The 55052-nt window shown below is 68.9% G+C and carries 60 protein-coding genes, 1 tRNA gene and 1 pseudogene (2 of these 62 running past the window's edge); 27 read left to right on the top strand and 35 right to left on the bottom strand.

The window, feature by feature from the left end; all coding sequences use genetic code 11:
* Window positions 1-490, bottom strand: the start of a protein-coding gene (locus M8231_RS02795; protein ID WP_249751271.1) for a beta-ketoacyl-ACP synthase III. Its footprint begins 662 nt before the window's first position; only the first 490 of its 1152 coding nucleotides appear in the window; it begins with the start codon at window positions 488-490; its stop codon lies off the left edge, out of view.
* 109 nt (window positions 491-599) lie between these two features.
* The gene (locus tag M8231_RS02790; protein ID WP_250202204.1) at window positions 600-2654 is read right to left on the bottom strand and encodes a capsule polysaccharide biogenesis protein; all 2055 of its coding nucleotides are present in this window, start codon (window positions 2652-2654) and stop codon (window positions 600-602) included.
* Between the two features lie 270 nt (window positions 2655-2924).
* Here M8231_RS02790 and tgt point away from each other — a divergent pair, with 270 nt between their 5' ends.
* Window positions 2925-4040 (top strand): tRNA guanosine(34) transglycosylase Tgt, encoded by a 1116-nt coding sequence (gene tgt, locus M8231_RS02785; RefSeq protein WP_250202203.1) that lies wholly within the window; start codon window positions 2925-2927, stop codon window positions 4038-4040.
* A 689-nt stretch (window positions 4041-4729) separates the two neighbouring features.
* Here tgt and M8231_RS02780 read toward each other — a convergent pair.
* The 10 genes from M8231_RS02780 to M8231_RS02735 form a co-directional block, all read right to left on the bottom strand.
* A complete protein-coding gene (locus M8231_RS02780) occupies window positions 4730-5275 on the bottom strand; it encodes a hypothetical protein (RefSeq protein ID WP_249751274.1) in 546 nt (181 codons plus the stop codon).
* A 31-nt stretch (window positions 5276-5306) separates the two neighbouring features.
* The gene (locus tag M8231_RS02775; RefSeq protein WP_249751275.1) at window positions 5307-6176 is read right to left on the bottom strand and encodes an ROK family protein; all 870 of its coding nucleotides are present in this window, start codon (window positions 6174-6176) and stop codon (window positions 5307-5309) included.
* A gap of 23 nt (window positions 6177-6199) precedes the next feature.
* Window positions 6200-6276 (bottom strand) — tRNA-Lys (locus M8231_RS02770).
* 19 nt (window positions 6277-6295) lie between these two features.
* Window positions 6296-7339, bottom strand: coding sequence for a tyrosine-type recombinase/integrase (locus M8231_RS02765; protein ID WP_250202202.1), 1044 nt, complete (start codon window positions 7337-7339; stop codon window positions 6296-6298).
* A 19-nt stretch (window positions 7340-7358) separates the two neighbouring features.
* The gene (locus tag M8231_RS02760) at window positions 7359-7556 is read right to left on the bottom strand and encodes a hypothetical protein (RefSeq protein ID WP_250202201.1); all 198 of its coding nucleotides are present in this window, start codon (window positions 7554-7556) and stop codon (window positions 7359-7361) included.
* Window positions 7553-7795: a hypothetical protein gene (locus tag M8231_RS02755; RefSeq protein WP_250202200.1), complete on the bottom strand. Its 243-nt coding sequence runs from the start codon at window positions 7793-7795 to the stop codon at window positions 7553-7555. The genes M8231_RS02760 and M8231_RS02755 overlap by 4 nt, the downstream gene beginning before the upstream one ends.
* Complete coding sequence (locus M8231_RS02750) at window positions 7792-8085, bottom strand: hypothetical protein (protein ID WP_250202199.1); 294 nt, start codon at window positions 8083-8085, stop codon at window positions 7792-7794. The genes M8231_RS02755 and M8231_RS02750 overlap by 4 nt, the downstream gene beginning before the upstream one ends.
* Complete coding sequence (locus tag M8231_RS02745; RefSeq protein WP_250202198.1) at window positions 8078-8347, bottom strand: hypothetical protein; 270 nt, start codon at window positions 8345-8347, stop codon at window positions 8078-8080. Before M8231_RS02745 ends, M8231_RS02750 begins: the two co-directional genes overlap by 8 nt.
* Entirely contained in the window at window positions 8347-8667 is a 321-nt protein-coding gene (locus M8231_RS02740) for a hypothetical protein (RefSeq protein ID WP_250202197.1), read from the bottom strand. Before M8231_RS02740 ends, M8231_RS02745 begins: the two co-directional genes overlap by 1 nt.
* 61 nt (window positions 8668-8728) lie before the next feature.
* Entirely contained in the window at window positions 8729-9016 is a 288-nt protein-coding gene (locus M8231_RS02735) for a hypothetical protein (protein ID WP_250202196.1), read from the bottom strand.
* 81 nt (window positions 9017-9097) lie between these two features.
* On the opposite strand from M8231_RS02735, the gene M8231_RS02730 reads away from it, so the two are divergent.
* From M8231_RS02730 to M8231_RS02675, 12 genes are all read left to right on the top strand, one after another.
* The gene (locus M8231_RS02730) at window positions 9098-10429 is read left to right on the top strand and encodes a hypothetical protein (protein WP_250202195.1); all 1332 of its coding nucleotides are present in this window, start codon (window positions 9098-9100) and stop codon (window positions 10427-10429) included.
* Window positions 10429-11325 (top strand): hypothetical protein, encoded by an 897-nt coding sequence (locus M8231_RS02725; protein ID WP_250202194.1) that lies wholly within the window; start codon window positions 10429-10431, stop codon window positions 11323-11325. Before M8231_RS02730 ends, M8231_RS02725 begins: the two co-directional genes overlap by 1 nt.
* The gene (locus M8231_RS02720; protein ID WP_250202193.1) at window positions 11325-12140 is read left to right on the top strand and encodes a hypothetical protein; all 816 of its coding nucleotides are present in this window, start codon (window positions 11325-11327) and stop codon (window positions 12138-12140) included. The genes M8231_RS02725 and M8231_RS02720 overlap by 1 nt, the downstream gene beginning before the upstream one ends.
* A gap of 880 nt (window positions 12141-13020) precedes the next feature.
* Complete coding sequence (locus M8231_RS02715; RefSeq protein ID WP_250202192.1) at window positions 13021-13437, top strand: hypothetical protein; 417 nt, start codon at window positions 13021-13023, stop codon at window positions 13435-13437.
* A 51-nt stretch (window positions 13438-13488) separates the two neighbouring features.
* Window positions 13489-13809, top strand: a complete 321-nt coding sequence (locus M8231_RS02710) for a hypothetical protein (RefSeq protein WP_250202191.1) — start codon at window positions 13489-13491, stop codon at window positions 13807-13809.
* 51 nt (window positions 13810-13860) lie between these two features.
* Window positions 13861-14658, top strand: coding sequence for a lysozyme (locus tag M8231_RS02705; RefSeq protein ID WP_250202190.1), 798 nt, complete (start codon window positions 13861-13863; stop codon window positions 14656-14658).
* A 103-nt stretch (window positions 14659-14761) separates the two neighbouring features.
* Entirely contained in the window at window positions 14762-15109 is a 348-nt protein-coding gene (locus M8231_RS02700; protein WP_250202189.1) for a hypothetical protein, read from the top strand.
* Window positions 15106-16578, top strand: a complete 1473-nt coding sequence (locus tag M8231_RS16860) for a phage head spike fiber domain-containing protein (RefSeq protein WP_284150806.1) — start codon at window positions 15106-15108, stop codon at window positions 16576-16578. Before M8231_RS02700 ends, M8231_RS16860 begins: the two co-directional genes overlap by 4 nt.
* On the top strand, window positions 16575-16844 hold the full coding sequence (locus tag M8231_RS02690; protein WP_250202188.1) for a hypothetical protein: 270 nt from the start codon (window positions 16575-16577) through the stop codon (window positions 16842-16844). The genes M8231_RS16860 and M8231_RS02690 overlap by 4 nt, the downstream gene beginning before the upstream one ends.
* Window positions 16837-17250, top strand: a complete 414-nt coding sequence (locus M8231_RS02685; protein WP_250202187.1) for a hypothetical protein — start codon at window positions 16837-16839, stop codon at window positions 17248-17250. Before M8231_RS02690 ends, M8231_RS02685 begins: the two co-directional genes overlap by 8 nt.
* A complete protein-coding gene (locus M8231_RS02680) occupies window positions 17250-17708 on the top strand; it encodes a hypothetical protein (protein ID WP_250202186.1) in 459 nt (152 codons plus the stop codon). Before M8231_RS02685 ends, M8231_RS02680 begins: the two co-directional genes overlap by 1 nt.
* 201 nt (window positions 17709-17909) lie before the next feature.
* Window positions 17910-18203 (top strand): hypothetical protein, encoded by a 294-nt coding sequence (locus tag M8231_RS02675; protein ID WP_250202185.1) that lies wholly within the window; start codon window positions 17910-17912, stop codon window positions 18201-18203.
* Window positions 18204-18295: 92 nt separating this feature from the next.
* Here the strand turns inward: M8231_RS02675 and M8231_RS02670 are convergent, their stop codons facing one another.
* The 4 genes from M8231_RS02670 to M8231_RS02660 form a co-directional block, all read right to left on the bottom strand.
* On the bottom strand, window positions 18296-18499 hold the full coding sequence (locus M8231_RS02670; protein ID WP_250202184.1) for a helix-turn-helix domain-containing protein: 204 nt from the start codon (window positions 18497-18499) through the stop codon (window positions 18296-18298).
* A 212-nt stretch (window positions 18500-18711) separates the two neighbouring features.
* Window positions 18712-18840 (bottom strand): hypothetical protein, encoded by a 129-nt coding sequence (locus M8231_RS16855; RefSeq protein WP_284150805.1) that lies wholly within the window; start codon window positions 18838-18840, stop codon window positions 18712-18714.
* 155 nt (window positions 18841-18995) lie between these two features.
* A complete protein-coding gene (locus M8231_RS02665; protein ID WP_250202183.1) occupies window positions 18996-19211 on the bottom strand; it encodes a hypothetical protein in 216 nt (71 codons plus the stop codon).
* 12 nt (window positions 19212-19223) lie between these two features.
* Window positions 19224-19634 carry a hypothetical protein gene (locus M8231_RS02660; RefSeq protein WP_250202182.1) on the bottom strand — a complete coding sequence of 137 codons (411 nt, stop codon included), beginning with the start codon at window positions 19632-19634 and terminating at the stop codon, window positions 19224-19226.
* 260 nt (window positions 19635-19894) lie between these two features.
* On the opposite strand from M8231_RS02660, the gene M8231_RS02655 reads away from it, so the two are divergent.
* The 4 genes from M8231_RS02655 to M8231_RS02640 all read left to right on the top strand — a co-directional run bounded on the left by M8231_RS02655 (window position 19895) and on the right by M8231_RS02640 (window position 27444).
* Window positions 19895-20977 (top strand): CaiB/BaiF CoA transferase family protein, encoded by a 1083-nt coding sequence (locus M8231_RS02655; RefSeq protein ID WP_250202181.1) that lies wholly within the window; start codon window positions 19895-19897, stop codon window positions 20975-20977.
* A gap of 74 nt (window positions 20978-21051) precedes the next feature.
* Window positions 21052-21318, top strand: a complete 267-nt coding sequence (locus M8231_RS02650) for a hypothetical protein (protein WP_249751276.1) — start codon at window positions 21052-21054, stop codon at window positions 21316-21318.
* 79 nt (window positions 21319-21397) lie between these two features.
* Window positions 21398-23224: an autotransporter assembly complex protein TamA gene (locus M8231_RS02645; RefSeq protein WP_249751277.1), complete on the top strand. Its 1827-nt coding sequence runs from the start codon at window positions 21398-21400 to the stop codon at window positions 23222-23224.
* The gene (locus tag M8231_RS02640; RefSeq protein WP_250202180.1) at window positions 23221-27444 is read left to right on the top strand and encodes a translocation/assembly module TamB domain-containing protein; all 4224 of its coding nucleotides are present in this window, start codon (window positions 23221-23223) and stop codon (window positions 27442-27444) included. Before M8231_RS02645 ends, M8231_RS02640 begins: the two co-directional genes overlap by 4 nt.
* On the opposite strand, the gene arsC is transcribed toward M8231_RS02640, so the two are convergent.
* Entirely contained in the window at window positions 27441-27782 is a 342-nt protein-coding gene (arsC, locus tag M8231_RS02635; protein ID WP_249751278.1) for an arsenate reductase (glutaredoxin), read from the bottom strand. The two genes, M8231_RS02640 and arsC, sit on opposite strands and share 4 nt — an antisense overlap.
* A 162-nt stretch (window positions 27783-27944) precedes the next feature.
* Between arsC and M8231_RS02630 the strand changes: the two genes are divergently transcribed.
* From M8231_RS02630 to katG, 5 genes are all read left to right on the top strand, one after another.
* Window positions 27945-29198 (top strand): hydrolase, encoded by a 1254-nt coding sequence (locus M8231_RS02630; RefSeq protein WP_249751279.1) that lies wholly within the window; start codon window positions 27945-27947, stop codon window positions 29196-29198.
* A 176-nt stretch (window positions 29199-29374) separates the two neighbouring features.
* Window positions 29375-30382 carry an arginine N-succinyltransferase gene (locus M8231_RS02625; RefSeq protein ID WP_250202179.1) on the top strand — a complete coding sequence of 336 codons (1008 nt, stop codon included), beginning with the start codon at window positions 29375-29377 and terminating at the stop codon, window positions 30380-30382.
* A gap of 208 nt (window positions 30383-30590) precedes the next feature.
* Window positions 30591-32009, top strand: a complete 1419-nt coding sequence (astD, locus tag M8231_RS02620; protein ID WP_249751280.1) for a succinylglutamate-semialdehyde dehydrogenase — start codon at window positions 30591-30593, stop codon at window positions 32007-32009.
* Window positions 32010-32190: 181 nt separating this feature from the next.
* A complete protein-coding gene (gene astB / locus M8231_RS02615) occupies window positions 32191-33525 on the top strand; it encodes an N-succinylarginine dihydrolase (protein ID WP_250202178.1) in 1335 nt (444 codons plus the stop codon).
* 126 nt (window positions 33526-33651) lie between these two features.
* On the top strand, window positions 33652-35880 hold the full coding sequence (gene katG / locus M8231_RS02610) for a catalase/peroxidase HPI (protein ID WP_250202177.1): 2229 nt from the start codon (window positions 33652-33654) through the stop codon (window positions 35878-35880).
* A gap of 102 nt (window positions 35881-35982) precedes the next feature.
* Here katG and phhA read toward each other — a convergent pair whose 3' ends face one another.
* Window positions 35983-36858, bottom strand: coding sequence for a phenylalanine 4-monooxygenase (phhA, locus tag M8231_RS02605; protein ID WP_250202176.1), 876 nt, complete (start codon window positions 36856-36858; stop codon window positions 35983-35985).
* Between the two features lie 57 nt (window positions 36859-36915).
* Window positions 36916-37224, bottom strand: a complete 309-nt coding sequence (gene hspQ / locus M8231_RS02600) for a heat shock protein HspQ (RefSeq protein WP_249751282.1) — start codon at window positions 37222-37224, stop codon at window positions 36916-36918.
* Between the two features lie 146 nt (window positions 37225-37370).
* On the opposite strand from hspQ, the gene M8231_RS02595 reads away from it, so the two are divergent.
* Window positions 37371-38480 carry a Ppx/GppA phosphatase family protein gene (locus M8231_RS02595; protein ID WP_249751283.1) on the top strand — a complete coding sequence of 370 codons (1110 nt, stop codon included), beginning with the start codon at window positions 37371-37373 and terminating at the stop codon, window positions 38478-38480.
* On the opposite strand, the gene M8231_RS02590 is transcribed toward M8231_RS02595, so the two are convergent.
* The 4 genes from M8231_RS02590 to M8231_RS02575 all read right to left on the bottom strand — a co-directional run bounded on the left by M8231_RS02590 (window position 38449) and on the right by M8231_RS02575 (window position 41586).
* Window positions 38449-39345 (bottom strand): peptidylprolyl isomerase, encoded by an 897-nt coding sequence (locus tag M8231_RS02590; RefSeq protein WP_249751284.1) that lies wholly within the window; start codon window positions 39343-39345, stop codon window positions 38449-38451. The two genes, M8231_RS02595 and M8231_RS02590, sit on opposite strands and share 32 nt — an antisense overlap.
* A gap of 19 nt (window positions 39346-39364) precedes the next feature.
* Window positions 39365-40198 (bottom strand): peptidylprolyl isomerase, encoded by an 834-nt coding sequence (locus M8231_RS02585; RefSeq protein WP_284150804.1) that lies wholly within the window; start codon window positions 40196-40198, stop codon window positions 39365-39367.
* An 8-nt stretch (window positions 40199-40206) separates the two neighbouring features.
* On the bottom strand, window positions 40207-40695 hold the full coding sequence (coaD, locus tag M8231_RS02580) for a pantetheine-phosphate adenylyltransferase (RefSeq protein ID WP_249751285.1): 489 nt from the start codon (window positions 40693-40695) through the stop codon (window positions 40207-40209).
* A gap of 81 nt (window positions 40696-40776) precedes the next feature.
* Window positions 40777-41586, bottom strand: coding sequence for an aminotransferase class IV (locus M8231_RS02575; RefSeq protein WP_250202175.1), 810 nt, complete (start codon window positions 41584-41586; stop codon window positions 40777-40779).
* Between the two features lie 47 nt (window positions 41587-41633).
* Here M8231_RS02575 and M8231_RS02570 point away from each other — a divergent pair, with 47 nt between their 5' ends.
* Together M8231_RS02570 and M8231_RS02565 are read left to right on the top strand one after the other, a co-directional pair.
* A complete protein-coding gene (locus M8231_RS02570; RefSeq protein WP_249751288.1) occupies window positions 41634-42137 on the top strand; it encodes a DUF7662 domain-containing protein in 504 nt (167 codons plus the stop codon).
* Window positions 42127-42546 carry a type II toxin-antitoxin system VapC family toxin gene (locus M8231_RS02565; protein ID WP_249751289.1) on the top strand — a complete coding sequence of 140 codons (420 nt, stop codon included), beginning with the start codon at window positions 42127-42129 and terminating at the stop codon, window positions 42544-42546. Before M8231_RS02570 ends, M8231_RS02565 begins: the two co-directional genes overlap by 11 nt.
* Before the next feature lies 1 nt (window position 42547).
* On the opposite strand, the gene gyrA is transcribed toward M8231_RS02565, so the two are convergent.
* On the bottom strand, window positions 42548-45316 hold the full coding sequence (gyrA, locus tag M8231_RS02560) for a DNA gyrase subunit A (RefSeq protein ID WP_249751290.1): 2769 nt from the start codon (window positions 45314-45316) through the stop codon (window positions 42548-42550).
* A gap of 122 nt (window positions 45317-45438) precedes the next feature.
* Here gyrA and M8231_RS02555 point away from each other — a divergent pair, with 122 nt between their 5' ends.
* Window positions 45439-46014, top strand: a complete 576-nt coding sequence (locus M8231_RS02555; protein WP_249751291.1) for a superoxide dismutase family protein — start codon at window positions 45439-45441, stop codon at window positions 46012-46014.
* A 40-nt stretch (window positions 46015-46054) separates the two neighbouring features.
* Here M8231_RS02555 and M8231_RS02550 read toward each other — a convergent pair whose 3' ends face one another.
* The 3 genes and pseudogenes from M8231_RS02550 to M8231_RS16980 all read right to left on the bottom strand — a co-directional run.
* Window positions 46055-46606, bottom strand: a complete 552-nt coding sequence (locus tag M8231_RS02550; RefSeq protein ID WP_249751292.1) for a DUF1003 domain-containing protein — start codon at window positions 46604-46606, stop codon at window positions 46055-46057.
* Between the two features lie 29 nt (window positions 46607-46635).
* Entirely contained in the window at window positions 46636-47193 is a 558-nt protein-coding gene (locus M8231_RS02545) for a DMT family transporter (protein ID WP_348521883.1), read from the bottom strand.
* A gap of 124 nt (window positions 47194-47317) precedes the next feature.
* Window positions 47318-47425, bottom strand: a pseudogene (locus M8231_RS16980) (DMT family transporter); the annotation flags it as partial.
* On the opposite strand from M8231_RS16980, the gene M8231_RS02540 reads away from it, so the two are divergent.
* Entirely contained in the window at window positions 47373-47594 is a 222-nt protein-coding gene (locus M8231_RS02540; RefSeq protein ID WP_249752010.1) for a hypothetical protein, read from the top strand. The pseudogene M8231_RS16980 and the gene M8231_RS02540 overlap by 53 nt on opposite strands.
* Before the next feature lie 29 nt (window positions 47595-47623).
* Here M8231_RS02540 and ssb read toward each other — a convergent pair whose 3' ends face one another.
* From ssb to M8231_RS02500, 8 genes are all read right to left on the bottom strand, one after another.
* Complete coding sequence (gene ssb / locus M8231_RS02535) at window positions 47624-48115, bottom strand: single-stranded DNA-binding protein (protein WP_250202174.1); 492 nt, start codon at window positions 48113-48115, stop codon at window positions 47624-47626.
* 163 nt (window positions 48116-48278) lie between these two features.
* Window positions 48279-48704 carry a hypothetical protein gene (locus M8231_RS02530; protein WP_249751293.1) on the bottom strand — a complete coding sequence of 142 codons (426 nt, stop codon included), beginning with the start codon at window positions 48702-48704 and terminating at the stop codon, window positions 48279-48281.
* Window positions 48704-49375, bottom strand: a complete 672-nt coding sequence (locus M8231_RS02525) for a hypothetical protein (RefSeq protein ID WP_250202173.1) — start codon at window positions 49373-49375, stop codon at window positions 48704-48706. The genes M8231_RS02530 and M8231_RS02525 overlap by 1 nt, the downstream gene beginning before the upstream one ends.
* A 71-nt stretch (window positions 49376-49446) precedes the next feature.
* On the bottom strand, window positions 49447-52143 hold the full coding sequence (locus tag M8231_RS02520) for a transcriptional regulator (RefSeq protein ID WP_250202172.1): 2697 nt from the start codon (window positions 52141-52143) through the stop codon (window positions 49447-49449).
* A 57-nt stretch (window positions 52144-52200) separates the two neighbouring features.
* Window positions 52201-53025: a flagellin gene (locus M8231_RS02515; protein ID WP_249751296.1), complete on the bottom strand. Its 825-nt coding sequence runs from the start codon at window positions 53023-53025 to the stop codon at window positions 52201-52203.
* 133 nt (window positions 53026-53158) lie between these two features.
* Window positions 53159-53446 (bottom strand): flagellar protein FlaG, encoded by a 288-nt coding sequence (locus tag M8231_RS02510; protein WP_249751297.1) that lies wholly within the window; start codon window positions 53444-53446, stop codon window positions 53159-53161.
* 83 nt (window positions 53447-53529) lie between these two features.
* Window positions 53530-54297, bottom strand: a complete 768-nt coding sequence (locus M8231_RS02505) for a flagellin (protein WP_249751298.1) — start codon at window positions 54295-54297, stop codon at window positions 53530-53532.
* Between the two features lie 314 nt (window positions 54298-54611).
* On the bottom strand, window positions 54612-55052 hold the 3' portion of the coding sequence (locus M8231_RS02500) for a flagellin (RefSeq protein ID WP_250202171.1). Its footprint extends 339 nt past the window's final position; only the last 441 of its 780 coding nucleotides appear in the window; its start codon lies off the right edge, out of view; the stop codon is at window positions 54612-54614.

Raw genomic sequence — 55052 nt, 5'->3', positions numbered from 1 at the left:
TGACGCCGAAGGTCGCCGACGAACAGGCCACGTTCATGTCGAAGGCGAAGCCCTCGATGCCCAGCGCCTGCTGCACCTCGATGGCCATGGCCGGATAGGGGCGCTGCATGTTGGACGCCGCGCACAGCACCGCCCCGATCTCGCTGACCGGCTTGCCCCAGGCCTCGATCGCCTGGCGCGCGGCCTTGACCGCCATCTCGGCCAGGATCGACAGTTCGTCGTTCGACCGCTCGGCCAGGTTCGGCGCCATGCGCGCGGGGTCGATGATCCCGGACTTGTCCAGCACATAGCGGCTCTTGATGCCCGAGGCCTTCTCGATGAACTCGACCGAGGAATGGGTCTTGGGCTCCAGCTCGCCGGCGGCGACGGCCTCGGCGTGCTCGGCGTTCCAGCCGTCGGCCCAGGCGTTGTAGGCCGTGACCAGTTCGGCGTTGGACACCGACTGTTCGGGGGTGAAGAGGCCGGTGGCGGCGATGACGGCGTGAGACACTGTTCTTTTCCTATCGCTCGGCGCGCGGCGCCTCGCTGCTTGAGGAAACGGCTTCCTATCGCGCGGCGCGCGGCGCCCGCTTCAGAAGTGCGTTTCCTATCCGAACGCGTCAATAGGACGGCGGCGGCGTCCGGTCGAGACTGGCCATCACGCCGGTCGCCCATCGACGCACCCGCCCGCGCGGCGCCGCCGGGGCCGGCTGGTCGCGCGCGGCGATCAGGGCGGCGACCAGATCCTCGGCCTCGCACGGCCAGCCCTGGGGCGTGACATAGACCGGATAGGCGATCAGCGCCGCATGGATCAGATCCTCGACCGACGCCCGGCGCGTGCGCCGCTCGAACCCCAGCCGGTCCTCCGTCAGCCCCCAGCCGGCATAGAACGGCCGCCCGTAAACCGACACGGCCTTGCCCCGCATCAACGCCTCGAACCCCGTCAGCGAGGTCAGCGTCGCCACCCGCGTGCAGGCCGCCAGGCAGTCGATGATGTCCAGCCCGTCCGCCGTCGCGTCCACCGCCGCCAGCGCCCCCGCCTCCAGCCTTCCGGGCCGGTTGCCCGCCAGCACGTCGGGATGGTTGCGATAGACCAGGAAGGCGTCCGGATGATCCGCCCGCGCCGCCGCCACCAGGGCCGAGTTGGTGTTCAGGTCCGGCGCGCAGCCCTTCAGGATCGACTTGTCGTTCTCGACCTGGCCGACGACCAGCACCACCTCGCGGTCGCTGGGCCAGCCCTCCGGCGCCCGGCCCGTCAGATTGTATTTCGACAGTCCCGCCTCGACCACGCTGCGCCCCAGCGCCGCCGCCCGCGCCCGCTGCGCCGGGCTCAACTGCGTCGTCTCGATCAGCGTCTCCAGCCGCGACGGCCGGCTCGGGTCGTAATAGACCCCCTGGTCGTCCAGGGCGACCGACAGCGCGCCGACGAAATCCGACCCCAGCCCGCGCGAGCGGATGAAGCCGTCCTCCATCCGCACCGTCGGCCCGTCGAAGTTCTCGGCCGCCCGCCGGATCGCCTCGCTCTCCTTGCCGGCCCACCAGATCAGCCGGCCGCCCGTGCGCCGGGCGTGCGCCGCCGCCGCCTTCGCCCGCCAGAAATAGCGCATCCGCGCCTTGGGCGCGTTCAGCAGCCGCCGCACCGGCGGCCGCTTGGCCGGGGCGAAGCCGACCGCCGCCCAGTCCCCCGCCAGCCGATCCGCCCGGTCCCTCAAGGCGACCAGCCGCTCCAGCGCCTCTTCCGCCTCGCAGCGCCGCCCCGTCGTCGGATCGACATAGCGGCTGTAGGCGATCAGGGCCGCGGCCGTGACCGTCTCCAGGTCCCGCGCCGCGCCGCGCCGTCCGGTGTCGACCGCATCCGTCGTCAGCCCCCATCCCGAATAGAAGGGCGCGCCGAAGCACCTGACCGGCAGCCCGCGCATCAGCGCCTCGAACCCCAGGGCCGAGGTCACGCAATAGACGGCGTCCACCGCCGCCAGCATCTCCGCCGGCCGCACGTCGGCGTCGATCAGCGTGACGCCTTCCAGATCCATGATGCAGCCCTGTTTGCGCCCCGCCGCCACGGCCGGATGCCGCTTGACGATCAGCTGCGCGTCCGGCTCGTCCCGCCGCGCCGCCCGCATCATCTCGGCGAAGCTTTCGGTCGAGGCCAGCCCATAGCCGATCGAGGCGTCGCCCAGCGTCTGGTCCACGATCAGCACCCGCCGTCCAGGCTTCAGCAGCGCCGCATCCAGCGGTCCGCCCATGTTGGTCTTGGACAGCCCGGTCTCGACGATCCGGTCGATCAGCCGTCGCGCCCGCGCCCGCACGCCTGCGTCGCACCAGGCGTCGGCCTCGACGATCAGCCGCTCCAGCCGGCTGGGCCGCGTCGCATCGTAATAGACCCCCAGGTCGTCGACGATCAGGCTCAGGCTCGTCGCCCCCGCCTCGCCGATGCCGACCGAGCGCAGAAAGCCGTCCTCCAGCGCCACATAGGGCCGGCCGGTCTTGGCCGCCCAGCGCCGCCCCGCCGCCGCCGTCGGCTTCATGCCCCAGCCCAGCACGGCCTTCACGTCTCCGCCGGGCGTCCGGCGCAGGTCGTATTCGGGCAGGAAGGCCTTCAGGAAAGGAACCCTCAGCACCCCCGGCGCGCACACCCAGGCGGGCGTCAGATACGGATTGGCGGCGTCCTGCGGCAAGGCGTGTCCCGATCGGCGAAGCGGCGATCCTTAGGACGGTTGCAAGTCCTCCGCCAGCATCCCTTCCTTATCGTCATTCCGGGGCGTCCGAAGGACGAACCCGGAACCCAGGAGGATATTTGCGGCGCCGGAAGCTCCAACATCGCGAATGCGGCCCTGGGTTCCGGGTTCCTCGCTTCGCTCAGCCCCGGAATGACGGGTATTGGTCGGGGCGTGACACGGCCGCCGTAATCGGTCATGTCCCCCGCTCGCTTTTCCGAGACCCTTCCGATGCCCTTCCCGTTCGAGATCGCCGCCGTCGAGGGCCGCGCCCGCACCGGCGTGCTGCAGACCCCGCGCGGCGACATCCGCACCCCCGCCTTCATGCCGGTCGGCACCGCCGCCACGGTCAAGGCCCTGACCGTCGATCAGGTCAAGGCGACCGGCGCCGACATCCTGTTGGGCAACACCTATCACCTGATGCTGCGCCCCGGTCCGGAGCGGATGGAGCGGCTGGGCGGCCTTCACACCTTCATGGGCTGGGACAAGCCGATCCTGACCGACTCGGGCGGCTTCCAGGTCATGTCCCTGGCCGGCATCTCCAAGCTGACCGAGAACGCCGTCACCTTCTCCAGCCACATCGACGGCTCCAAGCACGAGCTGACGCCCGAACGCTCCATCGAGATCCAGGCCGACCGCATCGGCGCCGACATCTCCATGCAGCTGGACCAGTGCGTCGCCTATCCCGCCGAGAAGGACGCGGCGAAGAAGGCGATGGAGCTGTCGATCCGCTGGGGCGCGCGCTCCAAGGCCCGCTTCGGCCAGCGCGCGACCCAGGCCCTGTTCGGCATCCAGCAGGGCTCCACCTTCGAGGACCTGCGCCGCCAGTCCTCAGAACAGCTTCAGGAGATCGGCTTCGACGGCTACGCCATCGGCGGCCTGGCCGTGGGCGAGGGCCACCAGGCCATGTGCGAGGTGCTGGACTACGCCCCCGAATTCCTGCCCGCCGACCGGCCCCGCTATCTGATGGGCGTCGGCAAGCCGGTCGACCTGGTCGAGGCGGTATATCGCGGCGTCGACATGTTCGACTGCGTCCTGCCCACCCGCGCCGGCCGCCACGGCCAGGCCTGGACCTGGGACGGCCCGCTGAACCTGAAGAACGCCCGCTTCGCCGAGGACCAGGACCCGCTGGACCCGACCCTGCCCTGCCCGGCTTCGTCCGGCTATTCCAAGGCCTATCTGCACCACCTGATCCGCGCCGACGAGATCCTCGGCAAGGTGCTGCTCAGCTGGCACAACATCGCCTTCTACCAGGCCCTCACCGCCGCCATGCGCGCCGCCATCGCCGAGAGCCGGTTCGAAGCCTTCCGCCGCGACTTCCACGCCCGGCACGCCTCGAACGGGTGACGTCGCGTCTGTCTCCCCGTCGCGCAACGACGAGAGGAGACGGCGAACCGCCCCTTTCGTCATCCTCGCCCTCGTGGCGAGGATCCAGACTCCCGGTGTCCAACGATTGGGCGCGCTGCGGCGAAACCGGGAGTCTGGATCCCAGGGACAAGCCCTGGGATGACGGGTTTGGAGGACGGCGGGAATGCGAGATTGAATCCGCTAAGTATCCTATTGCCGCTGCCTCGACCGCAACGATTCCAACGGCTTGCCGGATTCTCGCCCCCTCCAGCCCGCCTGAGCTGCAAACCGTGCCATGCTTTTCTCGTCCCGTCGCACCGGAGGGCTCGTAAGGCCTGCGACCTTGCGGCGGCGGGAGCGGAGGAAGCGGGGGCGGGTCTGCAACGACCCGCGCCGCCTCGCCGGCCGGCGCACCGGACGCGCGAGGCGGAGGGTCGAGGGGGATACTCGGCCGCACCCGGACGGGGTTTCGCAGACCCCGCCGGCCCGCCGCAGGCTTATGGGGTTAGGCGATAAGACCGCCACCACTCGGCGCCCCGAGCTTGCAGGCCAATCCTTCGCGCGGAGCGTCCAGCCTTCGTCGAAACGGTACTCACATCTCAGAACTCCGGGCGAAGGCCCGGCGCTCCGCCCAGCCCTCCTTCTCAACGCCCCGGCTCCGTCGCGGCGCGCGTCGTCGCGCCCGGGCGTCAGTGCGGCCTCGGCCGGAACCAGCTGGGCGCGGCCGGCGGGGCGCAGTTGCGCTGCATCCCGACGCCTTTCAGAAAGGCCCGGCGCATCCGGCCCGCCTGGATGGCGGCCTGGACCTGGCGGCTGTGCTGCTCGGCGCCGCTCAGGCGTCGGATCCAGCTTCGGCCCGGAATGAAGTCGGTCGTGGTGTCGCGAATGGCGTCCAGCGTCGCCTTGGCGGCCGCATCGGCGGCGCGCTCGCTGAGGTAGGAGCCGTCCTGGCGGGGCGGCTCGTCCGTGTCCGGCCCCAGCGCCTCGTCCAGGCGCGCCACCTCGGCGCCGACGGTCGTGCACTGGTTCAGATTGCGCAGGTCGTAGGGGTTCGCCTGAGCCTGCAGCAGCACGATCGGGATCGGCTGCTGGCGCAGGTTCAGGTCCTCTAACGGGGCCGAGACCGCCGCGCCGAACCCCGCGCCGACCTGCTCGACCCCGCCAATGGCGGACCGGCCGGCGTTGCAACCCGCCAGCGCCAGCGGCGCGGCCAACAGACACAGAAGGCGCTTCATGCCGGGACTTGGACCATGCCTTGGAGGCCGTTCAAAGGCGCTTGACGTCGCGCGCCATCAGCAGGGCGCCCTCCAGCCCGGCGTGCTCCAGCGCCGCCGGGACCAGATAGCCCGCCGCCCCCATCACCACGGCCGAGCCGTAGCCGGCCACGGCCCGTCGCGCGGCGGTCTCGACCTCGGCCAGCAGGCCCGGCGTCGACATGACCCCGCCGCCGAACACGATCCGGTCCGGCGCCCAGGCGAAGACCAGCGCCGCCACCAGCTGGCCCAGATAGTCGGCCACGAAACCCCGCACCCCGGGCGCCGCTTCCAGCCGCCGTCCGGCCAGCCGCGCCTGGACCGCCGGTCCCGCGGCCAGGCCTTCGACGCAATCGTCGTGAAAGGGGCAGGCGCTGGCCTGGGCGTCGCCGGGCGCCCGGCGCACGGACAGATGGCCGATCTCGGGGTGCAGCGCCCCCTTCAGCGTACGGCCGTCCACGACCAGCCCGCCGCCGACGCCGGTTCCGACCGTCACATAGGCGACCGCCCGCGCGCCTCGGCCTGCGCCCAGCGCCGCCTCGGCCCGCGCCGCCGCATTGACGTCGGTGTCGACCGCATAGGGCGCGTCCAGCCGTTCGGACAGGGCGCGCGCCAGGTTGAAGCCGGCCCATCCCGGCTTGGGCGTCGGCAGCATCCGGCCGTAATCGTCCGACGCCGGGTCCGCGATCACCGGCCCGAAACTGGCCACGCCCAGCGCCGCGACCTCGCGATCGGCCACGGCGGCGACCAGCTGCTCCGCCGCGTCCTCGGGCCGGCCGGTGGGAAAGCGTCCCTCGTCCAGCGCGACGCCCGACGCATCGGCGATGCGCCAGACGATCTTGGTCCCGCCCGTCTCGACCGCGAGGAAGACAGGCTGGCTCATGGGCGCTCCGATGACGGGAGGAATGGTACGTCCCCTGGGACTCGAACCCAGGACCCCCTGATTAAAAGTCAGGTGCTCTAACCAGCTGAGCTAGGGACGCGCCGTCTGAAATCAACGGGTTAGCTGGACCCGCTGGAAACCGGTTTGTCGTCGGTTTGTGCGGCGGGTTTCTGGTTCATTCTGGATAGCAGGTCAAGGGCCACGGCGTCACCCGAAACATACTTCGTCAGCAGGGCGTCAACGGCGGCCTCGGCCCAGCCCATGATCTTCGCGATGTCGCGCTTCGGAGAGCCCGCGATGAACAGCCGTGTCGCCGCCGTTCCCCGGAGGTCGTGGAAGTGCAAACCGGTCAGCCCAGCTTCTGCCTTCGCCTTACCGAACATCGTCTTGAAGCCGTCTCGGGTCCACGGCTTGCCGCGCGAGTTGGTCAGCACGACCAGGGCCTTCTTCGGCATGGTGGAAAGGATCGCCTTGGCTTCCGGGGTGAGAGGAACGACGACCTGACGCCCGCGCTTCGACGTGCGCCAGACGATTCCATGATCACCAACGGCGCCCCACGGCAGATTGATTAGATCGCCCATGCGAAGGCCGGTCTCAGCCGCCAGTCTCACGGCGATCCCTATTTCTCGGCTGGCAACGGCGAGCAGCTTTTCCAGATCCGATGCGGTCCAGATCACGTCCGACCGATCCGCATTGTAGAGGCGTTCAACATCCTCGGTCGGGCGAGCCTGGGTCATGCCCCGACCCCGCGCCCATTTGAACAGGCGCCCGACGCTCTGCATGGCGTAGTCGGCTGCGCGCGGCTTGGCGGCCCATTGATCGCGCCATTCGAGAAGCGCCACCTTGGCCTCTGGATGATCGAAGGCCGCGACCGTCATTTCCCCGAACTCGCCTTCGAAGCTGGTCAGGTATCGGGTATATTCGGCCTGACTGGACGGAGCGATTTTCGCCCACTCCGGCGAGGCCTTGAAAGCGTAAATCAGCCCGCGAACGAACCGCTTGTCGTCGGTTCGGCGGATCGGCCGGCGCGATTCCTCGATCTTGGTCGAGACGCCGGGTTCCCCCAGGGCTTCCTCCATCGCCCGGTTCGCCGCGACAAGGCTCCCGCCTTCAGCCCTCGCCACCAGAGGCCCGCCACGGAACGCATAGGCATAGATCGCCACACGCCCGCCGCTGAGCCTCTTAGTGGCCTTGTGTAGTCCGCTGAGCCTTGCGCGCACGATATTGGTTCCAAGCCGTCCCGGCGGCATCTGCGCCTTCATTGTCGTTCGAGGTCAAGAGCCGGATCGAGCCGTCAGGCGCCACGGCGATCTCCGTGACCTTCAGCCCCAGCTTCTGGACCGTGCGGATCATCTTGCTGATCGACGGGCGCGCGCTCACGTTCCTGTCTCCTTCTGGACGCGCGAGATCAGTGCCAGAACGGCTTGCTCGGGGGTGTCGCCCTCGCCCCCATATTCACCGCTCGCCTCGCCAAGCATGACGAATTGAGCGCAAGGGTTTTTCATCTCTGCGGACCATTTCGGCCCCGCCCCGTCCACATAGAACAGTGCAAAGTCGCTGTTCTCGCCCGCAGGGACCAGAGCGATGGCCGTTTCGATCAGCGTCTTAAGGTCGCTCACGTTCCTGTCTCCGAAGGGGGTTGTTCGGCCTCCCATCCCTGATGCATGGCGATCATGGCCATCAGCAGCGGGCGCATACGCCAGTTGATGTCGTTCCTCACGGTGTTGACCAGGCTCGTCTCCCAAATCTTGGAGGTGCGAGCCTTGTCTGACAGCATGTGTGGATACATCGTCTTCAGGTGGTTGACCGCCTCTCGACCGATGTTGCGCGCCATCTCATCGAACAGCCGACGCGCCTTCTGCTCTTGGGTTTCCCCGATGACGACGGGGATTGTGGTCAGTTCACCCACGGCCTTCCTCCTTAGGAGCGGGAGGGGCGTCTTGATTCCAGATGCGCTGCATCGCCTCGTGGGCTTTGCGACGGCTCTCCAGATACTTGGCTTCTCGCTCCTCAGAGACTTCGCCCTCGCCGTGGCAGACTGGGCAGTCGCGTTCGCCGTAGTTGTCGCAGACGCAGAGATCACCACCACAGTGGCAATCAACCGTTCCGTCGCCCAAACAGCGAGGGCAGATCACGCCGTCGCGGTCGTCGTCGTACTCGTCCACGTCCATCACGCCCTCCCCAGCTTGGCCAGGAAGGCGTCAGCATCCTCTTCGCCCTCCTCGTAAGGCAGTTCGCCTCCGGTCTCGTATTCGATCCAGTCACAGAGGCGCTTGATGTGCCCCACGGCCTCTTCAAGCAGGGGGTCGGGGGATGCGGGGGCGGCTGCGATCATGGCGCGGTAGATCTTGTGGAGACCGGGCCAGTTCTTTGGCAGCGCGTTTCTAGAAAGAAGCACAGCGGCAGCATTCAGCATCTCCTCAGTCGGCTCTCGCGGCACCACGACAGTCTCCTGCGAGTTGTGCGGCATCGTTCCATCCCACTGGCTCATTCCCCCTCTCCTTCCGACGCGGGGCCGGGCTGCGAGAGGGCGGCAACCCGCTCGGCGAGCGTCAACCAGCGCCCTTTATCGCCGTCAGCGCGGCATGGAGCGCCTGCGCGGTCGAGAGCATCTTCCACGTCTTGGAAGGTGGAGTCGTCCATCGTTCCGCCCGGCAAGGCGCGGAGAAAGTCGGGCTTAAGCTCGACCTCTCCACCCCCTGCAACAACAGGTCTGGGCTGCGCTCGACGCCGCGAAGGCCGCCGAGGAACTGGCGGCGGCTCAGGAAGCCGAAGCCGAGGCCGCGCGCCAACTCGCCGAGCAACGGCGTGATCTGGAAATCCGGCTTATGGAAGCGCAAGGCATGGCGACCGAGGCCCTGGCGGCGAGGCGTGAACTGGAGATCGCCGCCCTCGACGAGAGCCTTCGTCCCCTGATGCGGATGATCTACGCGGCCGAAGACCTGGCGGAGGCGAACGCCGCCGCCGCTCAGGCTGCGGAGGAAGCCGCCGAAGCCGCCCGCCAGTTGGCTGACACCCGCCGGTCGATGGAAATCGACCTGATGGAGGCCCTGGGTCAGTCCAGCGAAGCGCTCGCGGCCCGTCGTCAGATGGAGCTTGAGGCGCTGGACCCGGCCCTTCGCGCTCTGCAACAGCAGATTTGGGCTGCACAGGACGCGGCCGCCGCGAATGAGGCGCTGGCCCAAGCACAGCAGGAAGCAGCCGACCGAGCCGCCGAAATCGCTCGCCAACGCCGTGACCTCGAAATCCAACTCATGGAGGCAACTGGCGATGCGGCCGGCGCGCTTGCCGCCCGTCGTGCGGACGAACTCGCCGCCATGGACGAGACCCTACGCGGTCTCCAGCAATCGGTCTGGGCCGCTCAGGATGCGGCCGCTGCCGCCGAAGCCGCCCGCCAGGCCCGGGAGGAACGCCAGCAACGGGCCATGGACGCGGTGAACGCCGCCCGCGACGCCCTGACCGCCTCCTATGAGCGGGAAGCCGGGGCCCTTCAGGAGACCATCGACAAGTTCGGCGGTTTCGGTGACAGCCTGCGCGCCTTCCGCAAGGATCTGGAGGGGCTGAGCGGAACCGGGTCGTCCTACGCCGGCGCACGGGCTGAGTTCGAACGGGTCGCGGCTCTGGCCCGCACGGGCAACGCCGATGCGCTGGGCTCGCTCCAGGGCGTGTCTCAGACCTATCTGGACGCCGCGCTTCAGAATGCCGGGTCGGCTCTCGAATATCAGCGCATCCTGGCCAGCGTCATGGGCGCCGTCGACGGGGCCATCGGTGCGGCGGATGGGCAGAAGTCCCTCGCCGAACAGCAACTCGCCGCCTTAGATGCCCAGGTCTCGGGTCTGATCACGGTCAACGAGAGCGTCCTGTCGGTCGTGGACGCCATCGAAGCCCTGAACGAGGCCCTGACCGGGGCCCGCCGTGCCGGCGTCCGTCAGTTCGCCACAGGCGGTGTCTTCGGCTCCCCGACCTACTTCGACATGGGACAAATGGCCGAAGACGGGCCGGAAGCGATCCTGCCGCTGGCGCGCACGTCTGCCGGCCTCGGGGTCTATGCCGTCAACGACAACGGTTCGATGGACGAGGTTGTCGCTGAACTGCGAGCCGTCAGGGCGGAACTGGCGGACATCAAGGCCGCGACGACCCAGACCGGCGTCAACACCGGGCAGATGAAGCGGAAGATGGACCGCCAGGAAGTCGATGGCGTCTATGTCCGCGGCCCCGCCCCCGGCGATCCTGTTGAGACGGTAGCTGCCTGATGAAGATCATTCGTCCGATCGCCATCACGGCGGCGAGCCTAGTCAGCAGCGACGTCCCCGAGGATGAAGCCGTCTATTCGGCCGGCACGACCTATGCCCAGGGCGATCTGGTCCGGGGCAACACCTCCGACACCGAACACACCGTCTATGAGAGCCAGGCGGACGCCAACACGGGCAACGCCCTCACGGACACCTCCAAATGGCTGCTGGCGGGCGCGACCAACCGATTCCGCATGTTCGACGCCATCGTCCAGGCGCAGACCACGAACCCCGACGAGATCGAAGTCACCTTCTCAACGACGAGCCGGGTCGACAGCATTGCCCTGCTGAACCTGTCGGCGGGCTCGGTCCAGGTCGTGGTCGATGATCCCTCGGATGGGGTCGTCTACGACGAGACCTACGAACTGGTCAGCACCGACGGCATCGTCGACTGGTACAGCTACTTCTTCGAGCCTATCGAGCGGCGTTCCGATCTGGTCCTGACCGATCTGCCGCCCTACGCCGGGACCGAAATCACCGTTACCCTGTCGTCGCCTGGAAACACGGTCGCCATCGGCGAACTGGTCGCTGGCCTGTCCCGTGAACTCGGGGACGCCAGTTATGGCGCCAGCGTCGGTATCCTCGACTTCAGCCTGAAGGAGCGGGACACCTTCGGCAATGTCCGAGTGGTGGAGCGGGCCTACAGCAAGCGGGCGAACTTCACCCTCTACATGGATGCCGGGATGACGGACGACGTGGTTCGCATCCTGTCCCGCTACCGCGCCACCCCGGCCGTCTATGTGGCGGCGGGGAACTACGACAGCACCACTATCTACGGCTACTTCCGCGACTTCTCCGTCGAGATCGCAGGGCCGAACCATTCCGTCTGCTCACTGGAGCTGGAGGGCCTTACCTGATGCCTGCACCCACGATTTCCGACCTTCCGACACCGCCTTCGCGGGGCGACGCGCCCGACGTCTTCGCCAGCCGTGCGGACGCCTTTCTTGGCGCCCTGCCGAACTTTGCCGACGAGACGAATGCCGTCGGTGCCTACGTGGACGACAAGGCCGACGAGATCGAAAACATCGTGGCCAACGCCGGCTACGTCGGAACGTCAACCTCGACGGTGACCCTTGGGACCGGCTCCAAGTCGTTCACGACCCAAGCAGACCTGGCCTATATCCCCGGCGTCTACGTCGCGGTCGTGGACAGCACGGCGCCGACTGTGAACTCCATGATCGGCGTGGTGACGGCTTACAACGGCGACACCGGCGCCCTGACCATCAACTCGCTGCTGTCCAAGGGAACGGGTGACGTCTCGACCTGGGCCATCAGTTTGTCGGGGCCGCCGGGATCGGACGCCACTGTCACCAAGTCCGCGGTCGAGGCCGCTGTAGGTGGTCCGGTCGCCCTTCGCACCGACACGACCGTCACCATCTCTGGCACGACGCATACGCTGGACGAAGCCGACAACGGCAAGGTCCATCGGTTCACCTCCTCGACGGCCGTGACGATCACGATGCCGAATAGCCTCTCTGAGGGATGGAACGCGATCTGGCGTCAAGTTGGGGCGGGGCAACTGACCTTTTCGACGGGCTCTGGCGCCACGCGGCGCAATCGCTTGGGTCATACCAAGTCGGCAGGCCAATATGCCGAAGGAGCGCTCGCAGTGGATAGCAATTCCGGTGGCGCCTCGGCTGTGTATTACTTTAGCGGGGATACCGCGCCATGAGCCGGCTAACCCGACGTGGCGTCATTGGCGCGGCCTTTCTCGCCGCCCCCGGCCAAGTCGATTTGGCGGCCGGCACCACCTCTTGGGTCGTGCCGGAAGGCGTCTACTCCATCAGCATCGTCGCTGTTGGCGGCGGAGGCGCGGGCGCTCGCGTCTCAAATCCGGCTGTCACCCCGTCCGGCGGCGGCGGTGGTGGAGAGTTGCGATACCGAAACGCGGTGACCGTCACACCGGGTGAAACCCTGTCCGTCAGGGTGCCGTACGACATCGGGACCCTCAATTCCGAGACTGTCGGCAGCACGAACGTTTCGACTTACTTGAAGCGGGGCGCCACCACTCTCATCGAGGCGATGCCTGGACAGGGCGGCCGCTTGGATGGAGTTCGGGCGAACGGCGGCACGGGCGGCTCTGGCGGTTCGGGCTTCGACGGAGGCAAGGGCGGGTTCGGTTACACCTCCGGGTCATATCGCGGTGGCGGTGGCGGGGCGGGTGGCTATGCTGGCGCTGGAGGCGATGGCGGCGCGACAGATGGCGGCTCTAGCGCGGCTGGAACCAACGGCAGCGGTGGGGGCGGTGGCGGTGGGGGCGCAAGCGCCGGCAATGGCGGTGGCGGCGGGGGCGTAGGCGTTCTGGGTCAAGGCTCGTCGGGCTCCGGGGGTAGTCTTTCAGCCGGCGGCGGCGGCGGCTCTGGCGGTACGCCAGGGCAAGGCGGTGGCGGATCGGTCGGCTTCGGCGGACCATATGGTGGTGGCGGGGGCGGAACGACCGTCGGGACAGGCGCCGGGGCAGGTGCTGGCGCCGCTGGTCGCTTGCGCATCATCTGGGGTGAAGTCGGCGGCGTTCCGCGCGCCTTCCCCAGTACTAACGCAAGTAACGTCTGATGACCGTCCATCTCCGCTTTCAGGACACCCTGCACCTGCGGGTTCCCGAATGGATCGCGGCGGCCATGATGGCGGATTGGGGCCGGAAGCTTTTGGCCCACGACGACATCTTCGCCCGTCAGTCCAGCTTCGCGGGGATGGCGGCCATCATGCCTCAATGGGCGTGGGGCGTCTGGGCTCTGATCCTCGGGGGGCTTGGGCTGATCGCCCTGGCCATCAACGGCTTCTGGGTCGCGACACCCTTCCTCCGCATGGCGGCTTCGTTCGGCCGCCTCTTCCTCTGGCTTCAAATCCAGTTCGGCCTTCTGGCGGCAGGCCTGCCTACGACTGGAACCAGCATCTACATCGGGATCGCCGCCCTGGAACTATGGAACCTGTATCGGGCGGGTGGTGACGCTCGCCGCGCCGTATCGTGACCGGAGGCTCGAATAGTGCCCACTTCCGCACCTTCGAGCGGCCCGGAGTGGGTGGCTTGGCTGATCTATCTCGCGGCCGGCCTCGGAGCGTTCGTTTCCGTCGTGCAGGGCTGGCGGGCGGCGAAAAAGCCCCAGAGCGCCACGGCGGCCATTGTGGCAGGCGACATCATGTCGACCAAGCCGATGCAGGAACTGGCGCGAGAAGTCGCAGCGCTGACCCACAGCACCGATCACGTCGTCGAGGGCCTGAACCTTCTGCGTGAGGAACAGGCCCGAACCACTGAAGCCGTCATGCGCCAGCACGACGCCGAACGGGCCACGGAGAGCGCCGTCCGCGACCTCTGCCGCACCATCGACCGCCGCCTGACCTGACCTTTCCCCGGCCTAGCCACGGCCCATCCCCAGACAATCTGGAGCCTATCCATGCGACCGATTCCTGATCGGGCGGCGAGCTTCATCGCCCGACACGAGAGCCTGCGCCTTGTGGCGTATGACGACCTGAACCCGAACCGGCGCTCCTTCGCCTCGGTCGCGGACGTGAAGGGCAAGGCGACCATCGGCTGGGGCCACACCGCGACGGTCTCTCCGCAGGACGTGGTTGATCGCCGCCGCATCACCCAGGCCGAGGCCCGCGCCCTGCTGCTGCAAGACCTGAACGAGGCTCGCCGCAAGCTCTATCAGGTGGTGAAGTCGCCCGTCATCGACAGCCTGACCGAGAACCAATACGCGGCGATCCTGTCGTTCGTGTTCAACCTGGGCGCCAACCCCGGCTGGACCATCTGGAAGCGGCTGAACGCGCGGCAATACGATCAGGTGCCGGCGCAGATGGCGCGGTTCGTCAATGCGAGGGTCAACGGCAAGCTGAAGAAGCTGGACGGCCTGGTCGAGCGCCGCAACGCCGAGATCGCCCTATGGTCCACCGCTGAGCCTGGCTCCTTGGCGGAAAGCCCGCCGTCGTCCGTCACCCGCGCGATACCGACGCCGCCGACGCCCGTCGAGGCCAAGCCGCTGGTCCAGTCCAATACCGCCATCACGGCCGCCACTCAGGTCGTGACCGGCGTGTCGGCTGGCGCCGTGGCGATCCAGCAGACGGTCGCGCCACAAGCCATGCAGGCCGAGGTGCTTCAGAAGCTGGTCTCGATCCTCGCCATCGTCATCACCGTGTGCGGAGTTCTGCTGCTGGTCTTTCAGTGGATGAAGCGTAGAGAGGCCAAGCGGTGACCTTCCTCCCCCTCATTCTTCGCAACTGGGGCCTGATCGCGCGCGCGGGCGCACGCCTCCCCTTCTGACTAACCCCAAAATCTGATTTGATCCCGGAGGCCCCATGGTGGTGCAACCCTACGTCTTCACGCGCGGTGAAACCGTGTCGGTGGCGCTCGAAAACATGGACGGAGCGGAAGTCACCGACTTCGCGGCTGGGCTGAAGCGCCGCGACAGCCCCTTCGCAGACCCCAAGGGCGCTGTCCTCGCCTACATGACCGCAGAGGCCCGCCAGAGTCTCGGAGACGGCCTTGGGGGGGGCTGGCTGCTGTCGCTCACCCCGGCGCAGTCCCTGGCCCTCACGCCAGGCTTCTACGCCCTCGACGCCCGCCTGACGATTGGCGAGTTTGTCGAGATAACCGACACCGTGACGATCCAGATCAAGGCCGGGGTCATGGAGAGCGCCAGATGATCGCGCGGTTCCGCTGGATCGCTCAGCAAGGCCCGACTCCTTCGGTAATCGCCGCCGTGATCGGTCCAAAAGGCGACCAAGGCCCTCAGGGCGAAACCGGCCCCCAAGGCCCTCAGGGCGAAACCGGCCCCCAGGGCGTCCAGGGCGAAACCGGCCCCCAGGGTCCGAAGGGCGACACGGGCGAAACCGGCGCGCAGGGGCCGAAGGGCGACACGGGCGCGCAGGGGGTGAAAGGCGATAAGGGAGATGCCGCCTGGTTGCCCGTCTACGCCAACGTGGCAGAGGGAGCCCGCCGTGTGCTGCGCGTTGTGGACTGGACGGGCGGTCAAGGGACCAAGCCCGCGACGGGCAAATACCTCGGCCCCGCTGGTTTTGTGGACACGGCGGCAGAGGCGACGGACATTCGCGGCGCGGCGGGCGCAGGCACCGGCGACATGCTAGGGTCCAACAATCTTAGCGACGTCACGGACAAGGCCACGGCCCGGCAGAACCTGTCGGTGTGGTCGCGTGCAGAAATCGGCCCGGTTGACGCCGACTATCTGTCCATCATCGACGCCGCTGATCCGGCTGGGCTGTCGTTTGCGCCCACGGGGATCAACTTCGCCAAGAACACGGGGCGGCTGGATTATGTGGATGCGGCGTCGGCGGCTGTTCCGGGCCTGACCTACACCCGCACGGGCGCTGCTACGGCATGGCGGAAAGACGGAACGCTGGCTGAGTTCGCGCCGAACGCGCCCCGTATCACCGACCGGGGGGTGCTGATCGAGGGGCAGAGGACGAACGTTTTAACCAATAACGCTTGGACAGATGTCACCTCGATCCCCACACCGTGGAATGAATTGCCTGGAGGGGTGATCGAAGTAGCTGCGTCGAAGCTTTCGACCTCGATTAAGGCTCGAAAGTTCACAACAAGCACTAGCCGTAGCTTCTTAATCTCTACGAGCGCCGCCTCAGGATTTGTTCTTGCTCCCAATATCACCTACTGTTTCTCAGTATTTGTTGAGGAAGTCTCCGCAGGTATCCCGGCCAAAGAGGTAATCCATACTGGATATACACCCAGTGATGCGGTGATTGCCTATCCTGTGTGTTCTGCAAACCCCTCTGGTGGGGCTAACGGTATTGTTCAGCCCGGCAGACTCCATATTCTTGTAACCTCCTCAACAGGAGGCAGTTCGACTCAGTGGCGTGCCGGATTAGGAGTATTGGCCCCCGTTACTGGGTCAATAACGCTGTCTCTTCCTCAGCTCGAACAAGCCTCTACCGCCACTAGCCCTATCATCACCACAGGCGCTGCGGCGACGCGGGGGGCGGATAATCTGGCGCTCGTCCTGCCCGCTGGAGTGACGAGCTACAGCGCCGAATACGGCGACAACCTGACAGCGACCGGACCAGCGACACCTGGCCCATTCGACCTCGCTACAGGGAGGCCGTGGCTCAATAGCGCCCTGCGGAGGATCATCTTCTCATGATCGACATCATCGGCCCCCTCTACGACCCGCACCCCACCGATCCCGAGGGCGAACCCACCCTGCTGCCGGGCTTCCACGTCAACGTCACGACCGACTATCTGGCCGAGCATCCTGAACTCGCCGCCTTCGTGGTCGAGCCGTCGCCGCTGCGGCGCGTCTGGGCCGGTGACGACCCCGACAACCCAATCGTGACTGTCCCGCTGCGTTTCGACGACGAGGCCGAGGGCCGCACCTACTTCCCGGAGGCCGAACATGGCGATGTCTGATAATATCAGCGCGGCCCTGAGCGCGGTGATGCGGGCCATCAGCCTAAACCGCATACAGGTGGATCAAGCCATCGCTAAAAAGCAGGATGCCCTGCCCCCGATGGTAGTCCTGCCCGACGCCGCCACCATCGCTGTCGATCTGGCGTCTGGGACCAACTTCGTCGTCACGCTCGCCGGCAACCGCACTCTTGGGGCGCCGTCGAACGCCAAGCCGGGGATGACGGGCACGATCCTAATCAAGCAGGACGCCACAGGCTCCCGGACGCTGGCCTACAACGCGGCCTGGAAGCCGTTCGGATCGACGCCCGCCCTGTCCACGGCTGCCAACGCCGTCGATCTGCTGACCTTCATCGTCGAGGACAGCGGCAAGGTCCGCTTCACCCTGGACAAGGGAGGGGCGGCCTGATGCTGCATATGCCGACACCGATGCTGATGACATCTTTCCTCTGGCGCTTTCGTGGCCCGCTGGTGCTGACGGTCGCGGTGCTGGCGTCGATCACGTCCGTCTCTATGGCGTTCAAGGCTGGTCAGGAAGCCCGCGCGCGCCGTGTCGCTGAAGGTCAGGTTGCCGTGCTGGACAAGGCCATCAACGAGCCCGTCGTAGGTCTCCGTGACCGCCTGTCCGCCTGCACCGCAGACCTCGGCAACGCCAAGACCGCCGTGGAGGCCCAAAATCAGGCCGTGGACGCCCTCAAGGCCGAAGCCGACGCCAGAGACGCCCGCGCCCGTGAAGCGGTCTCAGCGGCTCAGAATAGGGCAAGGACGGCAGAACGTCGTGTCCAGGCCCTGCTGCAATCCTCTCCCCGTGAAGGCGAGACGCCGTGTGTCGCTGCGGAGAGGGTGATTAGGGAGCAGCTGGGGTAAGAGGCCCCTTTTCTCAGGAGGGGCCGGAACCTGCCCAGCTATGAGGGCTGGGAGCACTACGCCCGGCGATCAACTCGGGCGGCTTGCCGAAGCAAGTCTCAGATGCGGAGCGGCCCAAAGTTCTGAGGCCGAGAACCGTCCGCGACACAGCACCGAGAACAACGCTGCGAAAAAATTCTCTCACAACTGGAGCCTAAGTCAATGCGCTATCCAGCCTTCGCCCTGTGCCTGCTGCTGACCGCCTGTGCGACGAAGCCGGAGCCCGAGCCGCAGATTCGCACCGTTGTTCAGGAAGTCCGTGTGCCGGTCCCGGTCGATTGTGGCCCAGACGTTGGACCCCGCCCCGCCTACGTGGCGACCCCGGAGGCCATCGCCGCCGCGCAGGGCATCTACCAGTTGGGGGTGCTGGTCGTGTCCGAACTGCTCCAGCTTCGCGTCCGAAACGAGGTGCTTGAGACTGTTTACGAGGCCTGTCGATCTCCACGGCCGGGTTAGTGCCGTCGGCATTACCGACACCATCCAGCGTCGAGCCCTGCTCCGCTATCTACCGAAGCCGCTCCGGTTCGTCCGGGGCGGCTTTCATCATTTCAGGGCAGCGGCTTGGCCAGCGCCTTCAGCCGGGCCGACGGGCTCATGTCCAGAAGCATGATGATCGCCCGCGCCGCAGGACCAGAAGGACCGACCGTTGCGTAGTTCTGCGCGGTCTTGTTGGACACGCCAAGCCACCGGCCCGCCGCGAGTTGCGACAGGCCAAGTTCAGCCAAGGCGGCGCGATAAGCTTCAGGCGTCATTCTTCCTCATCTGCCGCTATCACGTCGGGCCATTCGTCTCGGATTGTGTCAAGGGCCTTTTTCGGTTTCGGATTAGCCAGCCCTTTTCGCGAGCCTGCCGATGCAGCGAGCGAAGGCTGATATGCAGACGCCACAGGGTGTCGGCGTCCTCGGTATCTTCGATTGCCTCTTGGACCTCCCGAAGGAGGCCCGAGAGCCGGTTGTCCATGAACTCAAGCATTGGTTTTGCGGTAGTCGATCTCCTCCCAGAGGATCCAGTAGGCCATACCGCCGACTTCAACGGTGGCGACCAGATCGGCCAGCTCTTGATCAGTGGCGGTTTTCACGAAATCGACCAGCATCTGCTTGTTCTCCCCGGCTAGTGCTTGATTGCCCTGCGCCGATGAACCCTTGTCGCATATACGTAGATTTTACGCAATAGGTTGGTGCGTAATTTTTACGCATCCACACCACTTTTCATGAGCCCGCTTCCTTCGGGAGGCGGGCTTTCGTCATTTCAGGCGTAGATGCTGTCGGCAGCCGACACGAGACGGACCGTAAGGCGGTCACTCACCGGGGCGTCGAACTCAATCTCTTGGTGACGGCCGTTTTGCTCCAAAAAGACCGCCTCCACATCTCCCGATGCAGAGCGCCGCACACGAGCGACGCGGGCGCCGTCGTCAAGCGCTTCGTTCACAGCGTCCTCTAGGGACCATGTTTCGATCAACGGCATGAGGAACCCATATCACAGATGCCGATGGTTATCGAGGCTGCTGGGCTGGCGGGGTTCTTTGCTTTCTGGCTCCTGCCCATAGACCGGCGCCGGCGGCGGTTGCCAGTAGCCGCCCTTCATCCACCAACCCAAGGCTTCCAACCGTTTCCTCTCAGCGGCGAAATAGGCCCACCATGCATCGTCCTTGTCGGTGAGGGTGTCCAGCTTCCGAGGCCAAGCGCTGGACATATCGACAAACCGAACCCGACCGGGGCAACCGGGAATGCGGCATGGCGCCCGGCGATTGGCGAGGGTGAAGCGCCCTCCCTTGGTCTTGGCTATGGCGTGCAGGTCCGCATCGCCGCCATGACCTATGGGCTTGACCTCGCACTCCCATTTGATCCTGGCGCCGCGCTCGATCATCGCGGAAACGGTCTCGTGCATCGCTCGTCTCGGTCTGCGCCACCGACCGGATTGCGGGCGTAATCGGTTTGCTCGCCCGCTGCAACTAACTGAATTGTCTAGGGGTGCTTTCGCGCCGGTTTGTCGGAAACGTCCAAGCATTTCAACGACAAGGCCTGATTAAAAGTCAGGTGCTCTAACCAGCTGAGCTAGGGACGCGCCGGCGGGCCGAAACGGCCGAAGGGCGCCTTCTGTTGCAATCCGCCCTTCCGGTCAAGGCCGCCGGTCGGTAGTCAAACGGGATGCAACCCCTCGCCGGCCTGCGCATCCTGGAATTCGACGGTCTGGGCCCCGTCACCTTCGCCGGCATGATGCTGGCCGACCTGGGCGCCGAGGTGCTGCGCCTGACCCGTTCGGCCTCGGCCGGGCCGGCGGTGTTCGACCAGGTGGGCGGGGCGGTCCTGCACCGCGGCCGTTCGGCGGTTCCGGTCGACCTGAAATCCGCGGCGGACCGCGACGGCGTCCTGGCCCTGGCCGCCTCGGCCGATGCGGTGATCGAAGGCTTCCGCCCCGGCGTGATGGAGCGGCTGGGCTACGGCCCCGAGGCGCTGCAGGCCGCCAACCCCCGCCTGGTCTTCGGCCGCGTCACCGGCTGGGGCCAGCAGGGGCCGCTGGCGGATCAGGTCGGCCACGACCTGAACTACATCGGCCTCAGCGGCGTGCTGCACGCCATGGGGCCGGGCGACCGGCCGCCGGCGCCGCCGCTGAACCTGGTCGGCGACTATGGCGGCGGGGCCATGCTGCTGGTCGTCGGCGTCCTGGCCGCCCTGGTCGAGGCGCGCGCCACCGGTCGGGGCCGCGTCGTCGACGCCGCCATGACCGACGGCTCGGCCCTGCTGGGCGGCCTGTTCCACGCCCTGCGCGCCCAGGGCCTGTGGAGCGATCGGCGTGGCGTAAACCTGCTGGACGGCGGCGCGCCCTTCTACCGCTGCTACGCCTGCCGCGACGGCGGCTTCGTGGCCGTCGGCGCGCTGGAGCCCCGCTTCTACGCCGCCCTGCTGGCCGGACTTGCGATCGACCCGGCCGAGGCGCCCCAGCACGACGTCGCCGCCTGGCCCGCCCTGGCCGCGCGGTTCGAGGCCGCCTTCCTGACCCGCGACCGCGACGCCTGGGCGAGCCTCTTCTCCGGGACCGAGGCCTGCGTCACCCCGGTGCTGAGCTTGGCGGAGGCGCCGGACCATCCGCACAACCGGGCCAGACGAACCTTCCAGGACGGCCTGCCGGCCCCGGTGCCCCGCTTCGACGGCGTCCCGCCCGCCGCCCAGGCCGCCGGGGCCGACCTTTCGCTGCCCCAGGCCCTGGCCGCATGGTCCGTTCCGGGATGACCTCGACACGGTTCGACGCTATGGAACAGCGACGCCGCCGAAGCGTTGCAAGCCGGAAAGCCGGGGAATTTCTGATGATACGCTCAACTCTCGTTCTCGCCGCCGCGCTCGGCGCGCTGTCGTTGGCGGGCTGCGACGACTATCGCCAGGACGCCGCCGAAGCCCCCGAGGCCGCGCCGCCGCTGGAGGTCGCCCCCTCGGCCGAGGACGCCGCCGCGCCCGTCGTCGCCCCCGACGTCCAGGACCCCGCGCCCACCGCGCCGCCGGTCGACACCCTGCCGCCGGAGGAACGCTCGTCAGAGCAGACGGTCCAGCCCGAGAGCGAGACGCTCTTCTATTGATCCGCCCCGGGCGGCCGCACGGTTGCGGCCCCGCCCCGCCCGTTCGCGGCCCGTCCCGCGCTTTGACCAAGGTTCCCGCTTGAGCTTCAGGCCTGCCCTCATCGTCGCCGCCCTCGCCGCAGCGGCGGCCGCTTCGGACGCCTCGGCCGCGCCCCGCGCCCAAATTCGCGGCGATATCGATTCCGACCTCCGCGAGATGCTGGAGCGCGCGGTCGGCGAGGTCGACGACGCGCCCGAAAGCCGGTTCGAGGCGCGGCGCAACGCCCGCTCGGCCACGGAGTCGGCCGAGGCCCTGCTGCGCTCGGAAGGCTATTACCAGTCGGTGCTCGAAGACGTGGTGGAAGGCGACGACGCGCCCGTCGCCATCGTCTCGGTCGATCCCGGCCGCCGTTTCCTGCTGACCGACCCGACCATCGCCTGGATCGACCCGGCGCCCGACGCCCAATCCGCCGCCGCCGCCAAGGCCGCCATCGACCTGGAGGCCGGCGATCCGGGCCGCGCGGTCGACGTGATCGCGGGCGAAGGGCGGCTGGTGGCGCGACTGAGCCGCGACGGCTACGCCGACGCCAAGGCCGAGCCGCGCCGCGTGGTGGTCGACCACGCGACCTTCACCGTGGCGCCCGAATACCGGATCAATTCCGGCCGGCTGGTCCGGCTGGACGGCGTGCGGCTGCGCACGGGGGGGCGCACGAACCCCGAATGGGTCGCCGGCCTGGCGCCCTGGACCCAGGGCGACCGCTACGACCCGGAGCAGGTGGCGGAGCTGGAGCGTCGCCTGCTGGACACCGGCGTCTATGACGGCGTGACGGTGGCCCTGTCGCCGCTGGACCAGACCACCGACGACGGTCTTCGCCCGATCCTGGTCGCCCTGACCGACCGCCCCCGCTGGGTCCAGGAGGCGGGCGTGACCCTGTCCACCGCCCAGGCCACGGTCACGACCGGCCGCGCGGCCTCCAGCACGGGGGGATCCGCCATCGAAGGTCTGTGGACCTACTACAACCGCTTCGGCCGCGCCGACACCCTGGCCTTCCAGGCGCGCCTGGCGGACGTCGACAGCCGGCTGGGCGTCGACCTCAAGCTGCCCCACTGGCGGCGGCCGGCCCGGACGCTGGCCCTGGGCGCCGCCCTGGTCAACGAGGACACCGACGCCTACAGCCGCTTCGCGGGCGTCCTCTACGCCGACATCCGCCAGCGCGTGGGCAAGTCGTCCTGGTACAGCTACGGCCTGGGGCTGGACGTCGGCCACTACGACGAGCGCCGCTACGACCCCGTGACCCAGACGCCGCTCACCCTGAACCGCGACCTGGCCATCGTGACGGGCCGCGGCGGCTTCTACATGGACCGGTCCAACGATCCGCTGGATCCCACGTCCGGATTCCGCCTGACCGCCTCGGTCCAGCCCACGGCGGTCGCGGGCGAGGACACGGTGCTGTTCCTGCGCAGCGAGGGTCAGGCGACCGCCTACCTGCCTCTCCAGGACGACGCCCGCACCGTCCTGGCCGGCCGGGTCAAGATCGGCAGCATCATCGGCGGCGAGGAGCTGACCGTTCCGTCCGACCGCCTGTTCTACGCCGGCGGCGGCGGTTCGGTGCGCGGCTACGAATACCAGGGCGTCGGCCCGCGCCTGCCCGACAACACCCCGCGCGGCGGCCTCAGCCTGTTCGAGACCTCGCTGGAGGTCCGGCGCACGCTGTTCGGCGAATTCCAGGGCGTGGCCTTCGTCGACGGCGGCGCCGTCGGCTTCCAGGAGACGCCGAACCTCAGCAACATGCGCTACGCCGCCGGCCTGGGCGTGCGCTACAAGCTGCCCTTCGGCCCGATCCGCGCCGACATCGCCCTGCCGCTGAACAAGCGCGAGAGCGATCCGGGCTTCCAGATCTACATCAGCATCGGCCAGGCGTTTTGACCGACACTCCCCCGCCCGAGCCCGAAGTCGTCGAAACGCCGAAGCAGGCGAAGAAGCGCCGCACGCGCCTGCAACTGGCCCTGCTGGTGCTGGGGTGCGTGCTGGGCGGCCTGGTCCTGCTGGTGGCCGCGGCCCTGTTCGGCGGCCGGCTGTACATCGTTTCGGACGCCGGGCGCGAGCTGGTGGCCGGCTTCGTCCAGGGCCAGAAGATCAGCCGCTACGGCCGCATCAACGTCGAGGGGCTGAAGGGCGACCTGTTCGACCACTTCACTCTGTCGCGCGTCACCGTCACCGACCGCGACGGCGTCTGGCTGGAGGCGCGCAACGTGCGCGTGGACTGGTCCTACTGGCCGCTGCTGACGCGCCGTTTCCACGCCACCGACATCAGCGCCGACGTCATCCGGCTGATCCGCCAGCCCGTGCTGGATCCGCCCAGCGGCGAGCCGCCCAGTCCCCAGGCCCTTTCCATCGACATCGACCGCTTCTCGGCCAATGTCGAACTGATGGAGGGCTTCTCCAAGGAATACGGCCGCTGGAGCCTGTCGGGCGACGCCGACATCCCGCGCCGCGGCGCCAAGTCCGCCAGCGTGAACGCCGCCAGCCTGAACCGCCCCGGCGATTTCCTGCGTCTGGCGGCGACCTTCGGCGGCAAGCTGGAGGACACCCGCCTGAACCTGCGCGCCAACGAGGCGCAGGGCGGTCCTTTGGCGGGCGCCCTGGGCTATTCGCCCGACCAGCCCTTCACCGCCGTCGCCGTGCTGAACGCCGACGTCGTCCACGCCGTGGTCCGCACCGGCCAGTTCACGCCTCTGACGGTGGACGGACGGTTCGGCAAGAAGGGCTCGCGCGTCTCGGGCTATTTCGACTTCAGCGGCTCGGACCTGCTGGCGCCGTTCGTCGAGCGGGTGGGCCGCACCGCCCGCTTCGGCTTCGCCACCGTGCCCGACGCCGACGACGACGGCTTCCAGGGCGTGGGCTGGAAGCTGGTGTCCGACAATGTCATGTCCCAGGCGCAGGGCCTGATCCGCCTGTCGGACCGCAGCTCGCCCCAGGGCGTGCGCCTGGAGATCGAGACCCCGTCGCTCAGCCGCCTGGTCGGCTCGGACGTCGCGGGGCCGACGGCCTATTCGGGCGTGTTCAAGGGCGACGCCCAGACCTGGACGCTCCAGGGCCAGGCCAGCCTGCTGAACGCCAACCTCGCCAGCTACCGCGCCACCCGCATCGCCGGCCCGATCAACATCCAGGTCCGCGACGGCCGCATGGACGTGGACGCCGACGTCCGCGCCAACGGCGGCTCCGGCGAGGGCGTCATCGGCGGCCTGCTGGGCGCCGCGCCGCGCGTCCAGATGGAGGCGGCGCGGATGAAGGACGGCGCCATCCTGCTGGAGAAGATCGACGCTCGGGGCCAGGGGCTGACCCTGACCGGCTCGGGCTCGCGCAATCTGCTGGGCGGGCTCAGCTTCCGCGGCGACGCCCGGATCACCGACGCCTCGCGCATCCTGCCGGACGCCAAGGGATCCTTCGGCGGTCCGATCCGCGCCGCCTCGGCCCGCACCGGCGCGCCCTGGGTTCTCAGCTTCGACGGCCGGGGCCGCGACCTGACGGTCGGCATGTCCGAGCTGGACCGACTGCTGGGCCGCACCCCGCGCCTGCAGCTGGCCGGCAAGTTCAACCAGGGCCGCATCGAGGTCGACAAGGGCGAACTGACCGGCGCCAACGGCCGCGCCGGCGCCAAGGGCCTGATCGAGACGGCCGGCCGTCTGCGGCTGGCGCTGGACTGGAACGCGCGCGGCCCGTTCGCGGCCGGCCCGGCCGAGATCGGCGGCGACATGAACGGGCGCGGCGCCCTGACCGGCACCCTGGCCCAGCCACGCGTCGACCTGACCGCCGGCTTCCAGAGCGTGACCGCCGGCGCCCTGACCCTGACCGACGCCGACCTGATCCTGAGCTTCCGCAAGGGGGCCGACGCCTCGGACGGCCGCATCACCGTCACCAGCGGCTCGAACTACGGCCCGGCGCGGGCGCAGGGGAACTTCTTCCTGGGCGGCGACCGCATCCGCCTGTCGGACCTGGACATCAACGCGGGGGGCGTCGCCGCCCAGGGCGCGATCGCCCTGTCGAACAACATCCCCTCCAGCGCCGACCTGACCTTCACCGCGCGCACCGGCGCCTTCCTGGCGTCGGGCGAGGCGAACGGCCGCATCCGCCTGACCGACGGCGGCGGCTCGGACAGCGCCGTCGTCGACGTCAGCGGGCGCAACGTCCGCCTGGCCGGCCAGGACTTCATCATCCGCACCCTGGACCTGGACGGACGCGGCACGTTGAACAACCTGCCCTTCACCCTGGCGCTGGACGTCGGCGGCGGCACGCCGGTCCAGTTCAACGGCTCGGGCGTCTATTCGCGCCGGGGCGAGGCCCAGACCCTGACTCTGCGCGGCGGCGGGCGCGTCCGCGAAGTGGCCTTCACCACCCGAAATCCCGCGACCGTCACCCTGGACGGAGCCAACCGTTCGACCCGCATCGATCTGGGCGTCGGCGGCGGCGTTCTGATGGCGGACCTGCGCCAGGACGCCCGCACGGCCGTGATCCAGGCCGACCTGACCAGCGTCGACCTGGCCTCCATCTCGCCGGATCTGCGCGGCCGCGCCACGGGCCGGCTGTCGCTGCGCGGCGCCGGCGACGACCTTTCGGGCTCGGCCAACGTCACCCTCCAGGGCCTGCGCAGCATCGACGCGCCGCGCGGCCTGTCGGTCGACGGCCAGGTCGACGCCACCCTGGTCGGCGACAGCCTGACCATCCGCGCCCAGGCCGTGGACGAGGGCGCCGTGCGCGCCTCGGCCAACGTCGTCCTGCCGGTCGAGACCTCGGCCGCGCCGCTGCGCCTGGCCATCGCCCGGACGCGCGAGATGTCGGGCCAGGTCTCCATCAACGGCCAGATCCAGCCCATCTGGGACCTGTTCCTGGGCGGCGAGCGCAGCCTGTCGGGTCAGGTGGACGGACAGGCGACCCTGGCGGGCACTCTGAACGCCCCGCGCATCAACGGCCGTTTCGACCTGGCGCAGGGCAGCTATCGCGAGAACGCGGTCGGCCTGGTGCTGGGCGACCTGACCCTGCGGACCGCCTTCGACGACACCACCGCGGTGATCGAGACCTTCTCGGCCAACGACGGCGCGGGCGGCACGGTGTCGGGCCAGGGGCGCGTCGGCCTGCGCCAGGGTTCGGGCTCCACCGCCCGTCTGGACCTGCGGCGGTTCCGCGTCATCGACAACGACATCGCCGAGGCTCGCGCCTCGGGCCCGATCACCATCGTGCGCGGCCAGGACGGCAACATCCAGCTGACCGGACAGATCAATGTCGACGAGGCCCGGATCGAGCCCGAAGTGCCCGGCGAGACCGGCATCGTCTCGATGGACGTGGTCGAGATCAACCGCCCCGGCGGCGACCCGGTCGAGCCCGAACAGACGTCGCGCGGGCCGCAGATCGGCCTGGACATCGCCCTGCGCTCGACCGGCGGCAAGGTGCGCGTGACCGGCCGCGGCCTGAACGTGATCCTGGACGTCAACGCCCGGGTGCGCGGCACGGTGGCCCAGCCCCAGCTGACCGGCGCGGCCAATGTGGTGCGCGGCGACTACGAGTTCGCGGGCAAGCGCTTCGTCTTCGACGAGAACGGCCGCGTCACCCTGTCGACCGATCCCAGGCAGATCCGCCTCGATCTCTCGGCGGTGCGCGAGGACCCGGCCCTGACCGCCTCGATCGACGTCACCGGCACCGCGGCCGAGCCCAAGATCGCCCTGACCTCGACCCCCTCGCTGCCTCAGGACGAAATCCTGTCGCAGGTGCTGTTCGGCCGGTCCGCCTCGCAGCTGTCGGCCTTCGAGGCCGCCCAGCTGGCGGCGGGCGTCGCGGCCCTGGCGGGCGGAGGCGGCTTCGACGTGATCGGCAACCTGCGCGAACTGGCCGGCCTGGACCGACTGTCCTTCGGCGGCGAAGCCTCGGCCGTCACCGTGGCCGGCGGGCGCTACATCACCGATGACGTCTATCTGGAGGTCATCGGCGGCGGCGAAGGCGGGGCGGCGGTCAAGGTCGAATGGCAGCCGCGTCGCAACATCGCCGTCTCGTCCCAGTTCGGCGGCCAGGGCGACACCAGCCTGTCGATCCGCTGGCGCCGCGAGAGCCGCGAGGCCGGGGAACGCCGCGACCGTCGCCCGAACCGGCGCTAGAGGACGTCGAGCACCCGCTCGACCGGACGCCCGATCGCCGCCCTCTCGTCGGCCTCGACGATCGGGCGTTCGATCAGCACGGGGCTGGCCAACACGGCGGCCATGACGGCCTCGTCGTCGGCCTGGGCGTCCAGCAGCGCCTTGGCCTCGGCCTCCTTGCGCCGCAGCAGGCCGGCCAGGCCCAGGCCGGTCTTCGTCGCCAGCCGTTCCAGCGTGGACCGGTCCCATCCGGTCTTTAGATACTCGACCACGACCGGCTCGACGCCGTTGTCGCGCAGCAGCGCCAGGGCGTTGCGCGACGTGCCGCACTTGGGATTGTGATACAGGGTGACGGTCATCGGCGGCTCCTTCTGCGTCGCCCTTTAGCATTCGCCCCGCGATTCCCGCACGACCGCCTCGCTGCGCACGTTTCGTCCAAGATCGCCGAAGGGACGCCGCCGCCCGAGGCCGATTTTCGCTCGCCTTCACCTTTGCGGCGCGGGCGTCTAGGTTCGCCGCGCATGCGCATCCTTCCGACCGACCAAGCCGTCCTCGATCATGTCGCGGCGCGGCGTCAGGCCATCATCGGCCGCACCATCGACTGGGCCGACATCAACTCGGGCAGCCGCAACGCCGCCGGGCTGAACGCCGTGCTGGACGCGCTGGAGGCCGAGGCCCGGCGCCTGCCCGCCCAGGTCGAACGCATCCCCACCCAAGGCTCCGCCACCGTCGCCGACGACGGCTCTGTGCGAACCGAGGCGCACGCCGACGCCCTGAAGATCACCGCCCGGCCCAGCGCGCCGATCCAGGTCGTGCTGACCGGCCACTACGACACGGTCTTCGCCGCCGACAGCGGCTTCCAGACCGTCAGCACCCGCGCCGACGGCGCCCTGAACGGGCCGGGCGTGGCCGACATGAAGGGCGGGATCAGCGTGCTGCTGGCGGCGCTGGAGGCGTTCGAGACCCACCCCGGCCGTCACGGCGTCGGCTGGACCGTGCTGCTTAGCCCGGATGAAGAGATCGGCTCGCCCGCCTCGGCGCCGCTGCTGGCCGAACTGGGCGCACGCGGCCATCTGGGCCTGACCTACGAACCGGCCCTGGCGGACGGAACCCTGGCGGGGGCCAGGAAGGGCAGCGGCAACTACCACCTGATCGTCACGGGCCGGGCCGCCCACGCCGGCCGCGCCTTCGACGAGGGGCGCAACGCGGTGGCCGGCGCCGCCATGATCGCCGCCGAACTGCACGGGCTGAACGGCGGGCGCGAGGGCGTCACCGTCAATGTCGCCAAGATTTCGGGCGGCGGGCCGCTGAACGTCGTCGCCGACAACGCCGTGGTCCGCTTCAACGTGCGCGTGCCGGACAGGGCCGCCGCCGACTGGATCGACGCCCAGGTCCGCCGCATCGCCGCTGCGCCGCCGTTCGAGGGATTGACGCTGGACCTGCACGGCGGCTTCACCCGCCCGCCCAAGCCGATGGACGCCGCCCAGACCGCCCTGTTCGAGGCGGTCAGGCAAGCGGGCGCCCTGCTGGGCCAGGACATCGCCTGGAAAGCGTCGGGCGGGGTGTGCGAGGGCAACAATCTGCACGCCGCCGGCCTGCCCAACATCGACACCCTGGGCGTCCGCGGCGGCGACATTCATTCGGATCAGGAGTTCGCCTGGCCCGACAGCTTCGTCGAGCGCGCCCAGCTCAGCGCCCTGATCCTGTGCAAGGTCGCGTCGGGGGAAATCGACGCGGCCAAGCTGAAGTCCCTGCGGATGGAGACCCTGACTTGATCAACGCCGCCGACCGATCCTCCCCCGCGTCGCGGGGGAGGAGGACCGCGCGCAGCGTGGTGGAGGGGGCGACCACGCCTCCGACGCCCGACGTCTGGTCCGCCCCCTCCACCACTTCGTGGTCCCCCCCCCCCGTTGCGCTACGCTCCACGGGGGAGGATCAAGGAACTCTCTGAATGCTCGTCGTCCGCCCCGCCGGCCCCGCCGATCTCGACAGCCTGCTGGAGCTGGCCATCCTGTCCGGCCCCGGCTTCACCAGCCTGCCTGAGGATCCCGACGTCCTGTCCGAACGGCTGGACCTGAGCCAGGCCAGCTTCCGCGGCGAGGTCGCCCCGCAGGAGGCCTGGTACACCCTGATGCTGGAGGACGCCTCCACCGCCGACATCGACGGCGTCGGCTCGGTCAAGGCGACGGTGGGCTTGAAGCGGCCCTTCTTCTCGTTCCGCGTCGTCAACAACACCGTCCAGTCGCCCTCGCTGGGGGTGAAGCTGGATCACCAGACCCTGGTGCTGGTCAATGAATGCACGGGCTGGACCGAGGTCGGCTCGCTGTTCCTCAAGGCGGACCGCCGGAAGGGCGGCGCCGGTCGCCTGCTCAGCCAGTCGCGCTACATGCTGATCGGCGCCCAGCCGGACCTGTTCGCCGACACCGTGCTGGCCGAATTGCGCGGCGTCTTCACCCCGGACGGCGCCTGCCCCTTCTGGGACCATGTGGCGCACAAATTCTTCCCGATGGAGTTCGACGACGCCGACCGGATGACGGGCTCCACCGACAAGCAGTTCATCCTGGACCTGGCCCCGCGCCACCCGATCTACGTCGAACTGCTGCCCGAGCCCGCCCGCGCCGTGATCGGCAAGGTGCACCCGCAAGGGGTGCCCGCCATGGCCCTGCTGGAGAGCGAGGGCTTCCGCCCGAACGGCCTGGTCGACATCTTCGACGCGGGGCCGACCGTGTCGTGCCCGCGCGACATGATCCGCACCGTTCGCGACGCCCGCGCCCTGACCGTCGAGATCGCGACAGAGATCGAGGCCGAACTGCCCGCCCTGATCTCGACCGACAGCGTCGCCGGATTCCGCGCCGTGCGCGCCAAGGCCGACATCGAGGGCGACGCCGTGCGCCTGACCGCCGAGACGGCGGCCGCGCTCAAGGTCAAGGCCGGCGCGAGCGTGCGAGTGAAGACATGACCCGCACCTTCCGGCCCATCCCGGCGATAGCCGGGACCCAGTCCCTTGGTCCCGCGCTCGGCGGCTTGAAAGGTTCGTCACAACGGGCACAACGACTTGCACAAAGGACACAACGAAGTCGCACCACGCTCCACCCTCGTTGTGTTCGTTGTGATCCCGCTGTGCACGTTGTGATGAACCCGCCTTCGGCGGAACGGAAAAAACTCACATGACCAGCTTCACCTCCACCGATCCCGCCACCGGCGCCGTCAACTGGCAGGGCCAGGCCGCCAGCCCGGCCCAGGTCCAGGCCGCCGTGGACGCCGCCCGCGCCGCCTTCCCCGACTGGGCCGACCGTCCGCGCCAGGACCGGATCGACGCGGTGAAGCGCTATCAGGCCGTGCTGAAGGATCGCGCGCCCCAGATCGCCGAGGCCATCAGCCGCGAGACCGGCAAACCGCTGTGGGAGACCAGGACCGAAGCCGCCGCCATGATCGGCAAGGTCGACATCTCCATCCGCGCCTATGACGAGCGCACCGGTGAACGCAGCAACGACACCGCCTTCGGCCGCGCGACCCTGCGTCACCGACCGCACGGCGTGGCGGCGGTGCTGGGCCCGTTCAACTTCCCCGGCCACCTGCCCAACGGCCATATCGTCCCGGCCCTGCTGGCGGGCGACACGGTCGTCTTCAAGCCGTCGGAAGAGACGCCCCTGGTCGGGCAGGTCATGGCCGAAGCCTTCGCCGCCGCCGACCTGCCCCACGGCGTCGTCAATGTCGTCCAGGGCGCGCGCGAAACCGGCGCGGCCCTGCTGGACGCCGGCATCGACGCCCTGATGTTCACCGGCTCGGGCGCGGCGGGCGCTTATTTCCGCAGGAAGTTCGCCGACGACCCGCACGTCATCCTGGCGCTGGAGTTGGGCGGCAACAATCCGCTGGTCGTCTGGGACGCGCAGGACGCCGAAGCGGTCGCCGGCGTCGTCGTCCAGTCCGCCTTCATCACCACCGGCCAGCGCTGCTCGTGCGCGCGCCGCCTGATCGTGCCGGAGGGCGCACAAGGCGACGCCGTCGTCGAGGCTGTCGCCGCCCTGTCCGACCGCCTGACCTTTGGCCCTTGGGACAGCGATCCCGAGCCCTACGCCGGGCCGCTGATCTCGGAGAAGGCGGCGCAGGCCGCACTTCAGGCGCTGCAGCAGCGCATCGACCTGGGCGCCAAGGTAATCCGCGCCTCGGGGCCGGTCGACAACCTGCCCGGCGCCTTCGTCCGACCCGCCATCATCGACGTGACCGGCCTGAACGTGCTGGACGAGGAGATGTTCGCCCCCTTCCTGCAGGTCATCCGCGTCCCGACCTTCGACGCGGCGATCCAGGCCGCCAACGCCACCCGCTATGGGCTATCGGCCGGTCTGGTCAGCGACGATCCGAAGAACTGGGACCGTTTCATCCGCCGCATCCGCGCCGGCGTGGTCAACTTCAACCGCCCGACCACGGGCGCCGCCGGCGACATGCCCTTCGGCGGCCTGGGCGCCAGCGGCAACCACCGCCCCAGCGCCTATTACGCCGCCGACTACTGCGCCTATCCGGTGGCGAGCTTCGAGGCCGACACGGTCGCCAACATCGAGGGCGAGATCAAGGGGCTGAGGGCGTGAAGGCGCTCTCGATTTCTCCCTCCCCTTTATGGGGAGGGTCGTCGCGCAGCGACGGGGTGGGGGCGGCCTGGCAAGGCCGCGCTGCTGGATACGAAACGGACCTGCGGAGTATCGCCTGGCCTTCCCCACCCGGCTTCGCTTCGCTCAGCCACCCTCCCCATAAAGGGGAGGGAGAATTTTGGTGACCCCCGCCGTCGAAGCCAACGCCGACGGCCTGATCGGGCCGACGCACTCCTACGCCGGCCTGTCGCCGGGCAACCTCGCCTCCAGCCTGAACAAGGGCGAGGCGTCGAATCCGCGCGCGGCGGTGCTTCAGGGGCTCGACAAGATGAAGGCGCTGGCGGACCTGGGCCTGCCCCAGTTCGTCCTGCCGCCGCACGAGCGGCCGAACATCCCCTTCCTGCGCTCGCTGGGCTTTTGGGGCTCCGACGCCCAGGTGCTGGAGCGCGCCTGGAAAGCCGCGCCCAGCTTCGCCGCCGCCGCCTGTTCGGCCTCCCCCATGTGGGCCGCCAACGCCGCGACGGTGACGCCCAGCGCCGACGCCGCCGACGGCCGGGTCCACTTCACCCCCGCCAACCTGGTCACCAACCTGCATCGGTCGCTGGAGCATCAGCAGACCAAGCGGGCGCTGGACGCCCTGTTCCCCAACGCCGACCGGTTCGCCGTCCACGACGCCCTGCCGTCCGTCGCCCATCTGGCCGACGAGGGCGCCGCCAACCACGTCCGCCTGTGCGCCGAGCATGGGGCGCCGGGCGTCAACCTGCTGGTCTGGGGCCGCGAGGCCTATGAGCCGTGGGACGGCCGCTTTCCCGCCCGCCAGACCCGCGAGGCCTGCGAAGCCGTCGCCCGCCGTCACGGCGCGTCCGGCGTCGTCCTGGCCCAGCAGTCGCGCGCCGCCATCGACGGCGGGACCTTCCACAACGACGTGGTCTGCGTCGGCGCCCTGGACACCCTGTTCTTCCACGACCTGGCGTTCCAGGACACGGCCGCGACCCAGGACGCCATCCGCTGCGCCGCCGAGGGGTTCGAGCCGGTCTTCGTCGAGGTCTCCTCCGCCGACCTGCCGCTGGCCGACGCGATCGGTTCCTATCTCTTCAACTCGATGCTGATCCAGGTTCCGGGCGAGGATCGCCTGACCCTGATCTGCCCGACCGAGACCCGCGACAACGCCCGCAGCCATGCGGTCGCCCAGGGCCTGGCCGCTTCCAACGGCCCCATCGGCCGGGTCGAATACGTCGATGTGCGACAGTCGATGCGGAACGGCGGCGGCCCCGCCTGCCTGCGCCTGCGCGTCGTCCTCACCGAGGCCGAACTGGCGGCGACCAATCCCGGAATGCGGCTGACGGAAGAACTGCACGGCGCGCTCAGCGTCTGGGGCGCGACCTGGTACCGCGACCGGCTGGCCCCCGCCCACCTGGCGGACCCGCAGCTGCTGGTCGAAAGCCGGGGCGCGCTGGACGAACTGACGCAGATCCTGGGGCTGGGCGGAGGCTTCTACCCGTTCCAGCGCGCCTAGACCTCATAAGCTTAGCCTATGCCAACGAAAAGAATATAACGTTTAGACTATCGACCGGCCTTTGATACCGTTCCTCCCTACAGGCGTCGGGGTCTTTCCGCGCGCCGGAGCCCTTGGGAGAGCGAAATGGACGGAAGCGACGAGAAACCTGCCGGCGGTTGCCCAGTGACGGGCGCGGGCGCCAAGCCCCCCGTATCGCGCGGCCGCACCAATCGCGACTGGTGGCCCAACGCCCTGAACGTCAAGGTTCTGCACCAGAACGTCGACCCCGCCAATCCGATGGGGCCCGACTTCGATTACCGCGACGAGTTCCGCAAGCTGGACCTGAAGGCGATCAAGGCCGACCTGACCGCCCTGATGACCGACAGCCAGCCGTGGTGGCCGGCCGACTGGGGCCATTACGGCCCCTTCTTCATCCGCATGGCCTGGCACAGCGCCGGCACCTATCGCACCGCCGACGGGCGCGGCGGTTCCTCGTCGGGCACCCAGCGGTTCGCGCCGCTGAACAGCTGGCCGGACAACACCAACCTGGACAAGGCGCGCCGCCTGCTGTGGCCGATCAAGCAGAAGTACGGCAACCGCATCTCCTGGGCCGACCTGATGATCCTGACCGGCAACGTCGCCCTGGAGTCGATGGGCTTCAAGACCTTCGGCTTCGCCGGCGGGCGCGAGGACGTGTGGGAGCCGGAAGAGGACGTCTATTGGGGGTCCGAGGACGTCTGGCTGGCCGACAGCAAGCACGCCTCCAGCCGCTATTCCGGCGAGCGCGACCTGGAAAACCCGCTGGCGGCGGTCCAGATGGGCCTGATCTACGTCAATCCCGAAGGACCGGACGGCAATCCCGACCCGGCCGCCTCGGGCCGCGACATCCGCGACACCTTCGGCCGCATGGCCATGAACGACGAGGAGACGGTGGCCCTGGTCGCGGGCGGCCACACCTTCGGCAAATGCCACGGGGCCGGCGACGCACGCCTGATCGGGGCCGAGCCCGAGGGCGCCGATATCGCCGCGCAAGGGTTGGGCTGGCACTCGACCCACGGCACGGGCATGGGCGGACACACCATCACCTCTGGCATCGAGGGCGCCTGGACCCCTACCCCCACCCAGTGGGACATGAGCTATTTCGACACCCTGTTCGGCCACGAGTGGGAACTGGTCAAGAGCCCCGCCGGCGCGCACCAGTGGCAGCCCAAGGAGCCCGAGGCCCAGACCCTGGTTCCCGACGCCCATGACGCCGCCAAGCGCAATCCGCCGATGATGACGACGGCGGACATGGCGCTGAGGGTCGACCCGATCTACGAGAAGATCTCGCGTCGCTTCCACCAGAACCCCGCCGAGTTCGCCGACGCCTTCGCCCGCGCCTGGTTCAAGCTGACCCACCGCGACATGGGGCCGGTCAGCCGCTACCTGGGCGAAGAGGCGCCGGCCGAGGTGCTGCTGTGGCAGGACCCGATCCCGGCGGCGGATCACGCCCTGATCGACGCCGGCGACATCGATGCGCTGAAGACCGACATCCTGGCGACCGGCCTGTCGGTGGCGGATCTGGTCAGCGTCGCCTGGGCCTCCGCCTCCACCTTCCGGGGCTCGGACAAGCGCGGCGGCGCCAACGGCGCTCGCATCCGCCTGTCGCCTCAGAAGGATTGGGCCGCCAACGAGCCCGAGACCCTGGCCAGGGTGCTGAAGGCGCTGGAAGGCGTGCAGTCCGCCTTCAACGCCCGCGCAAACGGGGGCAAGGCGGTGTCCCTGGCCGACCTGATCGTGCTGGGCGGCACGGCGGCGGTCGAGAAGGCCGCCATCGACGCCGGCCATCCGGTCGAGGTCGTCTTCACCCCCGGCCGCACCGACGCCGCCCAGGCGGACACCGACGTCGAAAGCTTCGCCGTGCTGGAGCCGCTGGACGACGGCTTCCGCAACTATCACGGCCGCCGCTTCCGCCTGACCCAGGAGGAGCTGCTGGTCGACCGCGCCCAGTTGCTGACCCTGACGGCGCCCGAGATGACGGTGCTGGTCGGCGGCCTGCGCGCGCTGGGAGCCACCCACGGGCGGACGACCCTGGGCGTCTTCACCGACCGGCCGGGCGTGCTGACCAACGACTTCTTCGTCAACCTGCTGGAGATGCACACCGTCTGGAAGGCCAGGGACGAAACCGAGACGGTGTTCGAGGGCCACGACCGGGTCTCGGGCGAGCTGAAGTGGACCGGCACGCGCGCCGACCTGATCTTCGGCTCCAACTCCCAGCTGCGCGCCATCGCCGAGGCCTATGCGGCGGCCGACGCGCAGAAGAAGTTCGTGCGCGACTTCGCCCGCGCCTGGACCAAGGTGATGAACCTGGACCGCTTCGACCTGCTGAAGTGACGGCCTGACGCCAAGAACGATGGGCGCGGCGACATCGCCGCGCCCGCTGTCGTCAAGGATTCAGGCGCGGCGACCACAGCCGCGCCTGCTGTCGTCGAGGATTCAGGCGGCGAAGCGCCCGCCCTTGGCGGCGTAGGCCTGGGTCCCGCGCGTATGGACCTGATCCGTCGGCAGGACGGCGTCGATGGCGATGTCGTCCTGCCCCTTCAGCCGCTCATAGACCGGCCCGAAATCCTTCAGCGTCTCGTTCTTCAGGGCTTCCAGGCCGTCGATGACGAAATAGACCTGCTGGAAATCGTCGATCCGGTACAGGGTGCGCATCACCCGCTCCAGGTCGAAGCCGATGCGGTTCGGCGACGGGTCGTCCAGGGCGAAGACGCTTTCGGTCGCCGAGGACACGATGCCGGCGCCGTAGATGCGCAGGGCTCCGGCCTCCTTCATCAGGCCGAACTCGACCGTATACCAATAAAGCCGCGCCAGGTTCGGCAGCATCCCCATCGACGCCGCCCGCTGCCCCCCCTTGCCGTAGGCCTCCATATAGGCGGCGAAGTCGGGGTCGGTCAGCATGGGCACATGGCCGAAGACGTCGTGGAAGATGTCCGGCTCCTGCAGATAGTCCAGCTGGTCCGGCTTCCTGATGAACTGGCCCGAGACAAAGCGACGGTTGGCCAGGTGGTCGAAGAAGACCTCGTCGGGCACCAGGCCGGGTACGCACACCACCGTCCACCCGGTCAGGGCCTGGAGCTTGGGATTGATGACGTCGAAATCGGGAATCCCGCCGGCGTTCAGGTCCAGCGCCTTGAGTCCGTTCAGAAAGGCCTCGCACGCGCGTCCGGGCAGGATCTTCATCTGGCGGGCGTACAGCGTGTCCCAGGTCTGATGTTCGACCTCGGTATAGGCGGACCAGTTCTGCGGAATGGTCCAGTCGGCGGCGGCGCCTTCCGGCGGCTTTTCGAAGACGTGCTCGAAATCGGACATGGAGAGCGTTTCCTCTTTTGTCCGCATATAGGCCCGACCGACCGGCGGTTCCAACCGTCAGTGAAGCCGCATGTCCAGCGGCGCATGGTGGCCGTGGGCGTCGATGGTGAACCAGCGCCTTTCGTCCGCGGGCGCCAGGCGCGCGTCGTCGCCCTCCAGCACGTCCTCGGCGGCGTAGGCGATAAAGCCGCCGTCCTCGCCGGTGGCGAACACCCGATAGAAGGGCTGGGCGGGCGATATCCCGCCGGTCTCCGAGGCGGGTCCGTCGTAGGCCGGATCCACGTCCATCACCACGCCGCGAAAGGCGTCGTCGCGGTGACGAACGATCTGGCCGATGCTGAAACGGGCGGTGTGAACAAGGGACATGGCCCTTCTGTTACGCGCCCGCGGCTGAAGCGGACGCCCACAGCGTCGTTCATCTTCCTGACAGAATGGCTTGGCGCGGACGATTCCGGCGCGCTAGGTTGCGCGGGACGGGCGCCGCATCGGACCGCCCACATTGGATACGGCCCATGCCGGAGACCCGCGGCGCGCCCAAACGGCGCGACGAGCGGTCCCAGCCTTCCCGGGGACGGGATGCGTCGGGTCGGGACGCGCCGCTGTACGGCGCGCTCGATCTGGGGACCAACAATTGCCGCCTGTTGATCGCGCGCCCGACGCGCGACGGCTTTCGGGTGGTGGACAGTTTCAGCCGCATCGTCCGGCTGGGCGAAGGGCTGTCGCGAACGGGGCGGCTGGACGAACGCGCCATGGACCGGGCCTATGAGGCGCTGGCCCTGTGCGCCGAGCGGCTGGCGCGCCGGGGGGTGCCGGCCGCGCGTCTCAGCGCCGTCGCGACCCAGGCCTGCCGCGCCGCCGAGAACGGCCCGGCCTTCGTGGAGCGGGTGCGCCAGGGCGCCGGCCTGAACCTGCGGATCATCGATCCGTCCGAAGAGGCCCGCCTGTCGGTCGAGGGCTGCGTCAACCTGATCGATCCGGCGGCGCAGGCCGCCCTGGTCATCGACGTCGGCGGCGGGTCGACCGAGATGTCCTGGCTGCGCAAGAGCGGCGAACGCTACGACACCGTCGCCTGGATGTCCGCCCCGCTGGGGGTGGTCACCCTGGCCGAACGTCACCCGGAACCGCCGAACTCGGGCGAGGCGTGGTACGAGGCCATGGTCGCCGACATGGGCGCCGCCATCGCCGCCGGCGGCGTCCGCCAGGACGAGCTGCGGGACCTCTTCGCCCAGGACCGGGGCCATCTGGTCGGCACCTCGGGCGCGATCACCAGCCTGGCGGGCATCCACCTGAAACTGCCGCGCTACAACCGCGATCGGGTCGACGGCCTGTGGATGACCCGCGCCGACTGCGAGGCGGCGGCGGACCATCTGAAGGCGCTGGGGCCTTCGGGCCGGGCGCGCGAGGCCTGCATCGGACCCGACCGCGCCGACCTGGTGCTGGCGGGCGCGGCCATCCTGGAGGCGGTCCAGCGCGCTTGGCCGTCGGAACGGGTTCGCGTCGCCGACCGCGGCCTGCGCGAGGGCCTGCTGCTGCAGATGATGCGCGAGGCCAGGAAGCCGGCGGGGCGTCGCCGCCGCCGACGGGGACGCTCTAGGGGCTCGGCGCCGTCGACGCCGGCGTGACCTGAACGGGCAGGTCGATGTCGCAGATGGAAAAGTCCGCACCGCGCGCCTGACGCGCGCGCTGCGCCAACGTCTGGAACGTCGGCGAGGCGGTGTTGAGGACCGTGACGGACGGGCGTTCGCCCTGCGGCAGGTCGGACGCGACGCGCACCCGCGTCATCCGGTCCGGATCGGGCACGATGCCGTCGGGCGTGCCGCCGGCCTTCAGCGACCGGACCACCTCCAGGCCCGACACCACCCGCCCCCAGACGGTGTAGCGCTTGTCCAGCGACGGATACGGCTGGCGCATCAGGAAGAACTGGCTGTTGGCCGTGTCGGCGCCCTCGTCGCGGGCCATGCCGGCCACGCCGGGGCAATAGACGCCCCAGCCGTGAACCTTGTGGTCGGGCGTGCCGGCCATCAGGGCGTCGGGCTGGGTCTCGACCGGAACCGATCCGATAAAGCCGCGCAGGGAGCCCGCCGGCGCCGACACCGGCGTGAACGCCATGTCCGGGCCGCGGCGGAAGGTGAACTCCGCCTTCAGGTCGGGATACCAGCTCTGGCCGTCGCCGGTGCCCAGGGGATCGCCGGTCTGGGCCATGAACCAGTCGATGACCCGGTGCCAGGCCAGGTTGTCGTAGAAGCCGCGCGAGGCCAGCAGGCGGATGCGCTCGACGTGGCCGGGCGCGATCTCCGGCGCCATCTCGACCAGCACCCGGCCGCGGCTGGTGTCGATGACCAGCAGGTTCTCCGGCGCCACGGCGCGCCATTCCGCGGGCGGGGGCGCAGGCGGAGCCGCTTCCTGGGCCAGCGTCGGCGTCGCGCCTGCGGTCACCGCCGCCAGAGCCGGCGTCAGCGCCGCCGCCAGCCTCTTCAGAGCCTTCATCTTTCCCCCTTCGCGCGGATCAGCCGCCTCGGACCTCCACGGTCGGCTGGATGCTGCAGACATTGGTCGTGTTGCCGGCCTGGGCGATCGCCGCGGCCGCCGTCTGGACCCGCACGGTCGGCCGCTCGCCCTCCGGCATCGCCGAGGCCATGCGCACCCGCGTCATGACGTCGGGGTCGGTCACCTTGCCGTCGTCGGCCTCGGAGCCGGCCTTCAGCGCGCGCAGCGCCTCCTGGCCGGACAGGACGCGGCCGAAGGCGGTGTATTGGCCGTTCAGGATGTCGCGCTCTCCGGTCATCAGGAAGAACTGGCTGTTGGCGCTGTCGGGCGAGCCCGCGCGCGCCATGCCCAGCACGCCGGTGCAGAACAGCCCCCCGGCGGTCACCTTGAAGTCCGCCGTGACCATCATCTGGGCGTCGGGCTGGGTCTGGATCGGCAGGGTTCCCATCAGACCCGTCACGGTCCCGCCGGTCGTGGGCACGGCCGCGAAGCCCGCATCCGCCCCGCGTCGGAAGGTGAACTCGGCCTTCAGATCCGGCAGTTCGCTGCCGCCCTGCCCCGTGCCTTGCGGATCGCCGGTCTGGGCCATGAAATTGGGGATGACGCGATGGAACTTCAGGCCGTCGTAAAAGCCCTGGTCGGCCAGGGTGCGGATGCGTTCGACATGGTTTGGCGCGGCCACGGGCGACAGCTCCACCAGCACGCGGCCCTTGGCGGTGTCGATGACCAGCAGGTTCTCCGGCGCCACCGTGCGCCATTCGGACGCGGCCTGGGCGACCGCCGGCGGCGGCGCCAGCGCCGGAAGGGCGCCGGCCAGAACAACCGCCATCGCGGCCAGAAGCTTGAATCCCATACGCGAGATCATCCCTTGATCTTGACCTTCGCCCGCACCTGTTCGGCGACGTTGGCGCTGACGAAGCTGTCGATATTCCCGTCCAGACGGGCGATTTCCTTGACCAGCCGCGAGGCGATGGCCTGATGCCGCGGATCGGCCATCAGGAATACCGTCTCGATGTCCTGATTGAGGCGCTGGTTCATGGCCGTCATCTGGAACTCGTATTCGAAGTCCGCCACCGCGCGCAAACCCCGGATGATGACGCTGGCCTCCACCGCCTCGGCGAAATGCATCAGCAGGGTCGAAAAGGGCCGCACGACGATGTCGCCGCCCAGCCCCGCCACCTCGGCCCGCACCATCTCGACCCGTTCGTCGGTCGTGAACAGCGGGCCCTTGTCGTCGTTCTGCGCCACGCCGATCACGACGCGGTCGACAAGCTTCAGCGCGCGCTTGATGATGTCGGTATGGCCGTTGGTCACCGGGTCGAAGGTGCCCGGATAAAGCCCGATGCGCATGGCGTGTCTCCCCACTGTCGCCTGCTTGTGGGGGTCGTTTAGCAGGTGCGAAATCAGCGGCCTAGCCGCCTGACGCCATCGTCATCGACCGAGCGGTTGCAGCGGCTGCATCGACCAGGCCCGGACGATCTTTTGCAGGGCGTCGGGATCGCCGGCGAAGGTCACGTCGTCGACGGCCGTGATCGTGCAGGCGGGCGTGGCGCTGTTGCAAAGGAAGGCGCCGTCGAAGCCGGGCAGGTCGTCCCTGTGCACGGGCCGCGTCTCGGCGCCCAGCCCGGCCTGGGCCAGGCCGCGGCCGATCAGCGCCTGGGTCACGCCGGCCAGCATGGGCCCCTGGGGCCAGACGATCCTTCCCCCCGCCAGGAAGCCGACGTTCCACAGCGTTCCCTCGGAAATCCATCCGTCCGCATCGGTGAACAGCGCATCGTCGAACCCGGCCGTCCGGGCCGCCCTTCGCGCGCGCACCAGGCCGAAGGTCGCAAGGTGTTTCAGGTGCGGCGCCTCGCGCACATGGACCACGGCCGTAACCCGCACGCGGTCGGCCAGCGGCGGCGGAGGCGGCGAGAAGCGCGTCATCACCCGCGGCGGGCCGACGAAGGTCGGCGCGCGATGACCGATCTCGGGCGAGAACAGGCTGACGCGCAGCCAGCCGTCGGTCCGATCGCCGACCGCCGACGTCATATGGCGCCGCAGCGCCGCCTCTCCGGGGCTTTCGCCGAACAGTTCGACCGCCGAAGCCTCCAGCCGCGCCAGATGCAGATCCAGCCCCCGCACGCCCCCGCCCTCCACGCGAAAGGATGTGTAGGCGCCGTAGTTTACGACGGCCTGATGGGCCAGATCGTCGAGAGAGGCGGGACCTCCGTCGATCAGGATGTCCCGAGCATTTGACACCGCAGCAAGACCTTTATATAACTTTATATATCTTAATGGAGCTTTTCATGAACGTGTATGCGCCGCTTCAAAGCTACCTCGCCGAGAGGGAGGAAATATCCGTCGTCATGACCTATAAGGAGATAGAAGCGCTGTTGGGTCGAAAGCTTCCTCCGACGGCTTATGGCGTGCACAAGCGCCAGTGGTGGGCCAACACGGAAACCCACAGCCAAGCCTTGGCTTGGCTGCGAGCGAAAAGAAAGGCACGCCTCGACGTCAACCATGACCGCGTGACCTTTACCAGCGTTTTGGCGAGCCTGGCGCCTCCCGCCGTTAGACCAATCGACGGCATGGCGGAACTGCACCTGAAGGGCCTGAACTCCGCCGCCAAAAGGATGCTTGAGGATATTGCGGAAGAGAAGGGCGTGTCGCCCGAGGATGCAGCCGTGACCTTGATCAACCAATCTGCATTAAAGCGAAGGGCGGCAACGCTTGATTGGTTCGCGGCGAACACTGCCATCTCAAAGACGTCGAGCGTTGATCTCATTCGGGCGGATCGAGATGGCCGTTGACGCCGTCGTCGACGCCTCGGTGATCGCCGCCGCATTCTTTAACGAAGCGCACTCCGAAGAAGCGCGCGCCTATCTTCGGCAGGGGCCGATATTGATAGCGCCAGATATTCTCCGACTCGAGATCGCCAGCATTGCTGCAAAAAAGGTATGGCGAGGTGAGACGCGCTTGGCCGTCTCAGCGGAAGCAGTCCGCACTATAGACGACTTTGTTGCAAACACCCGATCAAGCGCCAGCTTGGCGATGCGAGCTTTTAGCTTGGCTGCCGATCACCACTTTTCCGCGTACGATGCCGCATACCTAGCCTTGGCCGAAATCGAGAAGGCGCCGTTGGTTACGTTAGACGACAAGCTTATCGCTCGGACGCGGGATGCGGGTCTGGGGCGTCTGGCGAGACGCCCCAGAGGTTAATTTAGCCCTCTTCACCCTCATCGACCGCGCCGTCGCCCCCGCTTTCGGGCAGGCGTTCGACCGAGACGACCTTTTCGCCGTCGGCGGTGCGGAAGATGGTGACGCCCTGGCTGGAGCGGCCGACGATGCGGACCTGGTCCATGCGGGTGCGGATCATCTGGCCGCCGGAGGTGACCAGCAGCAGATCGTCCGTGTCCTCCACCGGGAAGGCCGCGGCCAGGCGTGCGCCCGCGCGACCGCCCAGCCCGTGGGCCGTCAGCCCCTGCCCGCCCCGGCCGGTGCGGCGATACTCATAGGCCGAGGACCGCTTGCCGAAGCCGGTTTCGGTGACCGTCAGGATGAACTGTTCGGCCGCGCCCAGTTCGGCGATGCGCTCGACCGACAGGCTGGCCTCGGCCCCCAGGTCCTGAGCGGCCTCCTCATCGACCTCGACCGGCGTGTCGTCGGTCTCGTCGCCGGCGGCGCGGCGCATGGCGTTGGCGTGTTTGACATAGGCGGCGCGCTCTTCCGGCGTCGCGTCGACGCGGCCCAGCACGGCCATGGAGATGACCTGGTCGCCGTCCTGCAGGCGGATGCCCCGCACGCCGGTGGAGTCGCGGCCCTTGAACACGCGCACGTCGTCGGCCTTGAAGCGGATGGCCCGGCCCATGGCGGTCGTCAGCATGACGTCGTCGTCGGCCGTGCACAGGCCCACGCCCACCATCCGGTCGTCGCCTTCCAGCTTCATGGCGATCTTGCCGGCGCGGTTGACGGTGGCGAAGTCGCTGAGCTTGTTGCGCCGCACGTCGCCCGAGCGGGTGGCGAACATGATGTCGTAGTCGCCCCAGGTCGCCTCGTCCTCGGGCAGGGGCAGCACGTTCATGATGCTGTCGCCCGGCTCGATCGGCAGCAGGTTGACGAAGGCCTTGCCGCGCGACTGCGGATTGCCCAGCGGCAGGCGCCAGGTCTTCAGCTTGTAGGCCTTGCCGTTGGTGGCGAAGAACAGCACCGGCGTGTGGGTCGAGGCGCTGAACACGCCGACCACCGCATCCTCGTCCTTCATCGCCATGCCGCTGCGGCCCTTGCCGCCGCGATGCTGGGTCCGATAGGCGTTCAGGGCCACGCGCTTGACGTAGCCGCCGTGGGTGACGGTGACGACCATGTCCTCGCGCGGGATCAGGTCCTCGTCCTCCATCTCGCCGTCGCCTTCCCCGATCAGGGTGCGACGCGGAACGGCGAAGTCCGCCTTCACCGCCAGCAGGTCCTCGCGGATGATGGCCAGGACGTTCTTGCGGTCCGACAGGATGGTCAGATGGCCCTGGATGGTCCCGGCCAGGCCATGCGCCTCGCCGAAGATGTCGTCGCGGCCCAGGCCCGTCAGCCGCGACAGGGTCAGGGCCAGGATGGCGCGGGCCTGCTCGTCGGTCAGGCGGATCTTGTCGCCTTCCACGATGACCGTGCGCGGATCGGCGATCAGCTCGACCAGGGCCATCATGTCGCCCACGGGCCAGGGCTTGGCCTGCAGCCGCTCGCGCGCCTCGGTCGGATCGGCCGACGAGCGGATGATGTGGATCACCTCGTCGATGTTGGCGACGGCGACGGCCAGACCGACCAGGACGTGGCCGCGGTCGCGCGCCTTGTTCAGCTCGAACTTGACGCGGCGGACCACCACCTCCTCGCGGAAGTCCAGGAAGGCCGCCAGCAGGGCGCGCAGGCCCATCTGCTCGGGGCGGCCGTGGTTCAGCGCCAGCATGTTGACGCCGAACGAGGACTGCATGGCGGTGTAGCGCCACAGCTGGTTCAGGATCACGTCGCCCGAGGCGTCGCGCTTCAGCTCGATGACGATCCGCATGCCGTGACGGTCGGATTCGTCGCGGACGTCGGCGATGCCTTCCAGGCGCTTCTCGCGCACCATTTCGGCGATGCGCTCGATCAGGGTCTGCTTGTTGACCTGATAGGGCAGTTCGGTGACGACGATCGCCTCGCGGTCCTTGCGGATTTCCTCGATCGAGGCCTTGCCGCGCACGATGACCGAGCCGCGGCCCTCGCGCAGGGCGTTGCGCGGCGCCGTGCGGCCCATGATCTCGCCGCCGGTCGGGAAGTCCGGACCCGGCACGATGTCCAGCAGCGCCTCGTCCGACACGTCCGGGTCGTCCAGCAGGACCACCGCCGCGTCGATCACCTCGCCCAGATTATGCGGCGGGATGTTGGTGGCCATGCCGACAGCGATGCCGCCCGCGCCGTTGACCAGCAGGTTCGGAATCCGCGACGGCAGGACCGCCGGCTCCAGTTCCTTCTCGTCGTAGTTCGGCTGGAAATCGACCGTGTCCTTGTCGATGTCGGCCATCAGGGCCACGGCCGCCGGCGCCATCCGGCACTCGGTGTAACGCATCGAGGCGGGCATATCGCCGTCGACCGAACCGAAGTTGCCCTGGCCGTCGACCAGCATCAGCCCCATCGAGAACGGCTGCGCCATCCGCACCAGCGCCATATAGACCGAGGCGTCGCCGTGCGGGTGGAACCGGCCCAGCACGTCGCCCACCACGCGCGCGCACTTCGAATAGGCGCGCTCAGGCGTCATGTTCAGGTCGTGCATCGAATACAGGATGCGCCGATGCACCGGCTTCAGGCCGTCGCGCGCGTCCGGCAGGGCGCGGCTGACGATCACGCTCATGGCGTAGTCGAGGTACGAACGCTTCAGTTCGTCCTCGATCGTGATCGTTGAGATGTCGGAGCCGCCGCCTCCGCCATTGATCGGGGTTGCGGCGTTTTCGTAGCTGTCGTCGGTCAAGGAAGCGTGGCTTTATGCGGCCGGAATCGGAACGTGATCCGCTGTTCCGGTTTCTAGCATTCAGGGGCTCGGGTGGCAAAGCGACGCCGCCGTGAAAGCCCGTCTCTGAAAGGACTTTCCGCATGCACGCCAAGACCCTCGCCGCCGCCCTGCTGATCGCGGCTCCGCTCGGCCTCGTCGCCGCCTGCGCCTCGACCGTCGAAGAGGCGCAACTGACGATGAACCGCGCGCCGGTCGGCGCCGGCGGACAGGCGGTCCTGGTCAACGCCGAAGGCGCCCAGATCGGCCGCGTCGAGCTGCGCCAGGGCGCGACCGGCCTGTTGATCAAGGTCGAGGCGTCGGGCCTGACGCCCGGCTGGCACGGCATCCACATCCACGCCACGGGAACCTGCGAGGCGCCCTTCACCTCGTCCGGCGCCCACATCAATCACGCCGAGCCCAAGGCCCCGCACGGCCTGCTGAACCCGAACGGCCCGGACGACGGCGACCTGCCCAACATCTACGCCGGCGCCGACGGCAAGGTGAACGCCGAACTGTTCACCACCCGCGCCCGCATCTCAGCAGAGGGGCCCGGCCAATGGCTGTGGGATCAGGACGGCTCGGCCGTCATCATTCACGCCAACGCCGACGACCACAGCACCCAGCCCATCGGCGGCGCAGGCGACCGGGTGGCCTGCGCGGCCCTCAGCGCAAGCTGACCTCCCGCCTCCTTCGCGCGACTAAGGGCCGCTGGCGTCGTCAGCGGCCCTTTTCCGTCAGCAGCCGCGTCAGCATGTCGATCTGCTCCTGCTGTTTCAGGATCATCGCGCCCAGTTGGCGGTCGCGCAGTTCGTCCAGCTTCTCGTGCAGCGCCATGATCTCGATCTCGGCCTTGAGGTTGACCTGGTAGTCGTTGGCCGCGTCCAGCCGGTCCTTCTCCGACTGCCGGTTCTGGCTCATCATGATGATGGGCGCCTGGATCGCCGCCAGCGTCGACAGCATCAGGTTCAGGAAGATGAAGGGGTACGGATCGAACGCCCCCCGTCCCAAGGCCAGGTTCAGCCCCGCCCACACAGCCAGGAACACGCCGAAAGCGCTGATGAAGGTCCAGGAGCCGCCGAAGCTGGCCACGCGGTCCGCCATCCGGTCGCCGAACGACAGCTTGCCGGCGAAGGCCTCGTTGGTGTCGCGCGTGATGGGGCGCCGGGCGGCGGTCCGGTCCAGCACCTGCCGTTCTTCCTCGTCCAGTTCGGCGTGCGGGCGCCCGAACCAGCGGTGGGACAGGCGGTCGGCGTCCAGGGAATTGCGCATGGCCAGGCTCCTGTTGGGAAGCGTCTAGATCAAGCCTTGGCGGCGCCCGCGCGCAAGCCCCGTTCGGCCAGGGCCACCACCGCGACCCCGCCCATGGCGATGGCGGCGCCGGTCAGGATCTGCGGCGTCAGCACGTCGCCCATGAAGGCCCAGCCGATCAGGATGGTGACCACGGGCGTGGCCAGCAGATAGGGGGTGACGCGGCCGGCCTCGCGCCTCTGAACCAGCCAGAACAGCAAGGTGGTGGCCATGACCGACGACACGATCCCCGCCCACAGCAGGGCCGCCCAGACCAGGGGCCCGGCGTGTCGCACCGCCTCGACCTGGCCGCGCTCGAACACCGCCGAGCCGAAGGCCAGGATCGGCAGGGTGCCGGCCGCCAGCAGGCCCTGCATCTTCAGCGGCGGGATCGAGGTCGTGCGCCGCGCCACCACCGTCGTCAGCGCCCAGGCCGCGCCGGCGGCTATACCCACCAGGATGGCGCGCCAGTCCTGGACGGCGTGGGCGTCCAGCATCATCCAGGCCACGCCGACGAAGGCCACGACCATCCCGCCCAGGGCCGCCTTGCCCAGCCGCTCCTTCAGCAACAGGAAGGCGCGGAATCCACAGCTGGTTCGCCACCGTCACCGGCGTGATGTCCGCAGCCAGGGAATAGGCGACGTAGAGCAGTCCGTACTGCAGCGCCCCGCCGACCACGACGATCAGCACCAGGCTGCGCCAATCCGGAAAGGGCGGGCGGACGAAGGGGACCAGGCAGACGGTGGCGATGGCGAAGCGCAACGCCCCGACCAGCAGCGGCGGCATCGTCTCGGTCGCCAGCTTGCCCGCCGCGTTGTTGACGCCCCAGGTGACGATGATCGCCAGGATGGCGGCGATCTCCAGCGCGGTCAGGGGATGCGGCCTGGAGGCGGCGGGAGCGGACGGGGCGGGCGCGGTCATGATCGCGCTATGGCACGCCGCGGCGCCCCCGTCCGCTCACATCGGATGACCCGACGTTTCGGTCGAAACGTCGGCGTCTCAGAAGGGGATGTCGTCGTTCAGGTCGTAGCTTTCCTTGGGACCGGAAGGCTTGTTGGCGCCGCCCGTCGAGAAGCCCGAGGAATAGTCGTCGTCGCCGCGGCCGCCGCCATAGCCGCCGCCCTGCGAGGCGCCGTCGGACCGGCCGCCCAGCATGGTCAGTTCGCCCTTGAACCGGCTGACCACGATCTCGGTCGTGTACTTCTCGACGCCCTGCTGGTCGGTCCACTTGCGGGTCTGCAGCGCGCCTTCGATGTAGACGGTCGAGCCCTTCTTCACATAGTTCTCGACCACCTTGACGATGTTGTCGTTGAAGATGACGACGCGGTGCCACTCGGTCTTTTCCTTGCGCTCGCCGCTCGACTTGTCGCGCCAGGTCTCGGAAGTGGCGATCGACAGGTTGGCGATGCGGTCGCCGTTCGGCATCGACCGGATCTCGGGATCGCGGCCCAGGTTGCCGACCAGAATGACCTTGTTGACGCTGCCCGCCATGGAAACTTCCTTCTCGTATGGGTGGCGACTCGGTCGCCGGCCCGCAATTCAGCCGATGTCTTAGGCGCCGGGAGACCGGCCGCCACCCCGCATTCGACATCGCGCGCGTCAAACCGGTGGATTAACGAATGTTCCACCTTTGTTCGATCGGCGCAAGCCTGGCCTATCGCCCCTCGGGTGCCGGGGCGACGGCGACCGGGCGGCCCGTGTCGTCGCGGGCGATGGCGCCGGGAATGGCCAGGCGGCCGTCGCCGGTGCGCGCCATCGCGAAGAAGCGGCTGCCGTCCAGGCTCTGGCCGATCTTGACCCCTTCGCGGTCGATGAAGACGAACCGGCCCTGATAGGCCCCCACGATCTCCTGGTTCGATCCCCCCATCCGCAGGAAGCGCAGCCGCATCTCTTCCAGCCGCGCGGCGCAGAACTCGATCTGGGCCTGGTCGCGCGCCACCACCTCCAGGCGCGGCGGCTCGCCGTCTGGGCGGGCGACGAAATAGCAGACGCCGGGTTCGAAATCGAAATCGGGGCCCTGGCTGCACGCCCCGACGAGAGCGGCGGCGGCGAAGGCGGCGAGGGTGACGGCGGCGCGCATCAGTTCAGACCCGGGAATTGGCAGTTGCGATCCTGTTCGGCCAGGGTGCGGAAACGCGTATTGTCGGCCGATTGTTCAACCCGGCGCGGCACCAGGCGCAGGGTGGTGTCGCCCCAGCGCCCGTACTGGGCCTCTCCGGGACGAACGCAGGTCCCGGCGTACAGCGCCTGAACGCAGGCGTTCAGCCCCATGCCCGTCGACAGCACCCGCCAGTCGGAGCCGCTGTAACGCAGGCAGGGCGTGGCGGACGGCGCGGGCGACGGAGACGGTCGCGGCGCGGCGGCGTCGGGCGACGGCGCCGGCGCGGCCTCGGCCATCTCGATCGGCGGCGCCTCGGGCGGCGGCGCGAAGGCCGCCGTGGGCGCGGCCGCCAGGGCGCCGGTCTCGTCCAGGCCCACGTCCAGGGCGTCGGTCGCCAGCCCGTTGCGCTGGGCGCAGTCGGCCAGGGTGGCCATGCCCACGAACTGGCCGTCGACGAAGCAGCGCAGTTCGCGCGTCGGCTCCAGCGACGGCGCCTCGGCCAGGTCCACGACCAGCCCGCCCTTGGACGCGGGGGGCGCCTCGTCGGGCTGATCCCCGCCGGTGAAGACCAGGGCCAGCGCCACGGCGGCGACAACCACGACGGCCGCGCCCACGCCGATGATCACGCGATTGTCTTTGGGAAGGGCCATGCGACGGCTTTCACGGAGGGGGAGCGTCAATAACCCCGACCCGACGCCGGGCGTCAACCGTCAACAGGCGCTCAGGCCGTCGTGCTGAGCCGCGCCAGCGCCGCCTGGAAGTTGGCCGCCTGGGTGTCGTAATAGGCCGTCGAGCCGCCCTTGCCGGTCAGGCTGTTGGTCAGGGTTCCGGCGGTTTGCGGGCCTAGGCCCTTGTAGGCCGACCGGACGGTGGAGATCGCGCTGGCCAGGGCCTCGATGGAGGCCTTGATCGCCTCCTTGCCGTTCAGCGTCAGGGTGTTGGGCAGGCTCAGCCCATAGGCCTTCCTGTCCTTCGATTCAGCGCCCGCGGTCGTTGAGATCAGCCCCGGCGTCAGGCCCAGCGCGCCCAGCGCGTCCTTGCCTGGCGCGCCGGAGGAGATGACGGCGCCGGCCTTGTTGCTCTCGGCGGTGATCTCCAGCCGCTGCATGAAGGGGGCGGTCTTGTCGGTGACGACGGTCGCCTTCAGCTGGCGGCTGGAGGCGTTGACGATCTTCTTGGCCAGGGTGTCCAGCGTGTCCTTGGCCGTGATCTCCACCGTGACCGCGCGCGCGCCGTTGCCGGGCGTGACGGTGAACTGGTCGCCGACCCGCAATGCGGTGGCCTGGGTCAGCAGCTTGGCGTTGGTCTGGGTGATCTCGCCCTGCGGCAGGCCCAGCCGGTCCAGGACGCTGGCGCCGCCCGAGGCGACCGCGATCGTCGCGGGACGGGCCTGGGCGTTGTCGGCGGTCCAGGTCCGGCTCCACTCCACCGCGCCCGTCTCGGGGTCCAGGCGCGACAGATAGCCTTGGCTGGGATCGGCGTCGGAAGCGCCGGCCGCCCGGTTGGCGCCGGTGATCCAGACCTTGCCGTCCTTGACCACCACGTCGGCGGCGGTGTCGTCGCCCTCCCCGCCTATATAGGTCAGGCGGTCGCTGGCGGCCGGCTGCAGGTCAGCCGACATCACGGCGATGAAGGCGTCCGAACCGCCCCCGTGCGCCGTGGTCGGCGCGCCCAGGTCCAGCGCGGCGTTCTCGGTCTGGCCCGTCAGGATGACGCGCCCGTTGTCGATCGCGATCCCGGCGATGCTCCCTTGCGCCAGCCCCAGGTCGCGGGTCGCCGACAGCACGGGCGCGCCGTCTTCGCCCAGGGTGAACTGGCGCACCACCATGCGGCCGTTCTCCACCCCGGCGGTGTAGAGGTCCGAGCCCGAGACCGTCATGGCCTGGACGAAATCATCGCCCACGCCCCCGAACTGCGCCACCGCGCCCGCCAGGCCCTGGACCGGCGCGATCGGCGTCGTCTGATGCTCCGAGAAGGCCTGCACATAGCCGTCCCAGCCGCCCAGGGCCGTGGCGCCCGGCATGGCCGAACGCGCGCGGCCGGCGACATAGACCTGGCCGTCCGGGCCGAAGCTGACCGCGGTCGCCTCGTCCTCGGCCTTGGCTCCGCGCCTCTGGGTCCACATCTCGGCCCCCGTCGCGTCGAAGACGGTGACGAAGCTGTCGGCCACGGTCTGGTCGGCGCCGCTCTTGCCCGGCTCCAGGGCGCCCGTGACCGATCCCGCGACGGCGACGCGGCCGTCGTCGCCCACGGCGATGGCGAAGCCGCTGGCTTCGCTGGCGGCGCCCAGCAGCCGGGTCGAGACCAGGTTGCCCGCGGAATCGAACTTCATCAGGGCGACGTCGCTCTTGCCCTTGATCGGTTGGTTGGCGTCGCCCGCGGTCAGGTCCGCCACGACCCACAGCGAACCGTCGGCCGCCGTCGCGCTGGCCCGCACGGTCCCGACGCCTTCCGGCAGCGCCGTCTGCCCCACCTGCCCGTCGACCGCGAAGGCGTCCCCCACGCGCGCCGCGGCGGCGGGAGCCGACCCGCCGTCGGCCTGGAACTTCAACAGCTGATCGACGCCCTTGGTCCCCACCCCTTGCGTCACATAGACCGCGTCGGAGACGGCGTCGGCCGAGAAGGACACGGTCTCGCCCACCGCGCCCTGGATCTCGAAGGCCCACTGGTCGGGGCCCGCCGGCAGGGTGATGGTCTTGTCGCCGCTCTTGACCGTCTTGGCCTCGCCGGGAATCTGCTCGTAGCTGACCCGCGTGGAGACGCCGGCGTCGCCCAGCTTGGCGTTGATGTGCTGCACCACCGCGCCGAAGGTGCGCGGCGTGTCGCCCATGTCGGCCAGGTCGATCTGGATCGCCCGCGATCCCACGGTCATGGTGAAGCGAACGTCGCCCTCGAAGGCCGCCACCGGTTCGCTTATGGCGCCCATGTGCACCGGCTGGGAGACGAAGGTGGTCGACGACTTCTCGATCCCCGCCGTCGTCTTGACCTTGGTCGAAGACACGCCCTGCACCAGGTCGACGCCCTCGAACTTCGTGGTCGACAGCCAGTCGCCGACCTCCTCCAGGCCGCTGGCGAAGCGCTTCTGCGTCTGGGCCAGTTCGATCGCGCTCAACCCCCGCTCCCCCGCGCGGTCGGCAAGGGCGCTGAGGGTCTCCAGACCCTTGTAGAGGGCGAAAAGGCGCGTGTAGTCGGCCGAGGCTCCGGCCAGATCCAGGTCCACGGCGCTTTCGTTGATCAGCCGGCGGCCGGCCAGGGCCGAGCGCACCAGGTCGCTGGGCTTCGAGGCGGTCTCGGTGCTGGACCAGGGCGCGGTCGGCTGGGTCTTCTTGGTTGCGGTCGTGGCGGCCGAGGTCGTGCTCGACGTCGTGGTGGTCGACGTCCCGAACAGGCCCAGCAGGTAGCTGTTGTCGATCATCATGCGGCTCCGCGCCTCACTCTTGCGCCAAGCCGGGATAACGCGGGGTTAAGCGAGGCCTCAGCCCTGGAACAGCGACAGGATCACCTGCGGCGCCTGGTTGGCGATCGACAGGGCCTGGACGCCCAGCTGCTGCTGAACCTGCAGGGCCTGCAACCGCGCGCTTTCCTTGGCTAGGTCGGCGTCGACCAGATTGCCGATGCCGGTCTCCAGCGAATCCGACAGCTTGCTGACGAAGACCGTGTGGCGTTCGATCTGCTTGGCCTGCGCGCCCAGGTCCGCCAGACGCGCGCTGCTGGTCGTGATGGCGGCCGTCACCGCCGTCAGGGCGGCCGTGGCGTTGGCCTCGCTGGTCAGGTCCAGGCCGTCCAGGCCCAGGCCGGTCAGCGTCATGTCCTGCGGATCCAGCGAGATGGTCTCGCTCGCGTTCGCATTGGCCAAGAAGTCCAGCGGCGCGGTGATCGACCCGTCGAAGATGTTGGCGCCGTCGAAGATGGCGTTGTCGGCGAACGACTGGATGGATTCCAGCAGCGACTGGAACTCGGCGTTGTAGGAATCCCGCGTGGCCTGGGTGGCGCTGGGTTCGGAGGCGGCCGTCGCCTTCTGCTTCAACTCGATCAGCAGGTCGGAGATCTGCTCGCCGGCGGCCAGAGAGACGTCGGCGATGGAGGTGGCGCGGTTCAGGCTGGTGGTCACCGCCTCCAGCGACCCCTTGTCCGCGCGTTGGCCCTGGGCCACGGCCCAGACCGCCGCATTGTCCTTGGCGCCCTGAACCTTCAGCCCGGTGTTGACACGGCTCTGCGTCGCCGCGAGCTGGTCGTTCGTGCGGTTCAGGTTCTGCAGCGCCACGAGCGCCGAGGCGTTGGTATGGATGCTGGTGGTCATGGCTTCGAGCCTCGGAACTTCTGTTCGAAGCAGGATTAACCATGAGTCGTGAGCGTATGGTTAACGCGCGGGCGACGCCGATCGCGCCGCGCGGCGGACGCCGGCGACGGGGCAAGACGTGGGTCCGGACCCTTCAGATGGTCGTGTCGACCACCTTGCCGCCTCGGTAGGTCGGGTCGGCGTTCAGCCGTTCCACCTCCTCGCGGGGCAGCTGACGGATCACCTCTCCGGTGACCCGATCCAGGACCTTGTAGATGAAGCGGCCTTCCGGGGTCGCCTCTATGGTCAGCCGCATTCGACTGATGTCGGCGTTGTCGTTTCGCGCGTCCGTCGCCGGGACGGCGGGCGGGGGCGCGGGGACGGCGGCGGCGACTTCGACGGCTGGGGATACGCTGGCTACACTCGCGACATGGTTGGACATGGCTCCAGGCGCGGCCTCGACCGCGCTCCTCTAGCGCAAGAGGTCGGCCGGAACGATCACGCGGATCGTCCCGGCCGGTCGTCTTAGCGGAACAGGCCGAGCAGGATCGAGCTCGACGAGTTGGCGATCGACAGGGCCTGCACGCCCAGCTGTTGCTTGGTCTGCAGGGCCGTCAGGCGGGCGCTTTCCTTGGCCAGGTCAGCGTCCACCAGGTTGCCGACGCCGGCTTCCAGGGCGTCTTCCATCTTGCTGGTGAAGGTGGTCTGACGCTCCAGCGACTTCGACTGGGTGCCCAGGGTCGCCAGGTCGGCCGTGAAGGCCTCGATGGCGGTCTGGACTTCGGCGGCCGTGGCGCCCGCGGGCGTCGCGTCGGCCGGAGCGGCCATGCCCACGGTGTAGGTCGTGCCGCTGGTGTCGGAGATCACGTCGACCGAGGCGGTCCACAGGTTCTCGCCGTCGAAGTTGGCGCCGGCCAGGGCGTTGTCGATTTCGGTCTGCAGGGCGTCATAGTCGGCTTGCAGAGCCGTGGTCGTGGCGGTCGAGCCGCCGGCTTCGATGGCCACCGCCAGGGACTTCATTTCGGTCAGGGCCGAGATGACGGTGTCGCCGGCCGCCAGGGCCACGTCGACGATCGATTGGCCGCGTTGCAGCGACTGCTTGACCGAGGTCAGCGAGCCCAGTTCGGCGCGCTGGTTGGTGGCGATGGCGAAGATCGCGCCGTTGTCCTTGGCCGAGGAGACGGCCTGACCGGTGCTGACGCGGTTCTGGGTGGTGGCGAGCGCCCGGCTGGTGGCGTTCAGGGACTGCAGCGCGACGTTGGCGCCGTAGTTCGTGTTGATGCTGTTAGCCATTTTGGCTGTCCTTCTTCACTTCGTGGTGTCCGGCGTCGTTTTGACGGCCGGGGGCCTTTTGCCCACCTGGATGGAAGCAAATGCCGGGCCAGAGCGAAGATTAACGGGCCAACGCAAGACCCGCTCATATTATTGATTTTGCTGAGTTATATCGCCGTTTACGTTAAGGCTGCGGCAGGAAATGCCGGGTCGGCGGCAAGGTCTGCCGGGCGCCCGGCAAAATCTGCCCGGCACGAACTGCCGGACAAGCAAAAAGGCGGCCGAACCCGGGTTCGGCCGCCTTTGCGAGGTCAGGCGCCTTGCGGCGCGAGGGCTTAGCCCTGGAACAGGCCCAGCAGGATCTGGCTGGACGAGTTGGCGATCGACAGGGCCTGCACGCCCAGTTGCTGCTTGGTTTGCAGGGCCGTCAGGCGGGCGCTTTCCTTGGCCAGGTCGGCGTCAACCAGGTTGCCGATGCCGGCTTCCACCGCGTCCTGCATCTTGCTGTTGAAGGTGGTCTGGCGTTCCAGCGACTTGGACTGGGTGCCGATCGTGGCCAGGCTGGCGGTGAAGGATTCGATCGTCGTCTGCACGGCCGCGGCCGTGGCGGTGGCGGGCGTCGGGTCCACGGCGGCGGCGAAGCCGATGTCGTAGGTGGTGCCGCCCGTGTCGGTGATAACGCTGTTCACCGCGCCGTCGGTCCACAGGTTGACGCCGTCGAAGTTGGCGCCGGCCAGCGCCGCGTCGATCTCGTCCTGAAGCGCGTCGTAATCGGC

Source organism: Brevundimonas albigilva (assembly GCF_023573565.1).
In the GTDB taxonomy this organism is placed as follows: domain Bacteria; phylum Pseudomonadota; class Alphaproteobacteria; order Caulobacterales; family Caulobacteraceae; genus Brevundimonas; species Brevundimonas albigilva.
Note: the sequence above shows the minus strand (reverse complement) of the source record. Positions and strands in the feature narration are given on the sequence as shown.

Excerpts from the sequence above, each read along its gene's own strand:
- M8231_RS02725 (WP_250202194.1), top strand. The coding sequence starts at position 10,429 with ATGAAGATCATTCGTCCGATCGCCATCACGGCGGCGAGCCTAGTCAGC.
- M8231_RS02595 (WP_249751283.1), top strand. The coding sequence starts at position 37,371 with ATGCCGGAGACCCGCGGCGCGCCCAAACGGCGCGACGAGCGGTCCCAG.
- arsC (WP_249751278.1), bottom strand. The coding sequence starts at position 27,782 with ATGACCGTCACCCTGTATCACAATCCCAAGTGCGGCACGTCGCGCAAC.
- M8231_RS02650 (WP_249751276.1), top strand. The coding sequence starts at position 21,052 with ATGATACGCTCAACTCTCGTTCTCGCCGCCGCGCTCGGCGCGCTGTCG.
- M8231_RS02680 (WP_250202186.1), top strand. The coding sequence starts at position 17,250 with ATGCTGCATATGCCGACACCGATGCTGATGACATCTTTCCTCTGGCGC.
- phhA (WP_250202176.1), bottom strand. The coding sequence starts at position 36,858 with ATGTCCGATTTCGAGCACGTCTTCGAAAAGCCGCCGGAAGGCGCCGCC.
- M8231_RS02555 (WP_249751291.1), top strand. The coding sequence starts at position 45,439 with ATGCACGCCAAGACCCTCGCCGCCGCCCTGCTGATCGCGGCTCCGCTC.
- M8231_RS02510 (WP_249751297.1), bottom strand. The coding sequence starts at position 53,446 with ATGTCCAACCATGTCGCGAGTGTAGCCAGCGTATCCCCAGCCGTCGAA.
- M8231_RS02585 (WP_284150804.1), bottom strand. The coding sequence starts at position 40,198 with ATGGGATTCAAGCTTCTGGCCGCGATGGCGGTTGTTCTGGCCGGCGCC.
- katG (WP_250202177.1), top strand. The coding sequence starts at position 33,652 with ATGGACGGAAGCGACGAGAAACCTGCCGGCGGTTGCCCAGTGACGGGC.
- astD (WP_249751280.1), top strand. The coding sequence starts at position 30,591 with ATGACCAGCTTCACCTCCACCGATCCCGCCACCGGCGCCGTCAACTGG.
- M8231_RS02525 (WP_250202173.1), bottom strand. The coding sequence starts at position 49,375 with ATGGCCCTTCCCAAAGACAATCGCGTGATCATCGGCGTGGGCGCGGCC.
- M8231_RS02505 (WP_249751298.1), bottom strand. The coding sequence starts at position 54,297 with ATGGCTAACAGCATCAACACGAACTACGGCGCCAACGTCGCGCTGCAG.
- M8231_RS02570 (WP_249751288.1), top strand. The coding sequence starts at position 41,634 with ATGAACGTGTATGCGCCGCTTCAAAGCTACCTCGCCGAGAGGGAGGAA.
- M8231_RS02550 (WP_249751292.1), bottom strand. The coding sequence starts at position 46,606 with ATGCGCAATTCCCTGGACGCCGACCGCCTGTCCCACCGCTGGTTCGGG.
- M8231_RS02515 (WP_249751296.1), bottom strand. The coding sequence starts at position 53,025 with ATGACCACCAGCATCCATACCAACGCCTCGGCGCTCGTGGCGCTGCAG.
- M8231_RS02675 (WP_250202185.1), top strand. The coding sequence starts at position 17,910 with ATGCGCTATCCAGCCTTCGCCCTGTGCCTGCTGCTGACCGCCTGTGCG.
- M8231_RS02665 (WP_250202183.1), bottom strand. The coding sequence starts at position 19,211 with ATGCCGTTGATCGAAACATGGTCCCTAGAGGACGCTGTGAACGAAGCG.
- M8231_RS02705 (WP_250202190.1), top strand. The coding sequence starts at position 13,861 with ATGCGACCGATTCCTGATCGGGCGGCGAGCTTCATCGCCCGACACGAG.
- M8231_RS02715 (WP_250202192.1), top strand. The coding sequence starts at position 13,021 with ATGACCGTCCATCTCCGCTTTCAGGACACCCTGCACCTGCGGGTTCCC.
- M8231_RS02630 (WP_249751279.1), top strand. The coding sequence starts at position 27,945 with ATGCGCATCCTTCCGACCGACCAAGCCGTCCTCGATCATGTCGCGGCG.
- M8231_RS02745 (WP_250202198.1), bottom strand. The coding sequence starts at position 8,347 with ATGGACGTGGACGAGTACGACGACGACCGCGACGGCGTGATCTGCCCT.
- M8231_RS02625 (WP_250202179.1), top strand. The coding sequence starts at position 29,375 with ATGCTCGTCGTCCGCCCCGCCGGCCCCGCCGATCTCGACAGCCTGCTG.
- M8231_RS16860 (WP_284150806.1), top strand. The coding sequence starts at position 15,106 with ATGATCGCGCGGTTCCGCTGGATCGCTCAGCAAGGCCCGACTCCTTCG.
- coaD (WP_249751285.1), bottom strand. The coding sequence starts at position 40,695 with ATGCGCATCGGGCTTTATCCGGGCACCTTCGACCCGGTGACCAACGGC.
- M8231_RS02540 (WP_249752010.1), top strand. The coding sequence starts at position 47,373 with ATGGCGAAGCGCAACGCCCCGACCAGCAGCGGCGGCATCGTCTCGGTC.
- ssb (WP_250202174.1), bottom strand. The coding sequence starts at position 48,115 with ATGGCGGGCAGCGTCAACAAGGTCATTCTGGTCGGCAACCTGGGCCGC.
- M8231_RS02590 (WP_249751284.1), bottom strand. The coding sequence starts at position 39,345 with ATGAAGGCTCTGAAGAGGCTGGCGGCGGCGCTGACGCCGGCTCTGGCG.
- M8231_RS16855 (WP_284150805.1), bottom strand. The coding sequence starts at position 18,840 with ATGCTGGTCGATTTCGTGAAAACCGCCACTGATCAAGAGCTGGCCGAT.
- M8231_RS02530 (WP_249751293.1), bottom strand. The coding sequence starts at position 48,704 with ATGCGCGCCGCCGTCACCCTCGCCGCCTTCGCCGCCGCCGCTCTCGTC.
- M8231_RS02655 (WP_250202181.1), top strand. The coding sequence starts at position 19,895 with ATGCAACCCCTCGCCGGCCTGCGCATCCTGGAATTCGACGGTCTGGGC.
- M8231_RS02740 (WP_250202197.1), bottom strand. The coding sequence starts at position 8,667 with ATGAGCCAGTGGGATGGAACGATGCCGCACAACTCGCAGGAGACTGTC.
- M8231_RS02565 (WP_249751289.1), top strand. The coding sequence starts at position 42,127 with ATGGCCGTTGACGCCGTCGTCGACGCCTCGGTGATCGCCGCCGCATTC.
- M8231_RS02775 (WP_249751275.1), bottom strand. The coding sequence starts at position 6,176 with ATGAGCCAGCCTGTCTTCCTCGCGGTCGAGACGGGCGGGACCAAGATC.
- M8231_RS02700 (WP_250202189.1), top strand. The coding sequence starts at position 14,762 with ATGGTGGTGCAACCCTACGTCTTCACGCGCGGTGAAACCGTGTCGGTG.
- M8231_RS02670 (WP_250202184.1), bottom strand. The coding sequence starts at position 18,499 with ATGACGCCTGAAGCTTATCGCGCCGCCTTGGCTGAACTTGGCCTGTCG.
- M8231_RS02685 (WP_250202187.1), top strand. The coding sequence starts at position 16,837 with ATGTCTGATAATATCAGCGCGGCCCTGAGCGCGGTGATGCGGGCCATC.
- M8231_RS02730 (WP_250202195.1), top strand. The coding sequence starts at position 9,098 with ATGATCTACGCGGCCGAAGACCTGGCGGAGGCGAACGCCGCCGCCGCT.
- hspQ (WP_249751282.1), bottom strand. The coding sequence starts at position 37,224 with ATGTCCCTTGTTCACACCGCCCGTTTCAGCATCGGCCAGATCGTTCGT.
- M8231_RS02780 (WP_249751274.1), bottom strand. The coding sequence starts at position 5,275 with ATGAAGCGCCTTCTGTGTCTGTTGGCCGCGCCGCTGGCGCTGGCGGGT.
- M8231_RS02720 (WP_250202193.1), top strand. The coding sequence starts at position 11,325 with ATGCCTGCACCCACGATTTCCGACCTTCCGACACCGCCTTCGCGGGGC.
- M8231_RS02660 (WP_250202182.1), bottom strand. The coding sequence starts at position 19,634 with ATGCACGAGACCGTTTCCGCGATGATCGAGCGCGGCGCCAGGATCAAA.
- M8231_RS02520 (WP_250202172.1), bottom strand. The coding sequence starts at position 52,143 with ATGATGATCGACAACAGCTACCTGCTGGGCCTGTTCGGGACGTCGACC.
- M8231_RS02690 (WP_250202188.1), top strand. The coding sequence starts at position 16,575 with ATGATCGACATCATCGGCCCCCTCTACGACCCGCACCCCACCGATCCC.
- tgt (WP_250202203.1), top strand. The coding sequence starts at position 2,925 with ATGCCCTTCCCGTTCGAGATCGCCGCCGTCGAGGGCCGCGCCCGCACC.